52 protein-coding genes (2 of these 52 running past the window's edge) are annotated in these 57,671 nt (G+C 43.1%); 28 read left to right on the top strand and 24 right to left on the bottom strand.

Features of this window, described 5'->3' with window-relative positions; translation table 11 throughout:
- The 3 genes from ISG33_RS06745 to apbC form a co-directional block, all read right to left on the bottom strand.
- Positions 1-408, bottom strand: partial view of a putative bifunctional diguanylate cyclase/phosphodiesterase gene (locus ISG33_RS06745; RefSeq protein WP_195732717.1) — the start only. 1,980 nt of this gene lie to the left of the window's left edge; 408 of the gene's 2,388 nt are visible here — the first part of the coding sequence; its start codon is at positions 406-408; its stop codon lies off the left edge, out of view.
- 26 nt (positions 409-434) lie between these two features.
- Positions 435-1,028 carry a dCTP deaminase gene (dcd, locus tag ISG33_RS06750; RefSeq protein WP_195732718.1) on the bottom strand — a complete coding sequence of 198 codons (594 nt, stop codon included), beginning with the start codon at positions 1,026-1,028 and terminating at the stop codon, positions 435-437.
- A 150-nt stretch (positions 1,029-1,178) separates the two neighbouring features.
- Positions 1,179-2,303, bottom strand: coding sequence for an iron-sulfur cluster carrier protein ApbC (gene apbC / locus ISG33_RS06755; RefSeq protein ID WP_195732719.1), 1,125 nt, complete (start codon positions 2,301-2,303; stop codon positions 1,179-1,181).
- A 142-nt stretch (positions 2,304-2,445) separates the two neighbouring features.
- Between apbC and metG the strand changes: the two genes are divergently transcribed.
- Positions 2,446-4,542, top strand: a complete 2,097-nt coding sequence (metG, locus tag ISG33_RS06760) for a methionine--tRNA ligase (RefSeq protein WP_195732720.1) — start codon at positions 2,446-2,448, stop codon at positions 4,540-4,542.
- 31 nt (positions 4,543-4,573) lie between these two features.
- Here metG and ISG33_RS06765 read toward each other — a convergent pair whose 3' ends face one another.
- Positions 4,574-5,323 carry a methyltransferase domain-containing protein gene (locus ISG33_RS06765; RefSeq protein ID WP_195732721.1) on the bottom strand — a complete coding sequence of 250 codons (750 nt, stop codon included), beginning with the start codon at positions 5,321-5,323 and terminating at the stop codon, positions 4,574-4,576.
- 112 nt (positions 5,324-5,435) lie between these two features.
- On the opposite strand from ISG33_RS06765, the gene gloB reads away from it, so the two are divergent.
- Both gloB and ISG33_RS06775 read left to right on the top strand, forming a co-directional pair.
- Complete coding sequence (gene gloB, locus ISG33_RS06770; protein WP_195732722.1) at positions 5,436-6,203, top strand: hydroxyacylglutathione hydrolase; 768 nt, start codon at positions 5,436-5,438, stop codon at positions 6,201-6,203.
- 97 nt (positions 6,204-6,300) lie between these two features.
- Positions 6,301-8,004, top strand: a complete 1,704-nt coding sequence (locus ISG33_RS06775) for a LysM peptidoglycan-binding domain-containing protein (RefSeq protein WP_195732723.1) — start codon at positions 6,301-6,303, stop codon at positions 8,002-8,004.
- Here ISG33_RS06775 and cysS read toward each other — a convergent pair.
- The gene (gene cysS / locus ISG33_RS06780) at positions 8,001-9,386 is read right to left on the bottom strand and encodes a cysteine--tRNA ligase (protein WP_195732724.1); all 1,386 of its coding nucleotides are present in this window, start codon (positions 9,384-9,386) and stop codon (positions 8,001-8,003) included. The genes ISG33_RS06775 and cysS overlap by 4 nt on opposite strands.
- 171 nt (positions 9,387-9,557) lie before the next feature.
- Between cysS and ISG33_RS06785 the strand changes: the two genes are divergently transcribed.
- The 5 genes from ISG33_RS06785 (at position 9,558) to ISG33_RS06805 (ending at position 13,089) form a co-directional block, all read left to right on the top strand.
- On the top strand, positions 9,558-10,052 hold the full coding sequence (locus tag ISG33_RS06785) for a peptidylprolyl isomerase (protein ID WP_195732725.1): 495 nt from the start codon (positions 9,558-9,560) through the stop codon (positions 10,050-10,052).
- Positions 10,053-10,065: 13 nt separating this feature from the next.
- The gene (gene lpxH, locus ISG33_RS06790) at positions 10,066-10,791 is read left to right on the top strand and encodes a UDP-2,3-diacylglucosamine diphosphatase (RefSeq protein ID WP_195732726.1); all 726 of its coding nucleotides are present in this window, start codon (positions 10,066-10,068) and stop codon (positions 10,789-10,791) included.
- Positions 10,792-11,031: 240 nt separating this feature from the next.
- Positions 11,032-11,922: a hypothetical protein gene (locus tag ISG33_RS06795; protein WP_195732727.1), complete on the top strand. Its 891-nt coding sequence runs from the start codon at positions 11,032-11,034 to the stop codon at positions 11,920-11,922.
- Positions 11,923-12,004: 82 nt separating this feature from the next.
- Positions 12,005-12,493 carry an FAD synthase family protein gene (locus tag ISG33_RS06800; protein ID WP_195732728.1) on the top strand — a complete coding sequence of 163 codons (489 nt, stop codon included), beginning with the start codon at positions 12,005-12,007 and terminating at the stop codon, positions 12,491-12,493.
- Positions 12,490-13,089, top strand: coding sequence for an SDR family NAD(P)-dependent oxidoreductase (locus ISG33_RS06805; RefSeq protein ID WP_195732729.1), 600 nt, complete (start codon positions 12,490-12,492; stop codon positions 13,087-13,089). The genes ISG33_RS06800 and ISG33_RS06805 overlap by 4 nt, the downstream gene beginning before the upstream one ends.
- 161 nt (positions 13,090-13,250) lie before the next feature.
- Here the strand turns inward: ISG33_RS06805 and miaE are convergent, their stop codons facing one another.
- Together miaE and ISG33_RS06815 are read right to left on the bottom strand one after the other, a co-directional pair.
- Positions 13,251-14,090, bottom strand: coding sequence for a tRNA isopentenyl-2-thiomethyl-A-37 hydroxylase MiaE (miaE, locus tag ISG33_RS06810; RefSeq protein ID WP_195732730.1), 840 nt, complete (start codon positions 14,088-14,090; stop codon positions 13,251-13,253).
- Between the two features lie 143 nt (positions 14,091-14,233).
- Entirely contained in the window at positions 14,234-16,084 is a 1,851-nt protein-coding gene (locus ISG33_RS06815; protein ID WP_195732731.1) for a HEAT repeat domain-containing protein, read from the bottom strand.
- 439 nt (positions 16,085-16,523) lie between these two features.
- Here ISG33_RS06815 and ISG33_RS06820 point away from each other — a divergent pair, with 439 nt between their 5' ends.
- On the top strand, positions 16,524-18,611 hold the full coding sequence (locus ISG33_RS06820; RefSeq protein WP_195732732.1) for a TonB-dependent receptor: 2,088 nt from the start codon (positions 16,524-16,526) through the stop codon (positions 18,609-18,611).
- Between the two features lie 141 nt (positions 18,612-18,752).
- Here the strand turns inward: ISG33_RS06820 and ISG33_RS06825 are convergent, their stop codons facing one another.
- From ISG33_RS06825 to ISG33_RS06840, 4 genes are all read right to left on the bottom strand, one after another.
- Positions 18,753-21,830, bottom strand: coding sequence for an efflux RND transporter permease subunit (locus ISG33_RS06825; protein WP_195732733.1), 3,078 nt, complete (start codon positions 21,828-21,830; stop codon positions 18,753-18,755).
- Positions 21,823-25,161, bottom strand: a complete 3,339-nt coding sequence (locus tag ISG33_RS06830) for an efflux RND transporter permease subunit (protein WP_195732734.1) — start codon at positions 25,159-25,161, stop codon at positions 21,823-21,825. Before ISG33_RS06830 ends, ISG33_RS06825 begins: the two co-directional genes overlap by 8 nt.
- A 14-nt stretch (positions 25,162-25,175) precedes the next feature.
- Positions 25,176-26,282 carry an efflux RND transporter periplasmic adaptor subunit gene (locus tag ISG33_RS06835; protein ID WP_195732735.1) on the bottom strand — a complete coding sequence of 369 codons (1,107 nt, stop codon included), beginning with the start codon at positions 26,280-26,282 and terminating at the stop codon, positions 25,176-25,178.
- Between the two features lie 475 nt (positions 26,283-26,757).
- Positions 26,758-27,315: a LemA family protein gene (locus tag ISG33_RS06840; RefSeq protein WP_195732736.1), complete on the bottom strand. Its 558-nt coding sequence runs from the start codon at positions 27,313-27,315 to the stop codon at positions 26,758-26,760.
- 255 nt (positions 27,316-27,570) lie between these two features.
- Here ISG33_RS06840 and ISG33_RS06845 point away from each other — a divergent pair, with 255 nt between their 5' ends.
- Genes ISG33_RS06845 through ISG33_RS06855 form a run of 3 tightly spaced genes read left to right on the top strand, consistent with a single transcriptional unit; the run spans position 27,571 to position 30,390 of the window.
- Positions 27,571-28,509: a LicD family protein gene (locus tag ISG33_RS06845; RefSeq protein ID WP_195732737.1), complete on the top strand. Its 939-nt coding sequence runs from the start codon at positions 27,571-27,573 to the stop codon at positions 28,507-28,509.
- Positions 28,510-28,513: 4 nt separating this feature from the next.
- Positions 28,514-29,758 (top strand): HAD-IB family phosphatase, encoded by a 1,245-nt coding sequence (locus ISG33_RS06850; RefSeq protein WP_195732738.1) that lies wholly within the window; start codon positions 28,514-28,516, stop codon positions 29,756-29,758.
- Positions 29,755-30,390, top strand: a complete 636-nt coding sequence (locus tag ISG33_RS06855; protein WP_195732739.1) for a methyltransferase domain-containing protein — start codon at positions 29,755-29,757, stop codon at positions 30,388-30,390. The genes ISG33_RS06850 and ISG33_RS06855 overlap by 4 nt, the downstream gene beginning before the upstream one ends.
- A 49-nt stretch (positions 30,391-30,439) precedes the next feature.
- Here the strand turns inward: ISG33_RS06855 and ISG33_RS06860 are convergent, their stop codons facing one another.
- Complete coding sequence (locus ISG33_RS06860) at positions 30,440-31,420, bottom strand: hypothetical protein (protein ID WP_195732740.1); 981 nt, start codon at positions 31,418-31,420, stop codon at positions 30,440-30,442.
- Positions 31,421-31,768: 348 nt separating this feature from the next.
- On the opposite strand from ISG33_RS06860, the gene ISG33_RS06865 reads away from it, so the two are divergent.
- Entirely contained in the window at positions 31,769-32,374 is a 606-nt protein-coding gene (locus tag ISG33_RS06865; protein WP_195732741.1) for a Yip1 family protein, read from the top strand.
- An 89-nt stretch (positions 32,375-32,463) separates the two neighbouring features.
- Here ISG33_RS06865 and purF read toward each other — a convergent pair whose 3' ends face one another.
- The 11 genes from purF to ISG33_RS06920 form a co-directional block, all read right to left on the bottom strand.
- On the bottom strand, positions 32,464-33,987 hold the full coding sequence (gene purF, locus ISG33_RS06870) for an amidophosphoribosyltransferase (protein ID WP_195732742.1): 1,524 nt from the start codon (positions 33,985-33,987) through the stop codon (positions 32,464-32,466).
- A gap of 12 nt (positions 33,988-33,999) precedes the next feature.
- A complete protein-coding gene (locus ISG33_RS06875) occupies positions 34,000-34,491 on the bottom strand; it encodes a CvpA family protein (protein ID WP_195732743.1) in 492 nt (163 codons plus the stop codon).
- A gap of 136 nt (positions 34,492-34,627) precedes the next feature.
- The gene (locus tag ISG33_RS06880; RefSeq protein ID WP_195732744.1) at positions 34,628-35,368 is read right to left on the bottom strand and encodes an SPOR domain-containing protein; all 741 of its coding nucleotides are present in this window, start codon (positions 35,366-35,368) and stop codon (positions 34,628-34,630) included.
- Positions 35,369-35,470: 102 nt separating this feature from the next.
- Entirely contained in the window at positions 35,471-36,808 is a 1,338-nt protein-coding gene (gene folC / locus ISG33_RS06885) for a bifunctional tetrahydrofolate synthase/dihydrofolate synthase (RefSeq protein WP_195732745.1), read from the bottom strand.
- An 11-nt stretch (positions 36,809-36,819) separates the two neighbouring features.
- A complete protein-coding gene (accD, locus tag ISG33_RS06890; RefSeq protein ID WP_195732746.1) occupies positions 36,820-37,674 on the bottom strand; it encodes an acetyl-CoA carboxylase, carboxyltransferase subunit beta in 855 nt (284 codons plus the stop codon).
- A 142-nt stretch (positions 37,675-37,816) separates the two neighbouring features.
- Positions 37,817-38,596: a tRNA pseudouridine(38-40) synthase TruA gene (gene truA, locus ISG33_RS06895; protein WP_195732747.1), complete on the bottom strand. Its 780-nt coding sequence runs from the start codon at positions 38,594-38,596 to the stop codon at positions 37,817-37,819.
- A gap of 30 nt (positions 38,597-38,626) precedes the next feature.
- Entirely contained in the window at positions 38,627-39,526 is a 900-nt protein-coding gene (rluB, locus tag ISG33_RS06900) for a 23S rRNA pseudouridine(2605) synthase RluB (protein WP_195732748.1), read from the bottom strand.
- 68 nt (positions 39,527-39,594) lie between these two features.
- Positions 39,595-40,233, bottom strand: a complete 639-nt coding sequence (scpB, locus tag ISG33_RS06905; protein WP_195732749.1) for an SMC-Scp complex subunit ScpB — start codon at positions 40,231-40,233, stop codon at positions 39,595-39,597.
- Positions 40,234-40,271: 38 nt separating this feature from the next.
- Positions 40,272-41,102, bottom strand: a complete 831-nt coding sequence (locus ISG33_RS06910; RefSeq protein ID WP_195732750.1) for a segregation and condensation protein A — start codon at positions 41,100-41,102, stop codon at positions 40,272-40,274.
- On the bottom strand, positions 41,095-41,715 hold the full coding sequence (locus tag ISG33_RS06915) for an L-threonylcarbamoyladenylate synthase (RefSeq protein WP_195732751.1): 621 nt from the start codon (positions 41,713-41,715) through the stop codon (positions 41,095-41,097). The genes ISG33_RS06910 and ISG33_RS06915 overlap by 8 nt, the downstream gene beginning before the upstream one ends.
- Before the next feature lies 1 nt (position 41,716).
- Positions 41,717-42,580, bottom strand: coding sequence for a PHP domain-containing protein (locus ISG33_RS06920; RefSeq protein ID WP_195732752.1), 864 nt, complete (start codon positions 42,578-42,580; stop codon positions 41,717-41,719).
- 609 nt (positions 42,581-43,189) lie between these two features.
- Between ISG33_RS06920 and ISG33_RS06925 the strand changes: the two genes are divergently transcribed.
- The 13 genes from ISG33_RS06925 to ISG33_RS06985 all read left to right on the top strand — a co-directional run bounded on the left by ISG33_RS06925 (position 43,190) and on the right by ISG33_RS06985 (position 55,565).
- Positions 43,190-44,764, top strand: coding sequence for an anthranilate synthase component 1 (locus tag ISG33_RS06925; RefSeq protein ID WP_195732753.1), 1,575 nt, complete (start codon positions 43,190-43,192; stop codon positions 44,762-44,764).
- 10 nt (positions 44,765-44,774) lie between these two features.
- Entirely contained in the window at positions 44,775-45,413 is a 639-nt protein-coding gene (locus tag ISG33_RS06930; protein WP_195732754.1) for an aminodeoxychorismate/anthranilate synthase component II, read from the top strand.
- A 13-nt stretch (positions 45,414-45,426) separates the two neighbouring features.
- Positions 45,427-46,446 carry an anthranilate phosphoribosyltransferase gene (gene trpD, locus ISG33_RS06935; RefSeq protein ID WP_195732755.1) on the top strand — a complete coding sequence of 340 codons (1,020 nt, stop codon included), beginning with the start codon at positions 45,427-45,429 and terminating at the stop codon, positions 46,444-46,446.
- A 4-nt stretch (positions 46,447-46,450) separates the two neighbouring features.
- A complete protein-coding gene (trpCF, locus tag ISG33_RS06940; protein WP_195732756.1) occupies positions 46,451-47,887 on the top strand; it encodes a bifunctional indole-3-glycerol-phosphate synthase TrpC/phosphoribosylanthranilate isomerase TrpF in 1,437 nt (478 codons plus the stop codon).
- A 99-nt stretch (positions 47,888-47,986) separates the two neighbouring features.
- Positions 47,987-49,168: a tryptophan synthase subunit beta gene (gene trpB, locus ISG33_RS06945; RefSeq protein ID WP_195732757.1), complete on the top strand. Its 1,182-nt coding sequence runs from the start codon at positions 47,987-47,989 to the stop codon at positions 49,166-49,168.
- Positions 49,165-49,980 carry a tryptophan synthase subunit alpha gene (trpA, locus tag ISG33_RS06950; protein ID WP_195732758.1) on the top strand — a complete coding sequence of 272 codons (816 nt, stop codon included), beginning with the start codon at positions 49,165-49,167 and terminating at the stop codon, positions 49,978-49,980. The genes trpB and trpA overlap by 4 nt, the downstream gene beginning before the upstream one ends.
- A 24-nt stretch (positions 49,981-50,004) precedes the next feature.
- Entirely contained in the window at positions 50,005-50,304 is a 300-nt protein-coding gene (locus ISG33_RS06955) for a YciI family protein (RefSeq protein ID WP_195732759.1), read from the top strand.
- A gap of 86 nt (positions 50,305-50,390) precedes the next feature.
- A complete protein-coding gene (arfB, locus tag ISG33_RS06960; protein ID WP_195732760.1) occupies positions 50,391-50,807 on the top strand; it encodes an alternative ribosome rescue aminoacyl-tRNA hydrolase ArfB in 417 nt (138 codons plus the stop codon).
- 10 nt (positions 50,808-50,817) lie between these two features.
- Positions 50,818-51,807: a zinc transporter ZntB gene (locus ISG33_RS06965; RefSeq protein ID WP_195732761.1), complete on the top strand. Its 990-nt coding sequence runs from the start codon at positions 50,818-50,820 to the stop codon at positions 51,805-51,807.
- Between the two features lie 195 nt (positions 51,808-52,002).
- Complete coding sequence (locus ISG33_RS06970) at positions 52,003-52,266, top strand: PepSY domain-containing protein (RefSeq protein WP_229333478.1); 264 nt, start codon at positions 52,003-52,005, stop codon at positions 52,264-52,266.
- 108 nt (positions 52,267-52,374) lie between these two features.
- Positions 52,375-53,049 (top strand): response regulator transcription factor, encoded by a 675-nt coding sequence (locus ISG33_RS06975; protein WP_195732763.1) that lies wholly within the window; start codon positions 52,375-52,377, stop codon positions 53,047-53,049.
- Between the two features lie 18 nt (positions 53,050-53,067).
- Complete coding sequence (locus tag ISG33_RS06980; RefSeq protein WP_195732764.1) at positions 53,068-54,441, top strand: ATP-binding protein; 1,374 nt, start codon at positions 53,068-53,070, stop codon at positions 54,439-54,441.
- A 128-nt stretch (positions 54,442-54,569) separates the two neighbouring features.
- Positions 54,570-55,565, top strand: a complete 996-nt coding sequence (locus ISG33_RS06985; RefSeq protein WP_195732765.1) for a catalase family peroxidase — start codon at positions 54,570-54,572, stop codon at positions 55,563-55,565.
- A gap of 61 nt (positions 55,566-55,626) precedes the next feature.
- Here ISG33_RS06985 and ISG33_RS06990 read toward each other — a convergent pair whose 3' ends face one another.
- Positions 55,627-56,673 carry an AI-2E family transporter gene (locus tag ISG33_RS06990; protein WP_195732766.1) on the bottom strand — a complete coding sequence of 349 codons (1,047 nt, stop codon included), beginning with the start codon at positions 56,671-56,673 and terminating at the stop codon, positions 55,627-55,629.
- A gap of 219 nt (positions 56,674-56,892) precedes the next feature.
- Here ISG33_RS06990 and folX point away from each other — a divergent pair, with 219 nt between their 5' ends.
- Complete coding sequence (folX, locus tag ISG33_RS06995; protein WP_195732767.1) at positions 56,893-57,258, top strand: dihydroneopterin triphosphate 2'-epimerase; 366 nt, start codon at positions 56,893-56,895, stop codon at positions 57,256-57,258.
- A 4-nt stretch (positions 57,259-57,262) separates the two neighbouring features.
- Positions 57,263-57,671: the start of a TIGR01777 family oxidoreductase gene (locus ISG33_RS07000; protein ID WP_195732768.1), read on the top strand. The gene runs 503 nt beyond the window's last position; only the first 409 of its 912 coding nucleotides appear in the window; the start codon lies at positions 57,263-57,265; the stop codon falls past the right edge of the window.

Genomic DNA, 57,671 nt, shown 5'->3' on the forward strand with positions numbered 1-57,671 from the left:
ACGCCCTTCCTCACTAGCGCTTGGAAATAAATAATAGACCAGAAAGCTGAAGCCTGCGGAAACCGAAAACGAGAATATGGAGTGTATTCGCATGGCGACCACGTTGGAGATATAACTGCGGTTATTCCGCCAAAAGTACTCCGACCATATTAACCAACATACTGATATTGCGCACAGAAATGACACTGCACTGTTTAACACTTGTGAGTTAGTGAAATCTTGAAACAGGAAGGCTAGCAATAAAGCATTTAAGAAATTAAAAGGTTGAGTGAGGTAGAGTAGTTTAGAAATCGACGACAAGAGTTTGATTTCAACATCGTTAATTTGCTGAGTAGTTAAACCTAAGCTGTGCATCGATAACTGCTTTATTTGTACGATACTTGATAACTTGTGTTTAGTACTACTCAAATCATATACCTACTGCGTTATACGCTTTATTTGCTTTTCTCGTCAGCACTTATCCGACTCGCGATGGCACCTATTTGGCCTTTATATTTAGCGTCTAGTCTAGCATTGTAGGGTTTTTCGGCTGAACCACTAAGAACTTCAAAACTAATAGCACCGATTTTCATGAGGGGTTTTAACGCAAGCGGTAATTTACCACTATTAAAAAATTCTAGTACGATTTGGCCCGACCAACCTGGGTCAATGCGGTGTGCAGTTACATGAACCATCAAACCTAAGCGCGCCAGCGACGAGCGACCGTCTAACCATCCAACTATGTTATCGGGAAGGGTAATTGACTCGTGCGTTACGGCAATCGCGAGTTCGCCAGGATGCAAATAAAATGAATCATCATTCTCTATGCTTATTTCATCGCTCATCACCGAATCAAGTGCCTTTTGAACGTCTTCTTTTGGGCCACTGAGATCAATGTAAGGTGCGGCATGATCCTGAAACACTCGAAACTTGTTGCTCAACCTGACATCGACAGTAACCCCACTAATCTGCTCATAGCTTGGTGAAGGCTCAATGACTATCTTTCCCTGTTGAAGATATTTATAAATATCTTTATCGCATAAACGCATTTGTTATTTTCCTTGAGCTAAAAATAGGTGTCGGTGGTTGAGTTTATCAAGCTGAAACAATACAAAAACAAAGCTAGTAAAGTCTCGATTGCCACTAAGTTAGGCCGAATTATGCTTGTTGATGCGATACCATGCAATAGCTTAAATGTGTTACTGGTTAACAATAGGTATAACTAACTCAGGCTTATCACCTGAATGTCGGCTGACTACGGTATGCAACGGAAGTTCGCTGCCTACTTTCACACTGACCTTTTGCGCTACCTGTTGATAGACCCTACTTATGATCTGATCTGGTTGAGCGATTATTAAGGGTTTACCTGCATCAGCATGTTCTCGAATTAGCTTGCTCAAGGGTAATTCAGCTAATACATCACAGTTATGTTCTTTAGCCAAGACCTGTGAACCACCTTGAGAAAAGGGATAAGACTTTTCGCCACAAGCACATTCAAAGTAGCTCATGTTTTCAACAATCCCTAACACCGGAATGTTTAATTTCTCAAACATAGCAATGCCTTTTTTAGCATCAGCAGTCGCAATGGTTTGTGGCGTCGTAACTATCACTGCCGCACTCAAAGGCACCTGTTGGGCGAGAGTAAGGTGTATATCGCCTGTACCCGGTGGTAAGTCAACAATCAAATAATCGAGCAATGGCCACTTTGTTTCATATATCAACTGCTTGAGCGCCTTGGTTGCCATGGGGCCTCGCCAGATTGCTGCGCTACCACTGTCGACCAAATAGCCAATTGAGTTTGCCACCACACCATCAACATTAATTGGATACATAGTTCGGTTATCTTCACTTTGCGGATGTGCTTCTGGGTTACCCAGCATGATAGGTACGGATGGGCCGTATATATCTGCATCCAATATCCCAACTCTTGCTCCTTCAGCTTGCAAGGCATATGCAAGATTAACGCTTGTCGCAGATTTACCCACGCCTCCTTTACCCGACGATACTGCGATAACATTCTTTACGTTCGGTATCGGCGTTGCTTTTGCTGCTGTTATTGGCACATTGTAAGTGTATTTAAATTCGCAATTACGCAATACCGGCATCTTATCTACCAAGTTGTTGGTAAGCTCGTCCAGCGAGGAATTTGCGACGAAACCTAAACTAATTTCTACTATCTGCTTTTTGCCCTTTTCGAGCAGCTTTGAAGACGCCAATGCAACCACCGCATCAGGATTAATAGTTAGCTCAGTAATATTAAAAAAATCCAAGATATGCTGTTGAATTTCGCTATTTCTTTCTAGTTTTGATTTTGAAAATAACACCGAACACTCCAAGGGGCTTAACTAGTTGTTATTAGATACGTGATAAATCTGCTAAAAGCGCTGAATTTCGTAATGCAAAACGCCCTTGTTTGGGCTACCATCTGCGCATTATTTAATATTTGCGGATTCTGTACTACTTACTATGTCTTCTACTCTTGCTAGCGCGACCTCAAAACGTCGCATACTTGTTACCAGCGCCTTACCCTATGCAAATGGTTCTATTCATCTGGGCCACTTACTAGAGCACATTCAAACCGACATTTGGACACGTTTCCAACGCATGCGCGGGCACGAATGTTACAGCGTTTGTGCCGACGATGCACATGGTACACCGGTAATGTTAAAAGCACAGGAGTTGGGTATTACACCTGAGCAAATGGTGGCACAGACTCGCGCTGAACATCACCAAGATTTGCTCGATTTTCATGTTGATTACAACAACTATTATGTGACTCACTCGGAAGAAAACAAAGAACTTTGTGAGTTAGTTTACAATCGACTCAATGATGCTGGCTATATTAGTAAGAAAACCATAAGTCAGCTTTACGATCCAGAAAAAGAAATGTTTCTTCCTGATCGTTTCGTGAAGGGCGACTGCCCAAGTTGTGGCGCTGAAAACCAAAATGGTGATAACTGCGATGTATGTAGTGCAACCTATAGCCCGACAGAAGTTAAAAACCCTCGTTCAGTAGTATCTGGTGCTACGCCTATATTGAAAGACTCTGAGCACTTTTTCTTCGATTTGCCTAAGTTTGAGGGCATGCTAAAAGAGTGGATACGCTCAGGCGCCATCAAAAATGAGATGGCAAACAAGCTAGAAGAGTGGTTTGAGCAAGGGCTTCAACAATGGGACATTAGCCGAGATGCCCCTTATTTTGGATTTGAAATACCTGGCGCACCCAATAAGTTTTTCTACGTGTGGGTTGATGCTCCGGTTGGCTACATGGCAAGTTTTAAAAACTTCTGTAACGCTAATGACATAGATGATACTCCCTTTTGGGCTCAAGATACTGATACCGAGCTTTACCACTTTATTGGCAAAGATATTACCTACTTCCATTGCCTGTTTTGGCCTGCAATGTTGGAGGGAGCCGGCTTTAGAAAGCCTACTGGTGTAAATATTCACGGTTTTGTGACGGTAAATGGAGCCAAAATGTCTAAATCGACTGGCACCTTTATAAAAGCGCGTACTTACCTCGAGCATTTAAATCCAGAGTATTTGCGCTACTACTTCGCCTCAAAGCTTAATGATAGCGTGACCGACATCGACCTTAACTTTGAAGATTTCGTACAAAAAGTTAATTCAGACTTAGTCGGCAAGGTCGTCAACATTGCATCGAGATGCGCTGGTTTCATTACGAAGCGCTTCGACGGCAAGCTTTCTGATAGCATTGAAAACCCTGAGCTTCTTAAAGAATTTCAAGATGCCAGCGAAGGGATAGCACAAGATATCGAAGCACGTCATTATCACAAAGCCATACGCGACATAATGGCCCTTGCCGACAAAGCAAATCAATATATCGACACACAAGCGCCATGGGTGACAGTGAAAGACGAAGATAAACAAGCTCTCACTCACGATGTTTGCTCTCTTGGCATTCATATGTTTCGCGTATTAGTGATTTACCTCACACCGGTAATGCCGAAATTATCTGCACAAGCGCAAGCTTTTCTTAATGACGAATTTACATGGGAAAGCGCTCAAGAAGTGCTTACTGGCAAGCCAATTAACAAGTTTAAAGCTTTGCTACAGCGTGTTGAGATGGACAAAGTAAATGCCATTATCGCGGATTCAAAGGAAAGCTTGGCGCCCAAGGCTGACGTTAGCAATACAAAAAAAGCTAGCAAAGCAAACAACGAACAAGGCGGCGAAGATTCAAATGTAAGCCCACTCGAGCGCGATCCTATTGGTGAGACCATCAGTTTTGACGATTTTGCGAAGGTAGACTTACGCGTTGCTCGCATTGCTAAAGCTGAACATGTTGAAAAAGCCGATAAACTGCTGCGCTTAGAGTTAGATTTGGGTGGCGAGACAAAACAAGTATTTGCGGGTATTAAGTCAGCTTATCAACCGCAAGACCTCGAAGGTAAACTCACTGTAATGGTGGCTAACCTCGCGCCCCGAAAAATGCGCTTTGGCATGTCAGAAGGTATGGTGCTTGCCGCTGGCCCTGGCGGGAGTGACTTGTTTATTTTAGAACCTCATGAAGGCGCTCAGCCAGGAATGAAAGTTAAATAGCAAGCTTAACAACGTTAAACGCGACAAGGAATTAGCGGGTTCTCACTTTTGAGTGCCCCACCCTCGCGTTAGCAGTGGCAAAGCGTGGTTTCTTGACTTTCCATTTGGGTTTGATGGTCGACAATGGAATTTCTCGTTTTCGTGCAACAATAACGTACATTGAACTGAGCATCGGTAAATAACGCTTACAAAATGACTGCAAGCGTGACCCTTGATGCCAGCGCTTCCCTGCGAACAATGACGAATACATAATGTATTCAGTCTCAATAATTTCGAAGCCTAGCAGTTGTAACCAATCTTTGATCCTATTTGCCGTAAAAAAACGTCCTTGATGCAACAAATTTCCTTTGTTAACGGGGAAGTATTTTAATATACCGGCAACGCTGAAAGGATTAAAACCGGCAATAATCACTTGCCCATTGGCTGTGATAGCGCGGTCTACCTCTCGAAGGATTTGATGAGGATCTTGGGCAAAGTCTAATTCAGCGGCTAATAAAAAACCGTCCACTGAAGAATTTTGCAGAGGCAAGTCGCTTGATACGCCGCGTACATCAGAAAATGATGATTCTGGTTCCGTCAGGTTAACAATATGCTTAATTGGCGAGTTGTTGAGTGGAATGCTGCTACTCAATGAGCCTAATCGAACAAAATGATAGCCGAAAATACGCGCTACAAGAGGCTCACAAGCAAGCGTCAACTCTTCTTTGATAAGTTGCCCTTGGCTAATGTCATCCCACGCCTGCGGATATTTAGGTTTTTGCTGACTCAGTGCTGCGCGCATCGAACTCTTTTGTTAGAAATAAAGTATAATAGTAGCAAACGCGGTTGAAGCGCAAGCAAGCCCTACTTTTGTGTCCCGCTATATGAACTGATCTTGGAGTAATTGAAGACCTATGCATAATATAGAAGCAATACCGGCATTCAGTGACAACTATATTTGGTGTATGCATGACGGTGAAAATGCAATCGTTGTTGACCCCGGTGATGCCGCCCCAGTTAATGCGATGTTGAAGAACAAAGGTCTGCAACTAAAGGCCGTTTTAATTACCCATCATCATCATGACCACACTGGTGGCATAGCCGAACTCAGCGCTTCTTGGCCAACGCTACAAGTATTTGGCCCAGACAACAATAGAATTAGAGGCATCACCCACAAGTTAGTTGAAGGCGACAGCCTGAACATTAAGTATCCGAGCGTAAAGCTTAAAGTGATGGAAATTCCTGGGCATACGATGGATCACATCGGCTACTTTAATGATGAACTCATCTTTTGTGGCGATACTCTTTTTTCTGCAGGCTGCGGGCGCATGTTTGAAGGAACTCCAGAGCTATTTCATGCTTCGTTACAAAAAATAGCAAATTTAGCTGGCGATACTAAGGTATATTGCACCCACGAATATACTCAAGCCAATGTTGATTTTGCACTGCATATAACACCGCACAACAAAGCTTTAAAAGAATACGCTAAATGGGTAGCCGGCACGCGCTCTAGCGGTCAGATTACATTGCCTTCGACTATTAAGGTGCAAAAAGACATTAACCCTTTTTTGCGTTGCGATGATGAGCAAACTCGAAAAAGTATTGAGTCAATAATGAACTTATCGGCGACTAAACCTGTCGAAGTTTTTGCTGCATTGCGTGCTTGCAAAGACAATTTTTAACATGGCTATTATTGTGTGCAATGCTGCCGATAAAAGATAAAATAAAAACAAAGAAATGCTTCAACCTGAAAGCATTCATGCGCTAAATTAGGATTTCATGAAATATATTGCTGTAGCTCTGCTACCGTTTCTGATGACTGGGTGTGTACTAACACAAAATACACCGCTAAGCAGTTCAGAAACTCAACCTCAAGTTAACACCAACGAGCTTCGAAATGCTAGTGCTTCGAGCCTTAGTGCAGAAGAAAATACTAGCGAGATATGCTCGACTGAAAAAGACAGCGAATTCTCGGCTTGTGAAACAAAAAGTGATGGTGTACTAACGGTGATCCATCCTTCACATCCCATGGAACTCGAGCTTTTAAACAATCAGGAACCTGCTCAGGTTGAAATAGCTGACGTATGGGAACGAGTGAGACAAAACTTGGCTTTTGATGTACCCAATCAAAAACGCGTGAATAGTCAGCGCGATTGGTATTTAAAACACCCAGCTTACATGAAGCGTGTTTCGAAACGCGCCGAACCATTTTTACACTATATTGTTGAAGAGCTCGAGAAGGCCAATATGCCGGCTGAGCTTGCCCTTCTCCCCATTGTGGAGAGTGCTTTTGATCCATTTGCCTACTCGCATGGCAGAGCTGCCGGAATGTGGCAGTTTATTCCTAGCACTGGCAAGAACTATGGCATGAAGCAAACATGGTGGTACGATGGCCGTCGTGATGTTATTGCTTCCACCGACGGAGCCATTCGTTATTTGAAGCGCCTACACAAACTATTCGACGGCAATTGGATGCACGCTCTAGCCTCCTATAATAGTGGTGAAGGGCGCGTTATGAGAGCAATACGCGACAACAAAAGACGTGGAAAGCCTACCGACTTTTGGTCTCTCGACCTTCCCAGAGAAACACGAGCATACGTTCCAAAGTTGCTAGCACTCGCTGATATTTTAGCAAATAAAGAAAACTACAATTTCGATTGGCCAGCCATTAGCAACCAGCCGGTGATAGAGGTCGTTGATATTGGCTCACAAATTGACCTAGCCATGGCTGCGAAATTTGCAGGTCTATCGACCAAAGAACTACACGCATTAAACCCGGGTTTTAATCGCTGGGCAACTGATCCCGACGGTCCACATCGCTTGGTACTACCAAAGCGAGTTGCAGATACCTTCATTGCCTCACTAGAACAAACCGATAAAAAAGACAGACTCAATTGGGTGCGCCATAAGGTGAAATCAGGGGAAAGTTTAGGCTTAATAGCAAACAAATACCACACAACTATCGACGTTATTCAGAACATCAATGGTATGAGCTCTAATCTAATTATTGCTAACGACTACCTGTTGGTGCCAGTGGCTCTAAAAAGCATGGAAGAATATTCATTGTCTGCCGAGCAACGACTGGCTCGAACACAAGCACAAAAGCGTGGCGCCTATAAAGTAAACCACACTGTGAAAAGTGGCGATACCTTCTGGGATATATCACGGGCTTACAAAGTGACTGTGCGCGAACTCGCTAAATGGAATGGCATGGCTCCCAGAGACCCACTTATTCCCGGAAAGGAACTCGTTGTTTGGCAAAATAATGATATCAAGACAAACAAGAGTGCTTCGCTTTCTGGCCGCTCAGAAGTAACGCGCAAACTTACCTATACCGTGCGCAATGGCGATTCTCTCTCGCGCATCGCTAGCAAGTTCAAAGTGAAAGTAAGTGACATCACTAAATGGAATAGCTTGAGCAAAAAGCGCTACTTACAACCCGGCCAAAAGCTTAAGCTATTCGTTGATGTAACGAGAACTTAAGCTTTACGCCAGGTAGTACCCGACGCACTATCTTCAAGCACAACACCCATCGCATTTAAAGCATCGCGGGCTGCATCTGCCGCAGCCCAGTCTTTTTCTGCACGTGCAGTATTGCGCTTATCGATGAGCGCCTCTACTTCATCAGCAAAATCAGCGCTACCATCACTATCAGCAGTGCCCTGTAAATATTCCTCGGGCTTCATTTGTAAAATACCGAGTATCGCGCCTAATTTTTTCAGCACCCCAGCCAGATCCCTAGCCTCCTCACCTTCGGCTTTATTTAGATCTTTTGCTATGTCAAACAAGACAGAAAAGGCAATAGGCATATTGAAGTCATCATTCATAGCTGCTTCAAAGCGATGCAAATAACCAGCGTGACTCAGTTCCACATCGAGGTTTGGCTCAATACCACGCAAAGCGGTATATAACCTTTCTAAACCTGATCTTGCTTGAGCTATGCTATCTTGTGAATAGCTGAGTTGACTTCTATAGTGCGCAGACATCAAAAAGAAGCGTAAGGTTTCAGGATCGTGCGCTGTAAGCACATCTCGCAGGGTGAAAAAATTTCCCAGCGACTTCGACATCTTAACGTCATCAACCTGCACCATTCCGGCGTGCATCCATGTATTTACATAGGGTGTATCGAACGCACAGCACGACTGCGCGATTTCATTTTCATGGTGTGGAAACATAAGATCTGAACCGCCGCCGTGAATATCAAAATGCTTGCCCAAGTGTTTGTGGTTCATTGCGGAACACTCAATATGCCAACCCGGGCGACCATTTCCCCAAGGCGATTGCCAGCTCGGTTCATCTGGTTTTGCAGACTTCCATAACACAAAGTCCATTGGGTCGTTTTTATCGTTAGACATTTCAACACGAGCGCCAGCATTTAATTGCGACAGGTCTTGCTTACTCAACTTACCGTAGTTTTCAAAAGAGCTAACGTCGAACAAAATATCACCTGACGGCGCTTGATAAGCGTGTTTATTATCAACTAAGCGTTGAATTACACTGATAATTTCAGGCATGTGTTCAGTCACGCGTGGCTCAATATCGGGCTCAAGCAAATTAATCGACGCAAAATCTTCATGCATCATGGCAATTGTGCGTTTAGTGAGTTCATCTGGAGTTTCGTTATTTGCCAAGGCACGCTGTATAATTTTGTCGTCGACGTCTGTGATATTCCTAACATAATTGACGTCGTAGCCTATGTGGCGTAAATAACGAACCATAATATCGAAACTTAAATAGGTTCTAGCATGCCCCATGTGACAGAGGTCATACACTGTGATTCCACAAACATACAAACCTACCTTATTCGCTACGAGTGGCTTGAAGGTTTCTTTTTTGCGGGTCAGTGTGTTAAATATCTGAAGCATGTTTGCGCTGTACCTTTGTTGTACATTAGTTTTAGTGCGCGAATTTTAGCACTGCGCCAACAAATGTGAACATCTTTTCTCTGTAAACTAATAAAACAGTGTCAATTCGTTGGTCTTAATGCCGTTTTACGCTAACATTGCGGCACAATTTACACTAATAAGGAAAGATCGATGGTACTTCTAAAAACTAACCACGGTGACATTAAAATCAATTTATTCGAAGACGCTGCCCCTAAAACAGTTGCTAACTTTTTAAGCTATGTTGAGGAAGGTTATTACGATGGCACTATCTTCCATCGTGTAATTGGCAACTTTATGATCCAAGGTGGCGGTTTTGAGCCTGGCCTCGAACAAAAGGCGACTAAAGACAGCATTGAAAACGAAGCCGATAATGGCAAAAGCAATAAAGTGGGCACCTTAGCGATGGCTCGCACGAATGATCCCCATTCTGCAACTTCACAGTTTTTCATTAACGTAAAAGATAACGATTTCCTAGACTTTAGCGCCCCAAATGCGCAGGGTTACGGCTACTGTGTATTCGCAGAAGTAGTAGAAGGTATGGACGTTGTAGAGAAAATCAAAAGCGTGCAAACTGGTAACATGGGCATGCATCAAGATGTTCCGTTAGAAGATGTTGTGATTGAGTCTGCTGTTGTAACAGACTGAGTATAAACACACTATGTCGGTCACCTATTTCATTTCGGATCTGCATTTAAGTGCTGATCGCTCAGACATTAGTCAATGTCTATATCAGTTTTTGCAAACTGATGCGCTGAAAGCCGACGCCCTGTATATTTTGGGTGATTTGTTTGAAGTATGGATAGGTGACGACGATATTACTGACTTTTCAGAAAGCATTGCTAATGCATTAAAGTCACTTAGTAGGTCAGTACCGATTTACTTTATCCATGGGAACCGTGATTTTGCAATTCGACATGCCTTTGCAAAAAAAGCAGGAATGACGATACTTCCCGAACAATACACTATCGATTTATATGGCACACGTGCTTTGCTCATGCATGGTGATGAACTGTGTACGAGAGATGTTGCTTATCAAAAGTTTCGTCGGAAGTCGCGAAGTTGGTGGTGGCCACGACTGATGCTTATGCTTCCGCTTAAAACTCGACAGAGAATTGCACAAAAAGGCCGCGAGACAAGTAAAAATAATCAGAAGCATTTGAGCGCCGACATCATGGACGTTACTCAAAGTGAAGTGGAAAATGTCATGCTAAAACATGACGTAAAGTTACTCATCCATGGGCATACTCATCGCCCCAACGTGCATTTTTTCAACCTAAATAATATCGCAATGCAACGAATTGTTTTAGGTGATTGGTATGACCAAGGCAGTGTTTTGGTCGCGACACCAGAAAAGCTATCGTTGGAAGTGATGAGCTTCGCCTGAGCTACTTGCTCTATAATAACGCTAAGCCGCATAAAATGAAAAGTTGCCCGTTTAAAAAGGCGGAGTTTACGCGTCTTCATCAACAGTTAAATAATCTCATTAAAGTAGCGAAAGAGTTTGAAATAAGTCCTTGCGCAGATTAGACTTTAACAAATAATTAATAAGCAGTAATTAAAACTGCATAAGAAGTGTGTTCAAGGCTGTAACACTTCATTACCCGCAATCGAAAAGGACGTCTTTATGTTCAAACGTAGTATCAAATATATCGTACTAGTTGTCATCAACATCATCGTGCTTTCGTATCTTTTTTTAAACGACAAACCCACTGATACAGACTCTTTCGATACCGACTATGTTCTTGGCTTACTCGACGCCAACAACAAGCTAGAACAAAACATTGCAGATTTAAGCGAGGAAAACGCATACTTGGAAAGCGCTGCGGAAGATACACAGCGCCAAATAATGGCTACACGTGGGGTTATCGACAAAAACAATGCATCTTTAGCACAATGTCGGAGCGAACAGGCAGAAGCTTTAGCATTGGCAGAACAACAAGCGAAACAAAGAGCGCGTTTGAACCCCTCAACTGTATATGATGCTGAAGAATGCAGCGATAACGCTGTACAGGCTAGTTTTTTAGCCAAACAACTGAACTCACAAAAAGAAAGAATGGCGGCGATTATTGCGCAGAAGGACAATTATGCAAATCAGGCCAAAGCATTACGCGCACAAATTGACAGTAGCGGCAACGAATCAGCAAAATATGAGCTAGAGAGAGCTCGCTATAAAGCAACAATAAAACAACTGGAAGAAGACCTAAGCTCCGATATTTACCTTAAACAAGTGTACACAACACCTACCTACTGCCAGCCGCCTCGCTATGAGACTCTAGTATGTGTAGAGCGCCTATTAGTTCGTCCAAGATTCAGTAGAAAACCTTTCACTGATATTCAAGTAAGTCTTATAAATCCGAACGGAAAAACCGTCGGTAAGTACAGCTTCGATTCTACCAAGGCTAAGTTGGTGAACTTCCCCTTCCCTCGCAATAGTGAGGAGCCTGCTGGGGAATACACCATTAGTTTTAAAGTTGATGGGCTTAACCTTAGTGAAAAAGTTATCCTAAAACACTGATAATGAGCGAAAAAGATAAGACTCTGTGCTTATCTAGTAAAGCGGATAATACTTGGCAAATTAGATAATTCTAGGAGCTATAATGAGAACGGTAGTATATGTTTCGGGTACTTTTGACCTTTTCCATCGCAATCATTTGAAGATGATAGAGTACGGCGCTGGGCTTGGGGATACTCTCATTGTTGGTGTTAGTACCGACGAATTAGTTAGTTCTTACAAAAAGCCGCCGAGTGTGCCTTTTGAAGAACGTATTGCGATTATAGAGGCGCTCAAATATCCCGACGTTGTGATTCCTCAGCGTTCACTGGAGCACACCGACCGCGTTAGCGATTTGAATATCGATATTTTCGTAGTTGGTGACGATTGGCGTGGTAAATATGACTATTTGCGCGACCTCGGCGTACAAGTATTTTATTTCCCTTACGGTGCTGGCGTAAGCAGCTCAAACCTAAAGACCAAAATATACAACCAATATAAAAAGCTTGTAGAAGAGGCCGATAAGCACCCTAATCCAGAAGTAAAAGAAGTGGGATCACACAACCCAGATATCAATCCTTCGAAAACAAAATGAAAAAAATACTGATTACCGGTGGCGCTGGCGACTGGGCCAAAAGCTTTACTCAGCATCACGGCGCCGACTACGATATCGTGACTTGTGGTAGAAACGAGCTTGATGTGAGCTCTATCGAGAGCGTTCAAGCTTTCTTCGCAAACAGAAAATTTGATATCGTCATTAACAACGCCGGGAGTATACATCCGAAGCGCGTTGTTGAAGCCGATGCACAGAAGTGGATAAACGATATTAATGTGAACTTAATAGGCACATTTTTGGTTAGCAAGGCGGCACTAGAAAAGAACGAACGCACGACGATTATCAACATTTCTTCTACCGCTGGTTTCAACGCTTACAACAATTGGTCGTCGTACTGCAGCGCCAAAGCCGGCGTAATTACTTTTTCCAAGTGCCTAGCCAATGACAATTATGAGAGCTATTGCGTTTGTCCTGGTGCCATTGATACTAAATTTCGAGATGGCTTGAACCTATCTAATGCTAACGCCATGACTTCCGAGCACCTTTCTAGTTATATTGTCGATATTTTGGATGGTAAATATCACAGTGGTGATGTGCTATTTATTCGTAAAGACGAGTTCGTGCTAAACCCTTAAAAGCCAAGCTTTCATTGTTAAGTCTATTGTATTTATTTTAGAGTGTTAAGTTTAGCGTATAGATTATAGTGCGTTGCGCTTAGCGTGCTAAGCTCATCATGTAAACGAAGACAATTTGCAGCAAAGCGCTGTTTTCAAAAACCTTGGTTAGAGCCTTTAATTCAGGCCCGCAGCCTTTGTTTTCCCTGATCTATCGTCACGGCAGTATTTACTGGTACGCCACTATTTACTGGTACGCAACTATTTATTGGTACGCCACTATGGAATCTAAAATTATCATCCTCTGAAGCAATCAGTTCGTTCTCTACTTCACGAAAGTACTGAACCCGTTCCTCTATATCCTTGCCAGCAATCGATTCTGCTAGCTCAAGGTAGTCTTCAAAATGGCGCGCTTCTGAACGTAGCAAAGAGACGTAAAAATCCCCTAGTTTTTGGTCGACGAAGGGCGCAATTTTGGCAAAACGCTCACAAGACCGGGCTTCTATAAACGCTCCACAAATGAGTTTATCAATTAATGCATCGGGTTCGTGGGTTTTGACGTGCTTGAGCATACCCTTGGCATAGCGGCTAGAACTGATGTTATCGTATGGAATACTATAGTGCTCCATCATTTCCAATACTTGATAAAAGTGATGAAGCTCTTCTTTAATAAGCAAGACCATTTTATCCACCAGCTCTTGACCGTATTTAGCGTTATCACTCACCAACATCGTTTTTGACAGTTTGTTAGCTTTTGCTAGCGCCTTCCAATCGCCCGTCATGCGATAAGTAAAGTCTTCATATGGTTTAAGCCATTCTAGCAACACTTTGCCCGACTCTTTATCTACTGCATAGCGGCGTATTAAAAACATCGCACTCTGCGCTGCCTTTAACTCACAAACTAAATGGTCGAGCAAAACAATAGAGAGATTTTCAGGCTTTATTGCTTCGGCAATCCACTCTTCTGGTGTCTCGCACTTCAGGAAGTTTTTAATTGGTTCTAGTAATTTTTCCAATTTCATATCTCTATATAAGCAATTGTTTTTAAACAACTACTGAACGTGTAACACTCTATTTTGACAGTATTCTACCATAACTAAGCCTAATTTTTTTAACTGGAATGAATAATTGCGAGCAAAAATATCCCCGTCATTCACGATCCTTCTCATTTACAACTAGCCATACTCAAGCCGATATCTGGGTTAAATATGACCGCACCCGATACTGTATTGATTAATACTGAATCATTACTTATTTTCCATGAAGTTCTTGGTGCTCCTGGCAATCGATAAAAAGGCTCTATGTAGTAACCAGTATCGGTAAGTTCAAGCCTATAAATTAAGCCGTTATTCGATGACAAATGAGCCAACCCAGTTATCACGTAAGCATATTCGTCGATAACATAGACGTCTTCGATATTTTCATTTAGCAGTGTTTTAGTTGCTTTTCCGTCTTCAAAAACAATAAGCTCACCGCCCCATTCACCTCGATTGTCGCCAGTTAACCACTTTTCGCCAAATTTAACGGCAAGTGAAGGAATCACAAAACTTTTAGGAGAGGTGCAGTAGTCTTTGTAATAGTCACCATATTCGTCGCTGGAGCACATTGGATTTTTATATTGGAAAGACTCTAACTTTTTCTCGCGGCCTCCGTATTGCTTTGCTTCAACAGTCTCAGAAACCATTGCGTAATCAGTCTTATCGCAAGTGTGGTTTTCTTCTCTCAATTGCTGATAGTCCAGAAAGTCAAAAGCAAAATTATTAGGGTGATATTTAGATTTGTGATCTTTGTTCGCTTTAATTGAAGCTACTACTTTTTGGGCGTACTCTCTTAGCGGTTTGTACCAGTGAGTATTGGCTACTTTCTCAATATGAGGAACTGTGGAATTTTCCGCCAATAAGTGAAGAGCTTTAATCGCTGCATAAGCCTGCTGCCAATCCACTTCATTGGATACAAGTTTTAATAATTCTGGAACGGCCTGATTATAACCGATATAACCCAATGTAACTGCTGAGTGAATCCTATCTTCCCATGATTCAGAGTTTAGGTATGCCATTACATCGCCGCCAACGCTATTAGCTGCTTGCCCCATCTCAGACAAATCCCTAAAAACCATTAAATTCGAATTAAAAGTAGAATATTCATCTTTTTCGCGGCTTAGTCGCTTAACCAACAATCCCGCTCCTAACGGGCTTTTCATGTTTTGAAGTGATATAAGGACTGAAGCAGAAAATTCATTATTCTCATCAGCATATTGGTATATTTTCTTGGCAATTTGTGGGTTTTCAGTTATGTAACCAATGACTGACATTGCAGTTGTTCTTGCTTTAAGGTCAACCTTTTCGTTTGATGCAACTTGGAAAAGCCGCCTAGCTGATACATCGTCGGTTACTTTTGTCCTCTTTTGATAATTACGGAATACTTCATTAAAGCCCCAAAAATCCTTTTCACCACAGGATTCAAAGCAGCGGAGACCTTCTATTAAGTATGGAATACCTTCCACCCCTAATCTACTAAATGCAGTACCGATTTGGTTGGACGCTGATTGAACTCGTTTCAATTCAGATACTAAATACTTACCAGCTTTATCTCCACCAACATAGCCAAGCGCTCCGTATGACCAACCTCCATCTCCATCAAGTTCTATATTGTTTTGGATAACTTTATGAATGATTACAAAGTCATCCTCATTTAAGTCCCTGATTTTAGCAATCAAACTATCTGCAACTGCACGACGATTAGGGTCATCTTCACCAGTGAGTTTAGCAAGCTGTAATAACGCATCTCTGCCAAAAGACTTAAGTTTGTCTCTTACGGCGTAATCAACCTTTCCTGGTCCCCAAGCTTTCCCTTCAACTTCTGGGATAAGCGCAATACATTCATTTGCCGACTTACATTCAGTAGCAATCGCAATATTGCTAAACACTGCGATACTTAAAAACCCTACACTTAAACGCCGATTCCATTTCACTTTAGTATTCCTTACACGGCTGTTTTTATTCTTTTGTTTTACCAAAGAATATCATTTGTTTCAGTGCATCCTCAATTTGTTTCGGGACATCAGTCATTAATGCAGGGGTCTTTTGATAACTCAGAGGCGCTTTACCCTTTAAAGCCGTCACCATCCCGAGGGATGAACAACTCTCTTGCAGTCTTGTCCTAAGAAAGATCTCCATCCCTTTTGATTTCTATTATCGGCTCATGTCTTGGAATCATCATTACCTTTTCAGACTACAAGCAAATACCATCCAACTGCTTCCACTTTCTTAACTGACAAAACAGCCAGGCTCTCCGGTCTGCGTATGTGTATATTCAGATTGACAAGCAAATACAAACGACTCAAAAATATAAATGAGAATTGTTATCATTAATATTGACCTTGTCATTTCTTGGCAGTAAACTCTGTGCCATTAAAAATTCATACCATAAATATTTTTCAAAAAACGGAGACAACATTGAAGTTTATTAAGAGCTCTCTCGCTATTGCCATCGCAGTTTCAAGTGCTACAGCAAATGCAAACATTGCAACTACCACAGCCGAAAGTGTCGAACGTATCACCGTTCGTGGTGCTTTTTTCGGTCAAGATTCAGCTGATTCGTTAAAGACCCCTACAGCACTGGTCAATGTACCTTCTTCTCTTACAATTATTGACGCCGCGCAAATTGAGCAGCAAGCCTTCACAAGCATTGCCGATATATTGCAATACACTCCCGGTGCATCGTCTGGCCAAGGTGAAGATCACCGTGACCAAATGACGCTACGTGGCCAAAACACCACAGCAGATTTTTTCATCGACGGTTTACGCGATGACGTTCAGTACTTCCGCCCTCTTTACAACCTTGAGCGTGTTGAAATATTGCGCGGCTCAAACGCCCTACTATTTGGAAGAGGCGGCGGTGGCGGAGTTGTGAACCGCGTGTCTAAAACGGCAGACACTAGCGAAAGCTTCACAACGATTAATGCTGCACTTGATACCTTTGCAGCTTACAACGCTGCAATTGACATGAATAAGGCAATTGACGATAACCAAGCGGTCAGAATCAACGCGGTTTACGAATCAATGGAGAATCATAGAGATAATAAGGAAGGCGATCGCTTTGCGGTAAACCCGACTTACTCTCTGTTCATAAACGATGACACTAAGCTTACGCTTTCCTATGAATACGTTAATGACGAACGCGTTATTGACCGTGGTGTTCCATCAGACGGCAGTGGCCCTCTGCGCGGACAGGATGAAACCTTATTTGGTGATCCAGACTTCAACTTAACCACATTCGAAGGCCACATTGCGCGTTCGGTAGTTGAGCATAACCTATCTGAGAATTGGTCGATAAACGGTACTTTGCAATATGCTGATTACGATAAGCTTTATCAAAATTATTATCCGGCAGGCTATGATGCTGATACAAACTTAGTAACTATTGATAACTACATTGATCCAACTCAGCGCCAAAACCTAATTTTTCAAGTGAATGCTGTTGGTCAAATTGAAACTGGCGACATTGAACATACTATTTTAATGGGTGCCGAATATGGCGACCAAGATACCGCTAACAAACGTGATGAGTTGCGATTTAATGGCAGCGACAAGTTCACTGTTGAGCTAAATGGGCCTTTCATCATACCTACGCTAGAAGAACAGCGTAATACTCGCGACCGAGCGTCGAACGTTAAATTCACCTCGGTTTTCTTACAAGACGAAGCGCAAATTAATGATTGGTTGATTCTTGTCGCTGGCTTACGTTACGACAGCTTTGATATCGACGTTGTTGACAATGTCGCTCTTAGGAATGATAGCCAAGGTAACTTTGCTCGCAAGGACACAGAAGTGTCACCACGCTTTGGTGCTATCGTAAAACCAAATGATGATATGTCATTCTATGTGAGCTACAGTAAGTCTTTCTTGCCACGCTCTGGCGACCAATTCCTTACTTTAAATTTAAACAGTGAAGCACTTGCTCCTGAAGAATTTGAAAATCGCGAAATAGGAATGAAATGGAACCCAACGGATACACTTGCATTTACGGCCGCAATATTTGAAATTGAACGTGAAAACGGCAGTGTTGTTGACCCTACAAACCCAGAGCGTTCACTTCTTACCGGCACAACGACTGACGGTTTTGAGTTACAGTTAGTGGGTAATATCACTGATGAATGGGAAATCAATGCGGGATATAGTTACCTAGACGGCGAAGAAATGGGGCGTGTCGTAGACGGTGTTGAGAGCAACAGAACATTATCTCAAGTACCAGAAAACATGTTCACCTTGTGGAATAACTATGCCTTTTCTGACAAGCTATCTGTTGGTCTAGGGTATATCTATCAGTCTGAGCAATTTACGTCTTTATCTAATGCAGTTGAACTACCTAGCTTCAGTCGAGTTGATGTAGCGGCCTATTATCAACTGAATAGTAAAACGAGTATTCAATTGAATATCGAAAACTTGCTGGATGAGGACTACTTCTCTGCCGCTCATAACGACAACAACATCACTGTTGCTGAACCCGTGAACGCGAGAGTAAGCCTAAGCTATACATTCTAAGAGCAGTTCTGCCACTCAGGCTCGCGCCAGACAGTAGCAGAAAATGTAGAAGAAAACCGACATTGAGCCCATTTACGGGGCGCTCTGTCGGTTTTTTGCATTTAGGCACAGCCCTTTTATCAAGAGTAAATTGCAGCGCCCTCAGGCTTTGAGGAAAGGCAAACCTTTACCTACTCTTCGCTTTACTCTGTTGATCATATCGACTGTGTTGCGACGCATTTTCAACAATAGCAAATACGATATTGGCACTAAGAATAAACTGGTCATGGTGCTGAACAACAAACCACCAATGATAGCGATCGCCATCGGTGCATATGGAGGCCCATCGCCGCCAATACTCACGTCGCCAATTGCTAGAGGCAATAAACCCAATACTGTCGTTAGTACAGTCATGAGTATCGGTCGCACACGCGTTAAGCACCCTTCAATGATCGCAGACGGCACTGACATACCTTGATTGGCTAACTGATTGATGCGATCCACCAGCACGATGCCATTATTAACGACTATTCCCATTAGTATCAGCATGCCTATCATACCCATCACCGTCATAGAGTTACCAGTAACTAGGAAAGCCCAAAATACACCGGTGAAGGAGAATATTAATGAGGTAAGCACCGCAGTTGGGAGTAACAAGGATTCAAACAACGCTGCCATGACGATATAAATCATAATGAGGGCAAGCAACATATTGGTTAACATGATCGACTCATCCTCATCTTGGCGCTGGAAACTGCCTTCGAGCGACCATGAATAACCAGCTGGCAATTCGATATTTTGCATGATTGATTCGATTTTTTTGCGAGCCTCATCTACCGTTATGTCATCCTCAAGGTTGCCACCGATGCTCAACGAAGTCTGTCTGCTGCTGCGTTGTATTTGAGACAAACGCGGTTTTATCTGCATATCGGCAACCATATCCAGTGTTACATTTTGCTCATCGCTACGAACTAGCACCAGATTTTTCAATTTCTCGATGGATGTTTGCAAAGACTCGTCATACATCAAACGAATATCAATTTCGCCTTGAGTATCATTTCGGAAAGTACGTAAATTCGAGCCTCTCAGTGCTGTGCTGACGATAGTCGCTACATCGCTGCTTCCCAAACCAAAGCGAAAGGCCTTTTCTCTATCTACTTTTAGTTGTAACTCAAGATCACGGCTATCCACATCTGTCTTCACGTCAGTTAAACCATCAACACTATTGAGTACAGGCACAATATTATTAGCGATGCGCAGTAAGTTTTCAGAAGAGCGTCCGAACAACGTCAGTCTCACGCCGCCACCCGATCCTGAGTCCCATTGGAACGAAGGCTTGGCTCTGGCAAATGAAGGCATTTTTTCTTTTATGTTCTCTTTTAGTGCTTTTACCGAGATAGGTAATTCATCTTTTAGCGTAATCCCAGACACTGCAAAACCTGACCGAAAGTAGGTGTACACCTGCTTAATATGGAATTCGTCTTGGTTAGCGTATAAGAAGTCTTCCATTTTGGTCACGGCCAACTCTACTTCCTCAAGGCTATAGTTTCCTTCAATATCGTAATTTAGCCATATACGCTCTTGATTCTGGTTATTGTCTTCATCACTGCTCGTTAAGTTCATCGGAATCGCTGTGCTCAGGAGAATGATAATAGCGATAAAAACGGTTTTTCTTTGGTTTGCTAAGGTCCATCGCAATACACTTTCGTACTTCATCTTAAATATCGATGGCGTATCATTTTTCGGCTTTGGCTTTATTTTCAGCTTGGTGGTAAGCAAAGGAATTAAGGTTTGTGCTAGTAACAACGAAGCAAAGAGTGAAATACAAATCGCAATAGCCACATGCTCTAGGAACACGGTCAACTCTGCTTTTACACCAACGATATTGGGTAGAAAAACAATCGCAGTGGTGGCAGTACCTGCGATTACCGCCATGCTGACTAGAGAAACACCACGCTTGGTTGCAGCTTCGACATCGTCTGATTTTTCTCGCTCTTGGAAAATACTTTCGGTAACCACGACCGCATTATCAACCAACATTCCCACGGCTAACATTAAGCCCATCAGACTCAGAATATTCAGCGTGTAGCCCATAAAATACATGCAAGCTAAGGTTATACATATTGCAAAAGGAACCGACAACACAACGACTAAGGTCGTTGCGATGTTACGCAGAAATAAATAAAGCACAATTAGCGACAAACCGGCCCCTAATAAGCCGGAATTAATCAGATCTTGCAGAGAGGACGTCACGCTATCAGCTTCATCTTGCATAATGAATAGATTGATACCATTAAAGGCCGAGCTTTCTTTGGTCTCGTCGATAGCGGCCATTACTGCCTCAGAAACTTCAACCAAGTTAGCGCCTGACTCTCTAAATATGTTTAAACCTATAGCATGTGTTTTATCAAGGTGGCGACCCTCTTCAGCGTCGGGCGTTTCAAAATTAATGTCGGCAATGTCACTTAAGCGCACATTCTTTGACACAATCAAATCGGCAATTTCTTGTTTGCTTTGGTATTCACCGACCGGATTCACCGTAATTTTTTGGCCGATATCAAAAAACTGCCCCGCCGTCATTGAGAAATTTGCTTGGCGAAGTGTATTTGTTAATTGTCCTAAATCAATGTGCAAGGCAGCTACTCTGTCGGGGTTTAAGCGAATAGAGATTTGCTTTTTCTGTACACCATAAAGCTCAACTCTCGATACACCCTTAATACGCTCAATAGGCATTTTTAAGTTACGCTCTAGTAAATCGAAAGAGTTTGAAATATCGCGATCACTTGATAAACGCAGCTGAAAAACCGGCATGTCAGCAAGGTTGAATTTATATACCATCACCCTTTCAACGTCGTCTGGAAGAAGGTGTCGAATGGCATCAATCTTTTCCCGAGCTTCGATGCTTTTCGCCTTAATGTTCTCGTCCCAATCAAAGCGGATATTTATTTGTGCGCTATTCTCGTTCGAGTATGAGCGCAAGCGTTTTATACCCGACATCGTTGCCAGAGCCTCTTCCACCGGCCGCGTGATCATCTTCTCAATTTCTGTAGGAGTCGCATCCTGATAAGGAATTTGGATGAACAATTCAGGAAAGTCGATACCTGGGAACTTCTCTAAGGGCAGCAGGCGACTGGCGCCCAATCCGAGAAGCAGCAAAGATAAAAACAACATGGTGATAGTAACAGGTCGGCGAATAGCAAATGAAGCTAGAGCGGCACCGGTGTGTGATAACTTATCCATGACTAGCCTCCGCATCAGCACTGATTGCTTGGGTAGCGTTTTCCTGTGGAGCCTCTTTCTTTTGTTTGTATTTTTTACGGTCAAACAAGCTGTACAGAATGGGGATCAAGAAAAGCGTTAACAGAGAGGCAAATAGCAAACCGAATATCACTGTGACGGCCATTGGAGTGCGAATTTCAGCGCCATCACCAAGGCCGATTGCCATTGGTAATAAACCTAACACCGTGGTTAAGGTTGTCATGAGTATCGGGCGCAAGCGGCTATGTGCTGCGTCGATAATTGCCTGAGTTTTGTCAACGCCACTTTGGCGAAGCTGATTAATACGATCAATTAATACAATCGCATTATTCACTACAATACCTGCCAGCATAATTAGACCAATAAACACCACTACGCTGATATTCGTACCCGTTAAAAATAAGCCATAAATAGAGCCCGCACAGGCCATAGGAACCGTAAACAATATCAAGAAAGGATGTAAAAACGATTCAAACTGCGACGCCATCACGATATATACCATGAAAACAGCAAGCGCTAATGCCATATAAAGTGAATTAAAACTCGCTTCCATCTCTTCGCTTTGACCTGCAACCTTAGCGTTCAAACTCAGAGGGATGCGCATGTTGTTTATGATGCCTTGCGCTTCACTGGCAGCGGTGCCCAAATCTCCGTAAGCGAGATTCGCGGTAATCAAAACAACTCGTTGCTGATCAACCCGTGAAATTTCACTTGGCCCAACCGACATCTCAACGCTAGCAACAGTCGCAAGCGTCACCGCTGGCGATGCACCGGGGTTAACAATTAACTGGCTTATATCGTCAACCGAGTCACGCTGCGATCCTTGATTCCTCACCAGTATGTCAACTTTGCGGTCATCAATACTAAATTTACTCGCTATTTCACCGCCAACTTTTGCTGCAATCAGCTGAGATACACTTGGTGCGGTTAAGCCCAGCTGCGCCAGTTTGGCATGATCAAAGTTTATTTTGAGTTCTGGAGAGCCTATCTGCAAAGAGCTTTTTATATCAGCAAAACGCTTATCATTACCCAAAGCCTCGGCAATGCGATCGCCATACTCCTTCAATAACACTAAGTCATAACCAGCAACTTCAATTTCCAAGGGCGTAGAAAAGCTAAACAACTCTGGCGTACCAAATTTACTCTGCACACCGGCTTTTTTGGATAAATGTGCTCTCATTGCTTCACGCACTGTATTTTCTTGCTCAGTACTAGCACCTTCTTCCATAACAACGTTTAACTTGCCCCAGTAATCTCCACCTTGGGCAGGCGATGCATTCATCAAACTCCCTGTTCCGGCTAGTGAATAAGTGCGTAGTACGCCGTCTTGTGCTTCTGTAAACTTGGCTAAGTCTGACAATATCGCGTCGGTAGTTTCCAACCTACTTCCCGTTGGTAAGCTCACTTCTACGTCAAATTCGCCTTGCGATAGAGGCGGAATTAGCTCCAAACCGATGCGAGGTAGTAGTAACAAAGAAAGCAAAGATACACCGAGTATTCCAGCCATAACCAGTAACCTTGCTTTTAAGGCCGCGTGTAAACTAGCAAAATAACTCACTGATAACACCCCGTATACCTTGTCAAAAACCCACAGCACAGGTTTAAACAAATATGACAAGGCAGTTGAAATCAGTCTGTAAAGTGTAACGATTACCGTAACGAGTAAGGCCGGCACATAGTGAAATATAAGACTGAAAATAAAACGGAAAGGAAAGCCGAAAAAATGAAATACTTTTCCTATTTTTGAAGTAGGTATTTTCTTTTCGCTTCGAGCGCCAAGATCCAATTTATCCAAACCAGCCTCGCGTTCGCCATCTCGTTCTCTTGCTGCTAGCATAGGAATGAGGGTCAGCGCGACAACTAGCGATACAGCAAGCGCAAAAGTAACGGTAAGTGCTTGGTCGCTGAATAATTGCCCTGCGATCCCTTCCACAAATACCAATGGGAAGAATACCGCCATGGTCGTTAAGGTAGAAGCAACAATAGCCATGGACACTTCCGATGTGCCTTTTGCAGCTGCTTGCTTGCTATTTTTGTTCGATTTTTTATGGCGATCGATGTTCTCCAAGACCACAATGCTGTTATCTACTAACAGACCGATTGCCAGAGCAATACCGCCTAAGCTCATAATATTCAGACTAATATCGTAACTGTTCATAAGATTGAAGGTAGCGATGATAGAGACAGGAATCGAGATGGAGATAATCAAAGTTGGCCAGATATTCTTTAAGAAGAAGTACAAAATAAACATAGCTAACACGCCACCGATAATGGCAGCGGACTTCACTTCATCGATGGCACTAGCGATAAATTTGGATTGGTCATATACCTGTTGAATTTCATAGTCATTGGGCATGTTTTGTTGCAGTCGTTCAAGGCGCTTGGAAACGGCGTTGGCAACATCAACAGTATTTGCATCGCCTTCCTTATAAATCGCAATTTCTACTCCTTCAAAACCATTAAAACGAGTAATAGAACTGCGCTCTTTATAGGAATCGACCACTTCCGCTACATCGGCTAGTTTGATATTGCGGCCCTCGCGCGTTGCGATAAATATATTGCGCATGTCATCTAGGGTTTCAAATTGATTAATCGTTCTGACGAGATATTCCTGCGAACCATCTTCCACTCGTCCGCCAGAAGCATTCACATTTTCATCTTTCAAACGCTGTATAATTTCATTCAAGGAAATATTTAATTGACTCGTACGCTCTTGATTAATCAATACTTGAACTTCATTTTCTAAACCGCCGCCCACGCGAACTGAGGCAACTCCCTCTACAGATTCAATACGACGCTTTATCTCTTCTTCAGCGTATGTTCGTACGCGTTTGGTCGTATTAACACTCATGACATCACTGTCTACGCTATCAGTATTAGCTCTGGCACCAAGGCCATAGCGCATTATTGGATCCATGCTTGGATTAAAACGAAGTAGCAGCGGGCGCTTAACGTCGAGCGGAAGCCACAGTACATCAAGTTTTTCGCGTACCTCAAGGCTAGCCATATCCATTTCGGTGCCCCACTCAAACTCAAGCACAACATCTGACTGCCCGGCTTTAGATGCAGAAATAACTTTGCGAACACCTTTCACTACCCCGACAGCCTCTTCGATCGGTTTACTGACTAATTGCTCTACTTCTCCAGGCGCTGCGCCAACATAGTCAGTGCGGATTGTTAGGGTTGGATAGGAAAGTTCTGGCAACAGGTTGATCGATAAGCGAGACAAAGATACGAAACCAAAGAGCAATACAGCCAAGGTAAACATCCACACGGTTACCGGCCGATTTACAGCCACGTTGATAATTTTCATGATGAATGTCCCTTCTAGCCGTTTACAATTTCGACAGTGGCTGCGTCTTTAAGATTTTGATGACCAGTAACAACGACCTGCTCATTTCCTTGAAGCCCCTCAATTACCTCAACTAGCCTACCTTCTTGATACCCTATTTTAATGGCAGTTTTGCGAGCAAGACCGTCGTCGCCTACTACGAAGACATTAATTTTGTCATCCATAGTTAACATTGCTTTGCGGGGAATAAGTGTCGTATTTTCTCGTGTATCGTAATTTAGTTTTACTTGAGTAAACATACCTGCTTTTAACAAGTTATCCTCATTTGGTACCCGCAGGGTCACCTTAAAGGTACCCGTTTTTGAATCGATTACCGGGCTAATCCTCTCAACAAAAGCTGCAATCGCTTTGTTGTCGAGCGCTGTTACTTGCAGCGCTGCTTTCTGATCTTTATGTACCTTACTCAACTCTTTCTCTGGAAGGTAAACAATGCCATATAGCTCTTTTTGCTGCACGATATGAAACATGCGTTCACGTTGAAAGGACTCTGTCAAATTACCAACTTTGGCGTTTCGTTCTGCTATATAACCACTTATCGGAGCAACAATCGTCGCTTCTTTTAAATCAAGTTTAGCGAGCGCATAGTTTGCTTTCGCAGCCTCATACTGAGCGGTAATTTTATCGTAGGTGTCATCGCTCACGAGTTTTTTATCATACACCTTATTGATTTTAGCAAGCTCTTTTTCAATGCCTTCCATGTCTGCGGCTGCTCTGCGCAAGGTAAGTTCATAACGAGTGGGTTCAAGCTTGGCAAGCACCTGCCCTTTCTCAACATAATCGCCCTCTTCCACCATTATCTGCTCAATAATTCCTGAAGCACGACCAACAACGAAGGCTTCCTCTTTCGCTTCAAGTACTGCGGTAGTTTGATAATTTGAAGAAATACTACCTATTTCTACTTGACCCACTTCCACTGGAATCGGTAACACCTTCTCTTCCTGCTGAACAACTTCTTCACCTTCCCTCGTCGCCTCAGCCTGGCTACAAGCAGTGGTTGCAAATGTGAGTGCAATGACTGAACTACACAAGAGCAGTTTGAATTTGTTCGATGTATTTTGCGCGTGTTCATGAGTGAAAGTCATGGTTTTTCCCTTATTGAGCGTTGATGCTGAAATTTACGTTATATTGCTAATTATGTATGCATCGCAATTGTAAAAATGAGTGTACATATTCGAATGCGAAGCAATAAGGTTTTCTATTAGTCGCTAAAAAATCGCTTTTGGTTGCATTTTATTGCAAATATTGAGTTTCCAAAGCGAAAATTTGAAGCACTTAATCAAACTAGCGAGCTATTCATCCTTTTCTATAGACTACTCTGCATCGACCATGCCAATGGTGAAAAATCATATTTTTCAATGATTTAAAAACATACAACTCAAAATAGTACGACTTTGACTAAAGATGGTTGGTGGAATTTGCCAATAAATGGTGATTTGACCACATCGAGATGAGTGGTCAGACGAGCAACATCACACTTTGTAACACTTATGAAAGGATCACTTGAACACAGAAGGCCAGTTTATGAGGGAATTGGCCCAAGACCAAACAATCACAAGACTAAAAGTTGGGCTTGTAGTCGTAGTCCTCAACCGTCCCTGATTGATGAAAGTTCTCAAGGGCTTGCTTCTTCGCGAAGAGTGAATTAACAATATTATAAGGTACCATCTCAATCGAATTGTTAAAGTGCTCAACGCTTCTGTTGAATATGGTGATGGCTGCAGCGACATTTTCGTTTTTGTCGCTGAGCTCTTCCATAAGTGTTTTTATTAAATCAACACCACCAAGTTCAGGATAGTTCTCTGCGGTCGCTCTGAAGCTAGTAAATAGAGCTTTTGACTCTGACTCCACTTTAGCTAAGGCTTTTACATCAATTTCGTCACCGTCTAACACAGCTATAGACTCTCGTAAGGCAGTGACCTTCTCAATAAAATCAGCTTCAAATTCCTTGAAATTATTTGCAACGTCGGTTAATTGAGGAATGAGGTCCTGCTTGAGTTTCTCATAAGTGATGACATCAGACCAAGCGCGCTTTGCTCGGTTTAAGTTTCCAATAATGGTGTTATATAAAACAATAATTGCAACGATAAGACTGATAATAATAATGCCAGTGATCATAGAAAACCCTAGGTTTGTGTTGAAGTGTGCGATGCCGCTACGAATAACTATATCAGTGCGCTTCCCTCTCGCCTAGACAATTAGGGGAAATTATTCAATTGCTGCCCTGCATGTATATCTGGAAATCGACAATTAATTTACACATAGGTAATTGAATATCTGAGGTAATTTTGATTTTTAATTGCTTTTTACTCAAGTTGCTATTTAACTTACCGTTAAAAGACCATGAGTTTGTGTAAACCGAGACTAAATATAATGAAAAAAGCCCTCATGTTCGGCACTGGTGATTCTGCTACACGTTTAATGAAAAACATGCCAAATGAGCGTGTGTATGTTGCTGCTGTTGATAACGACACAGACAGGCATGGTCAAGTATTCCGAAGCCTACCGATAATTGGGCCAGAACAAATGGGTGATTTTGACTATGACGAAATTGTAATAGGCAGTTATTGGGAAGGCACAATCAAGAAGCAGCTTATGGAAGACTTCAACATTCCTGAGAGCAAGATCGTTACGCCTCACAAAAAATATGTAAAGAGTGACGAAGAAAACCAAACGCCTTTCCGGCATGCCCCTACTTTAGAACTTGCAAAAAATACGGTCAAAACACTTTGCGGCAAAGCTTTCGAACAAAAACTGCCACTACACATTGATTACGGCACCTTACTTGGTATTTTGCGTGGCGGTGCGCTAATTGAGTGGGATGACGACGTAGATCTAGCTGCAGATGTTGCTTATGCACCAGAAATTCAAGCGTTTTTACTCAATACCGTAGGGCTGATTGACGAAAGAGTTAACTGGCAGATACGTCGAGATGTTGACCAGCACGGCCAAATAATTCTGTTATACCTTACCTTCCAAGCTAAACCGGGCTTTTCATTCAAACCATTTAGTGTGTCGATCGCGTTAAAAGGCTTCGAGGGAGACAAAGCAGTTAAGCTAAAGGGTTGCGGAACTTGGTATACACCCGCGCATCATCTGCAAAGCGTCGACAGCATAGAGTGGGAGAAGGTTCAGATGTACATACCCCACGACGCCGAGGGCTATCTGACTTTCACTTACGGTGACTGGCAAACGCCAAAACAAGAAATATCAATAGGCATGGGGAATAACTGGCAACCCGTTTCCATTGAGAAAATTAAAAATTCACAATTCACCGTAGAGACTATTTACGATAAGTTTGAGACGCAATAATAATATGAAAAAACGACTCTTTATTTTTGACCTCGACGGCACTGTTACAAAGGAAGAAACCCTGCCTTTGATTGCGAAAGCATTCAATGTTGAAGGCGAAATTAACGCCCTGACTGATCAAACGATTGCGGGCAACATTCCTTTCGTTGAGAGTTTTATACAGCGCGTATCCATTCTTGGTAAATTTGACGTCAGTGACGTGAATGCCCTACTCAGTAAAGTGCCTCTATTTGAGGGTGTGGCTGATTTCATCAACACATATAGCGATCAATGTGTTATTGCGACAGGAAACTGCAGTGAATGGGTCAGCGGGCTCGCCTCTCGACTCGACTGTGAGTGTTTTTCGTCAAGCGCGAATGTTGAAGACAATAAAATTACGAAATTGAAGTCGATTCTGAAAAAAGAAGATATTGTTAAGCGTTATCAAGCCCAAGGCTACTACGTCGTGTTTGTAGGAGATGGCAACAACGATATGGAAGCGATGCGCGAGGCTGATGTCGCAATTGCTTGTGGCTTAACTCATTATCCTGCCAACAGCATAATGGCAGTTGCCGATTACGCGGTGTTCAACGAACACACTCTGTTGCGTTTGCTGAACCAAATAAACCACCCCAGTGAAGGCAACTCCGTGGTGTTGAGCTGCGCTGGCATAGGCTCAAGACTAGGCTTGGCAAAAACCAAAGCCCTGATAGAAATTGAAGGAAAAAAGCTCATTCATTTTCAACTAGAAATTTTTGAGAATGTCGAAGACTTACGGGTTGTTGTTGGCTATCAAGCACGAAGCGTTATTCAAGCTGTTCTTGAGAAAAGAGACGATGTTTTATTCGTGTATAACCATGACTATTTCCAAACCAAAACAGGCACTAGTTTTTATCTAGGCGCAAGACACGCCAACGAGTACTGCATTGCTTGGGATGGTGACCTAATTGTTCACCCGGAAGATGTTGCTGCTTGTTTGGATTTCCAAGGTGAGTATATAGGATGTAGCGACATTGTCTCTGAAGACACAGTATTTATTAAGACCGATGAGCTTGGTAACGTCTTGTCGTTCTCGCGAGAACAGGGCGACTATGAATGGTCTGGCCCAGCTAAAATAAAACGTGACAATATTAAATACATGTCAACGAACGTCTTCAATCAAATCGAAGGCTTGCTTCCCCTCCCCTTTTTGAAAATTCGTGCGCAAGACGTTGATACTTATGCAGACTATAAAAACGCAATCGCCTTTATGAAGAGTTGGCCACAATGAAAAACGAAGATGTAATTGAATACTACGACACCATGGCCGCAAACATAAAGGTGGCAACGGAAACTCGCAACAAAGCAAAAGACTTTTCGAAGTTCGATATCGCATTTATGAAAGAGCGCGCAGGAAGCAATAAGAAGCTATTAGACTTAGGCTCAGGAACAGGCTTATTGGTTAACGAACTGATTGATGACTTTGAGCACATAACCGCAGTAGAGCGCTATGCAAATTTTTCGAAGTTCATTACAAAGTCTCCCAAAGTAACTGTTATCAATGCGGATGTACTTGAATTTGAGACTGAGCCACATAGTGCCGACATTGTGTCACTATTTGGCGTGATGAACTATTTCAATAAAGAGGAAGCCACCCGAGTCTATAAAAAAGCACAAGCCTTTATAAAACCGACGGGTATGTTAGTGATTAAGAATCAATTGGGCGTGGATGAAGATGTAACCGTGGCTGGTTTCTCTGAGGAAATTGGTCGAAATTACTATTCAAACTATCGTCATATTGATAGCGAAGTGCAACTATTAGCATCATTAGGCTTCAAGAACATTGAAGTATGTGACATCTATCCAGCAGAATACAATCGTTGGGAAAACACTCACTTTTACGCTATTACGGCGAATGTCTGATCCTTTCAAGCTTGCTTGAATTGCCTGCGATACTTGCCCAGGCAAGGCGCTATTTTTCTTCGTTAATAAAGCGAATCAGTTCCTTTGTTCGCTCAAGCAATAAAATCTGGGCTGGAGATCTAAGCATGTCGAGGTATTCGCTCGTATTTTTCAGTGAGGGCGTTGGCATCTGCGTTGGAAAAACTTCCTTAGGCAATTCAATACAAGCAACGGATTGACTCGTTAAATCAAGCGCCTTTACAAATGAGAAGTCGTCTTCAAACTTAAGCACTACTTTAGGTTCAAAAAACTTGGCGGCTAAGACTTCAGAACTGCAACGCACTTTAAACAGTTTATTGAATCGATGACTACTTGAGTCCCATTTTTGATTAAAGCCATTAGCACTATTACGAGTATTCAAACTCAGGTAGTTAAAATTGTCGAACTGGACAATCATGCCATACTTATAATGTGTTGTACGTGTCTTTTGCGTTCTACTGTTACCATTGCTATCGGTAGTATGAGAACGCCTTACCTTGACATATTTGAACTCAAACAGCGTAAAGGGAGTGTTATCGACACCACCTAAATAACGCTTCGTGATGCATTGCCCTTCATCCCCACAATCAAACATTGAAAACAAACTACGCAACTGCTGCCAATATGCTTTGCCATTAAAATCATAGTCTCGCTCAATACCTGCTTGAATAGCAGCAGCCCGTATGTATAGGTCATCGCCTGTTGTTTTAACATCTTTATATCTGAGATAAATAACAACAAGAGAGCCTATGGCTAAAACCGCACCACCTGCCTTTACCCATAAACGCTCTGAAGGGTTGAAGTCCATCTGTCCCCACCACGCCAGCATAAACATTACGCAACCAAGAATAGAACCAACATAGGACCAAGTGTGATTGAAGCTGTAGTCAGACTGAGATCGAAACGCCGAAATAACATCAGCGGCTTTGTGAATATCAGCTTCGCTTTTTGCTAGAACAGCTCTTGCTCGCAATTCTGCAAGCTGCAATTTCATATTTTTATTCTTAGACATGTGTTCCTAACTAATAAATAAGGCCGCCAAGTTTCCATAATGCAACGACCACTGCTGACTAAATTTACACGACTACTGTCATAGTTTTGGTGAATTAAACAAAAAAGCATAATCACGGAATTTAATTTGACCAAGTCATGGTCATAAACCAAACTCTTGTTAAAGTTATGTTAATAAACTATATTGACTGTAACTTTTCCTTAACACGCGACATCTTGCGCTTATCTTCATGAGTAGCATAACAAAGATCGCAAGAAAAGTAGCACTTGGGTAGCGCTAATATACGGTGGAACTGCGCAACCGAGGTCTAATTAACTAACTAACAACCTTGTTGTAGCAGGAGTGAAAATGATTTTAAATCATTTATGGGGCATTTATACACACCCAAAAGAAGAATGGCAGGCAATAGACAAAGGGCATGAATCCTATTTCTATGCATTAAGTCATATAGTACTCATCGCACTTATCCCAGCAGGAATGGCATATTATGCATCCGCTCATTTAGGCTGGGACATCGGCGCAGGCGCAACCGCCGACACCATAAAACTGACACAATCAAGTGCAATGCAGATGGCCGTCGCGATGTACTTCGGCCTAGTGATTGGGGTAGTCGCTTTAGCCATCATTATTAATGAACTAGCAAAATCATTCGACGCCAAGCCCACTTACACTGAATCTCTCGAGTTAGCGGCTTATACAGCGACCCCTTTGTTTATGACGGGCTTCAGTGCTTTTTATCCAGAGCTGTGGTTTATTATGACTATCGGCTTAGTTGGCTTATCGTACTCTGTTTATCTTTTATATTCTGGCGTGCCTATTATGTTGCATATTCCAGAAGACAAAGGTTTTATTTACAGTAGCTCAGTGGTGACTTGTGGCTTGGTTCTGCTAGTTATATTGATGGCCTCATCGGTAATATTATGGAGCATTGGAATAGGCCCACAATATATGTAAAGACTTATAGTTGAATCAAAAAAGCGCAAATCAAGATTTGCGCTTTTTTTTGCTATGATTGTCCCGTCCTAGAATATGTTGACGGTTTTTTAAGCGTTATTACCCATATTGTGCATTTCTAGGTTGCTCAGTTCTTCTTGAATAACGGGCGTTGCCTTTGCTTTTTCACTTCGCGTTTTATCTATCCGTTCAAGATATGCTTGATCAACATCTCCGGTAATATAGCTACCATCAAAGACTGAGGTTTCGAAGGCCGGAATGGCTTGATTCTCTTCTCGAACGGCTTCAACTAAATCTGATATATCCTGGAATATTAAGCCATCGGCTTTTATACAATCAGCAATTTGTTCAATTTCTCTACCATAGGCAATTAGCTCGTTTGCCGATGGCATATCAATACCATACACGTTGGGGAAGCGAATCTCAGGTGCCGCCGAAGCAAAATAGACTTTATTTGCGCCCGATTCTCTGGCCATTTCAATGATCTGCTCAGAGGTTGTTCCTCGAACAATGGAGTCGTCGACCAATAATACATTTTTGTCTTTGAACTCGGAGGAAATCGCATTCAACTTTCGGCGTACAGATTTTCTTCGCTGTGTTTGCCCAGGCATAATAAAGGTTCTGCCAATGTAGCGATTCTTTACAAAGCCTTGGCGGTAGGGTTTATTTAGGGTGTTAGCAATCTGCAGGGCTACGTCCATCGATGTTTCAGGAATTGGAATAACCACATCAATGTCGAGATCAGCCCACTGCGCAGCAATTTTCTCACCCAGCTTACGCCCCATATTTACACGAGAAGCGTAAACACTGATGCCGTCGATGAACGAGTCAGGGCGTGCAAAGTAAACGAATTCAAAAATACAGGGGGTTAAACTTGGGTTTTGCGCGCATTGCTTAGTAAATAGTTCACCGTCTTCATTTACGTAGACGGCTTCTCCTGGCGCGACATCGCGAACAAAGGTAAAACCAACAGAGTCCAAAGCAACACTCTCAGAAGCGACCATGTACTCATCACCGCTTTCTGTTTGACGCTTACCAAGTACTAGAGGGCGAATACCATGGGGGTCTCGAAAGGCAACCATACCATTGCCAATTATTGCTGCAACAACAGCGTATGCACCTCTAATTTTTTGATGAACGGTTTCTACAGCAGCGAATATTTCTTCAGGTTGCACTTCAAAGCTAGCAGCACCCTGTAACGCATGTGCAAAAATATTCAACAATAACTCTGAATCTGACGTGGTATTAATGTGGCGACGGGAAATTCTAAACACTTCATCTTGCAACTCATGCGCGTTAGTTAGGTTACCGTTATGCGCAAAAGCAATGCCAAACGGAGAGTTCACATAAAAAGGTTGCGCTTCGGCTGAGCTTGACGAGCCGGCAGTAGGATAGCGACAATGGCCAATGCCCACATTGCCAGTAAGTCGCTTCATGTGTCGGGTACGAAAAACATCTCGAACAAGGCCGTTCTCTTTGCGCAGATGAAACATACCATCATCAATGGTCATTATCCCCGCGGCATCTTGCCCTCTATGTTGCAATACTGTAAGCGCATCATACAAGTCTTGATTAACTGCGCCACGAGCCACTATTCCAACAATACCACACATAGACTTACCCTTTTATTCACTTGGAGAAAGAAAGCTAGAGCTTTCTTTTACGTATTCAAAAAACCATTCAATGACGACTGAAAATTCAGGCACCAGCACCGATTGAAGCCACCATTCACTATCAGCAAGTGGTGTAAATGTATCTAGGAAGAATAGTAAGGCGCTTACAATGAGTAAGCCTCTTAGGGCGCCAAACACTGCACCCAGTGCACGATCGGTTCCTGAAAGACCGGTCGCCTTAACCAACTGGGAAAATACATAGTTAACCAAGGCGCCAACAATTAGGGTACTCACAAACAATATCGCTATGGCAGTGCCATTTCGAAACAACTCGTCGCTGATGCGGGTAAGATATTGTGCTAATTGAGGGTAAAGTTGACTGGAAACGATGAAGGCGGAAAACCATACTACAAGAGAGATTGCTTCTTTTACAAAGCCGCGGACAATACTAATTACCGCAGACAGAGCAATAATGCCTAGGATGGCAAAATCGAACCAATTCATGAGCGCTGATCTCTATTTATTTTATTCATAAACCTAAGTCTGAATGTCACGTTTTCAAGGATCGTTTTGGTCTAAATTTGCCGCGCATTCTACCAGATGACCTAGCTCTGTCCAATATTAAATAATACTTTATTACTTAATTTGTCGCTATGTCGAAGGTAGTTACTTTACCGCTTAAACCAGTTGTTTGTTTGAGGTGTGGCAAGGCATTATCAAGATTTTCACGCACTAACTCTGGGCCAACAAACACTTTTGTTAACTCGCCGCCACTGGTTCTCACCTTTCTAGAGAAAGCTCGGTAGCCCGCTTTATCGAGTTTTTTGAGTAACTCATTAACATTCTTCTGATTTCCAAAACTACCTAATTGCACAACCCAACCCGTGTCTTTCAACACAGACTCAGGATCACTCTGAACGAGGGTTTGAGTCTCTAAGCTAGTTGGCGTTTCACTAGTTTCGCCCTCATCTGCGGCTTGATTTTGGCTACTTGCTGCTTTCATATTTTTGGCTAGTTGCTCAGTCATGGCAGCTTGTTTATCGGCACTGGCTTGTGACTCTGTCGACTCAGTCGCGTTATTTTGTTCAACTACTTGCGACGCATCAGTGTTTTTATTTGACTTAGCATTTTGCTCTTCATATTCCGCATCAACAGCAGTTTCATTCACTACAACTACATTTCGTCTTGTTGCCTCTGCAACTTTCTCAGCAGGAAAGGCATCTGGTTCGGTCGCACTCAGATTTGTTGTAGAACGCGGGAAATCAACGAAGGTTTCAGTATTCGTCTCTTTCTTCCCGTCCAAGTAATCGGGTAAAAAAATTACGATAACAGCAACAAGTATGATAGTTCCGACTAATCTGTTTTGTAATGCGTTTGACACTTAGTTCACCTTTATCAACGAATTAATTTTTGTATGAGCAATACTCTGCGCTAAGTCGCGGCGTTGAGTAGTATCATAATGCGAGTGAAGTCTTGTCGTAAATTATGCACTAGCATTGAGCTCGAGAACAGCTGCAACGGTTAAAAAAGAGCCTAATACTAGAATTAAATCGCCTGCTTTTGCCTCTGACAAAGCCCCTCTAAAGGCAGCTTCCACACTTTCATAGGCAAGTGTGTCATGAGCATACGGTGTCGCTTTTGCAAAAAGTCCGACACTATTTTGTAAGCGAGCTGCTTGTTCACCGCGTGCTGAGGGAAGGCTCGCACAATACCATGTTGCGTTAACGTCTTTAAATGCAGCTAAGCTCACTTCAATATTTTTGTCCTTAAGCATGCCTACCACTATATGACAAACATCAAAGGAATAGGTTCTTAAAACTTGTCTTAGCTGCACGGCGCTGTCTTCATTATGTGCAACATCAAGCAATACCTCACAATGATTAGTTAATGTGCCACCTGCCATGGATGAGTTATTAGTGATATTGAGAGTATTTTTGGGCCACTTAGTATGACGGCCCAAAACCTGAGTTTGCTCAATGCAAGCTTGAATTTTGTCATCACTCACCAACAATGGCATTTGCGCATGGGTTAAATCACTGATTGCAGAGACTACCGCAAGCGCTGTCGCTACGTTCACCTTTGGAATTTTTGCATTGGCAACACTAAAGCGCTTGTTAGCGAGTTCAACAATTTGTTGTTCTTGATGATAGAAAAAGTCTCGTCCTACTCGTTTTTGCTTTGCTTGCAGCAAGTTAGCATGCTGTAGCATAGACACGGGCGGATTTTTTTCGCCAATTATAACGGGGCGTTGCGCTCTAAAGATGCCCGCCTTTTCGAAACCTATCTTCTCTTTGGTATCACCTAACCACTCTTGATGATCCAAGCCAATACTTGTAATAACAGCAATATCTGCATCAATAACGTTGGTCGCATCTAAGCGTCCGCCTAATCCTACTTCAAGGATCACGACATCTAATGCTTGGCGAGAAAAAATATGCAGCCCCGCGAGTGTGGCAAACTCAAAATATGTCAGCGCTATGTCATTGTTCGAGCGCACACTATTAATGGTGTAAAAGCTCTCACACAGAAGTGCCTCCTGTACTTGACGTCCATTTATTCTGATACGTTCGCAAAAGCTGACTAAATGTGGCGAGCTATACACGCCAACGCTTAATCCGGCTTCTAAGCACACTTGTTCAATAAGAGCACAGGTAGTGCCTTTGCCATTTGTTCCACCAACCGTAATGACGATCTGATCGAGGAAACCAATTTCAAGACGATTAACCATCTCTGCAGTACGAGACAAGCCCATGTCAATTTCCTTAACATGGGCTTGTTCGATATAAGATAGCCAATCAGTTAGACTAGCGTTTTTATGCATGTCGTTTTATTCTAATTTTCCTGCACCGGACGGTGTAATTTAGACAACACAGAGAAAAGCTTATCTCGCATCTCACGACGATCAACAATCATGTCGATAGCACCTTTCTCCAACAAAAACTCACTGCGTTGAAATCCTTCTGGTAAAGTTTCGCGCACGGTTTGTTCAATAACTCTCGGGCCAGCAAAGCCAATAAGTGCTTTCGGCTCAGCCACGTTTACATCGCCAAGCATGGCTAGACTGGCGGACACACCGCCCATAGTTGGATCGGTTAGTACCGAGATATATGGCAGACCTTGTTTGCTCATTTTGGCTAAGGCCGCACTCGTTTTTGCCATTTGCATTAACGACAGCAGTGCCTCTTGCATACGAGCACCACCACTGGTTGAAAAGCAAATAAGCGGCGTGTTGTCTTTCAGGCAGGCATTTACCGCCTCAACAAAACGAGCCCCTACAACAGAAGCCATTGAACCGCCCATGAAGGCAAATTCAAAACACGCAACCACAACAGGCATGCCGTTGAGTTTACCCTTCATCACCACGAGAGCATCTTTTTCATTCGTCGCTTTTTGCGCTGCGGTTATGCGATCTTTGTACTTTTTACTGTCTTTGAATTTCAAGACATCTTGAGGTTCAAACTCGGCACCAAGTTCTTCTCTGTCAGTAGCATCAAGAAAAGCATTGATACGAGCTCTTGCGCTTATACGCATATGATGATCGCATTTTGGACAAACTTCTTGCAGCTTCTCTAACTCAGTTTTGTATAGCACTGCATTACAGGAACCGCATTTTGTCCAAATCCCCTCTGGTACATTGCTCTTCGTAGACGATTGTGTGCGTGGAAGTATTCTTTCAATCCAGCTCATGAAACATTCCTATTGTTATTAATTCTTGTGCAGACCGACCGTGTTGCACTTTTATGACAGCATTAAATCACAAAACCATGGAATCACGAAAGTAAAACTGGTCTAAGAAGTGTTTTCACCGCACTTCATAGCGCGAATGTGTTTACAAAAATATCGGGCCAAATGGACTTTTGGGTATCGCAAACTCTTCTGGATAGCTTACATCAACGAGATAAAGACCATTTGGTTGAGCAGTTGCCCCTGCCACTTTCCTGTCTCTCGCTTCCAGAGTTTCTTGCATCCACTCTACGCTGCACTCTCCTGTGCCAACCTTTACAAGAGAACCGACTAGGTTTCTAACCATGTGATGCAGAAATGCATTTGCGGCGACTTCCAGCACGACATAATCACCTTTACGAGTAACGCTTATTTCCGACAAGGTTCTCACTGGCGAATGAGACTGGCAACTTACCGCTCGAAATGACGTAAAGTCGTGCTCACCGACCAAACACTGCGCCGCGCGGTGCATTCTGTCGACATCAAGCGGGTAATAAATGTGAGTAATTCCAGCATTGAGAATCGCTGGGCGAAGTGCATGATTATAAATAATGTAGCGATAACGTCGCGAACGTGCTGAAAAGCGTGCATGAAATTCGTCACTTGTGACTTTTGCCCACTTCACCCCTATGTTTTTAGCAAGGTGCGTATTCACGCCTCTTGTCCATGCTCTTATCGGACGCTGAACGTCGGTATCGAAATGCACAACTTGATAAGTGGCGTGCACGCCTGCGTCGGTGCGACCAGCACAGGTAACCGAAATGGGTTCCAGTGCTATTTTTTGCAAAGCTTCTTCAAGATTTTGTTGAACACTAACAAAACTATTTTGACGCTGCCAGCCGTGGTAGCAGCTGCCGTCATACTCAATGCCCATGGCGATTCGCATTTGTGGTGGACTTCCTAATCTATTCTTTATTTAACGTTTATTGCGTGAACTGGCCACGTTTCTGCGACTATGCCCCGCTTTGTTCAATTTATGCTTTTTCACTGATCTGCGCATCCGGCTGATACGTGCATGATCAAGCTTATCTTCTTTTGTCTTGATATTGCTCTCAGTTTCTTTGGGTAACTGCACGACCTTGCGCAACTCATTTACCCGCGCTAAGTCTAGCTCTATCCAAGCGCCCTGGGGTAAACGTTTTTGCAACTCCAAATTACCATAACGCACTCTAATTAGGCGACTGACTTGTACACCTTGAGATTCCCATAAACGCCTCACTTCACGGTTCCTGCCTTCCGACAAGGTCACATCAAACCACTGATTTAGACTCTCATCGTCCGTAGGGCGAACATGTATATTGGTAAATTTAGCGACACCATCTTCAAGCTCAACACCTTTTTGAAGCGTTCGCAGCATTGCAGGTGTCACTTCGCCAAAAACACGCACTGCATACTCACGTTCAATTTCATGTCGAGGATGCATCAAGCGATTGGCCAGTTCACCGTCGTTGGTAAAAAATAACAAACCACTGGTGTTGATATCAAGTCGTCCAACGGCAATCCAGCGGTCATTTTGAATTATTGGTAGTCGGTCAAATACTGTCGCTCGCCCTTCTGGATCGTTGCGCGAACAGAGTTCACCCTCAGGTTTGTTGTACATCAAAACCCGACAGGCTGACTTTTCTTTATTACGAGACACTACCTGCCCATCAACTCGCAGTTGATCAGTAGGAGCAACGCGGTCACCTAGAGTGGCAACTTTGCCGTTTACAGAAATTCGGCCCTCTTCAATCCATCGTTCCATTTCTCTTCTGGAACCTACCCCATTATTGGCGAGGACTTTTTGTAACTTTTCGGTTTCTTGACTATCCGTCATTTTCTATTCACTGTATGTGGGTTATTACTAAATAACCATATTGATATAGCTGCTCATGTCACGATGAATCAATGCAACTGTTCGTTTTCGGTTGACGTGTTTTTGGGCACCTCACCTTGCTCTTGTTCGTGCTGATTACTTTCTGAGTCGGCTGCATCCATTGCTTGCTGAAGACTTTCTTCAAACATATCTGCAGACGGTAACTCAGCTAAACTGCTAAGCGAAAAATAATCCAAAAATACTTTTGTTGTAGCGAGGAGCGCTGGCCTTCCGGGCACCTCTTTATGGCCAATAACTTTAACCCACCCGCGTTCGCTCAATGACTTTACGATGTTGCTACTTACAGCAACACCTCTAATCTCTTCAATTTCACCACGTGTTATTGGCTGTCGATATGCAATTAACGCAAGCGTTTCTAGCATCGCTCTGCTATATTTCGGCGCGTTTTCCTGCCAAAGCTTCGACAGTACTAAACCTAAACTCTCATCAGATTGAAATCGATAACCTGAAGCGACCTTAATCAAACGAATACCTCGGTTCGAATAATCTTCTTCAAGCTGCTTTAGTATCTTATTTAGCTGCTGAGTGCTAACACTAAAGTCGCTTAGGAAGCTGCTTTTCATAGCATCGATATTCAATGGCGCATCGGCAACAAAAATAGCTGCTTCAACGAGGTTCTTCAGTTGATTATCGTTTACTTTTTGCATATTTTTTTAGCTCAACTCAGTAGCCTAAAATCTCAGGCTTAAACCTGATTATCGATATCCGGATATTGTACTTCACCAAGCTTCACATGAATGCCGGTAAAGGGAGCTTCCTGTGAACAAACTATTAAGCCAGCCTTCACGAGCTCCAAAATAGCAATAAAGGTTACTACCACACCTGACTTTCCTTGAGAAGGATCAAGTAAGGTGCTGATGTCTGTATATACCTCCGAATTTAGCAATTGTAACAGATGGGTCATCCTCTCACGAGTTGATAATGCTTCTTTTTCAATCTGATGATGTTCAAAAGCCTCGGCACGTTGCATTGCCAATTGGAATGCAAAGGCAATATCCTGCAGGCTCACCTTAGGCAAGTGTTTAATAGGCTGAACATTTTCACTCGTTTGCGCAAGCGCAACGAATGTATCTCTATCAATGCGAGGGGCAGCATCAAGCTGTTCTGCAGCCACTTTGATTTGTTCATATTCTTTAAGCCGGCGAATAAGCTCTGCACGCGGGTCGTCTTCTTCGTCGACCGAGTCATCGTGCTTTGGTAGCAAAAGACGCGATTTTATTTCCGCAAGCATGGCAGCCATAAGTAAATATTCACCCGCTAGCTCAAGTTTGAGTTCAGTCATCACCTCAACATATTCCATATATTGTTTGGTAATTTGCAGAACGGGTAACTCAACAATATCGAATTTTTGTCGACGAATAAGATACAACAACAGATCGAGTGGTCCCTCGAAGCTATCGAGAATGACTTCCAATGCATCGGGGGGAATGTAGAGATCTTCAGGTTTTTCAACAAGCGCCTCACCATTCACAAAAGCAAGAGCTAAGGCTTGTTGTTCTTTTATTTGCTTAGTCAAAAGGCGTTACGTCACCACTACCCACGCGTATAACTTCGGTACCACCTTCAGACATATCAATGACGGTCGTCGGTTCTTCCCCTAAATATCCACCATGAATGATAAGCCCAACTAATTTTTCAAGTTTGTCTCGAATCTCGTCGGGATCAGTTTCTGCCATCGACTGCTTAGGCAGAATGAGCGTCGTGGACATGAGTGGTTCGCCCAATTCTTCAAGTATCGCCAAAGCAATAGTATTGTCAGGCACTCGAATACCAATTGTTTTACGTTTGGGGTTTTGTAAGCGTTTGGGCACCTCTTTTGTTGCTTTAAGGATAAAGGTATAGGGCCCTGGTGTATTGTTTTTGATTTGCCTAAATGCCGTGTTGTCTACTCTTGCATAGACCGACAGTTCTGACATATCTCGGCACATCAGGGTAAAGTTGTGCTCCTTACCAATATCGCGAATACGGCATATTTGCTCAAGTGCACGTTTATTTTCCATTTGGCAGCCAATAGCATAGCCAGAGTCAGTTGGGTAAACGATTACCTCACCCGCATTAATAATTTCACATGCTTGTTTTACGAGTCTTGCTTGTGGATTATCTGGGTGTATATAAAAAAATTGGCTCATACTATCCTCGATTGAGCAATGGGGCTTGATTCATTATAGTCCAATCATGATATACGGGTACAACTGTTTCAGGAAGTTCTAAACGCCGCCCTAACTCTGTAAATCGACTAGGGAAATGAAAGTCCGACCCTGCAGACGCCATTAACTTGTTATCAGTCATCATTTCTTGTAACAAGCGTTTGGTATCAGCAGCCATGTTTGGATGGGTTATTTCCATGGCATCCCCTCCTAAATTTGAAAATTCAGCTACCAAACGTCTGAGCCACTTAGTGGTCATGTCATAATGAGATGGATGCGCAAGCACAGCTCTCCCACCAGCATCGTGAATCCATTTAATCGCCTCTTCAATGCTTATCCATCTGGGCGCCGCGTGTGCTTTTTTGTTCTTTCCAAGAAATTTTGAAAAAGCTTGCTGGGCTTTGTCGACTGCTCCCCGCTCAACTAATGCTTTGGCTATGTGATTTCTCGATATTTGTGCGCCATCCGCATAGCTTAAGGCAAGATCGTAGATGCCCGGGTACCCGCATTTAGTCAACTTTTCGCAGATACGTTTAGCTCTTGAATCTCGCTCCTGCAACTGCTGCGTGAGCCTTTGCTGAAACTCAGTATCTTGAATATCAAGCCCCAAACCGACGATGTGAATATCAAAGCCGTGCCAAGAGGTTGACAACTCAACACCAGCCACAATGTGAATAGCAATATTTTCTGACTGGGCATAATCTCTAGCGACTTGTATACCCGCTACTGTGTCGTGGTCAGTTATCGCAAGCACGTCAACTTGCATTTGTTGAGCTCGCTGAACTAGCTCTATTGGCGTTAGAGCACCATCGGACGATGTGGTGTGGCTATGTAAATCTATTTTCAAGGTAATAGTCTTATGTTTAGGGTATGGCTTATAACATTTAAAAAGCGTTAATAGCTTGACACAGAGGCCAAATTGTTTTCTCCTATGCAGTATAAACAAATCGGCAGAACATAGATACACGCGAAGAAATACACGAAGATACGCAAAGCGACACACATCATCGGACTCGCGAGCGTTCCCCCTCAGACGGGCGCGTAAATTCTGAGATAAATATGAAAGTTAATACGAAGGCAAGTGTGAATGCTCAACATTGTCTTGAGTTAAGCCTGAGAGAGAATTCCTATAATAATTCATAGGACTCAATCAAATTGCATAGGCAAAGAAGTACTTAACAACGAAGCACTTCACAAAGAACTACTTAAGAAAGAACTACAAAAAAGAATTACTTAAAGAGAACAATGAAGATGAACACAGCAGCGCAACGCAATATTCTTACCATTTGGTGGTGGCACAAGCTCGATTAGGGCCTGTGGGAGCGTGTTCGTTTCACAGAATAAGGCCCGTTTATCGGGCTTTTTTTTTGATTAATTTTTAAGTACACAGTACACCATAGCCACTGAACTGAAAGTTAGTAAATTACAAACAAATAGAAAATAAGAGATATAAAACATGAGTTTAGCCGATTTAGGAATGCAAGCAGGTCAAGTTGAGAGCATCATCATTGATGCCCCCTACATCAAAGACCCTTTGCTTGCGTATCAAGCCTTAGGAAAAGAAAATAGCCTGTTGCTAGAATCGGCTGAAATCGACAGTAAAGCTAACTTGAAAAGCCTTCTATTGATTGACGCTGCGCTAAGAATAGAATGCAATGATCAAAGCGTTACGATTACAGCACTCACCAGCAATGGGCATTCAGTATTCCCCATTATCAGAACGGCCTTAGAAGCGTTTCAGTCTGTTCAAGAAGTTGCTAACAATAGTATGCGCTTTGAGTTTCCGGCTCTTCAAGACAACCTAGATGAAGATGAAAGGCTGAAGCAAGCTAGCGTTTTCGACGTGCTTCGCGTTATTACGAACAACATCCAAGCCTTACGAGATCACCCTAATGCGCTCTTCCTTGGCGGCGTATTTTCCTACGATTTATTAGGAACATTCGAAACACTGCCAGAAGCCTCATTTGGCGATAATAACTGCCCAGAATATGTGTTCTACCTAGCAGAAAGCCTAGCTTTAATCGACCATCAACATAAAACGACGCAGTTAATAGGCTCGGTGTTTAGCGGTGAATTAGTTGCCCAACACTATTTTAGCGTGCATCAGCGTATAGAGCAGATAAAGGGTCAATTAGGCAGTTTGCCCGAAGAGATTACCGCAGCACAGAAGGTCGACAATATAGCGGTACAGGTTGATAAGTCTGATGAAGAATACTGCAAAGATGTTGAAGCACTAAAGGAAAACATTCTTGACGGCGATATATTTCAGGTTGTGCCATCGCGCTCATTTGCAGTGCCATGCCCTTCTCCACTGGCCGCTTATCAGGAATTGAAAAAACAAAACCCCTCTCCCTACATGTTTTACCTGAACGACCAAGATTTCACTATGTTTGGTGCATCCCCCGAGTCGGCACTCAAATACGAAAAACACAGCAACGTGGTAGAAGTGTATCCGATTGCTGGGACTCGCCCACGAGGTAAAAATAAGGACGGCAGCATAGACTTTGATATGGATAGTCGTTTAGAGCTCAATTTACGCCAAGACGAAAAAGAAAAGTCAGAACATATAATGCTTGTCGACCTTGCCCGTAACGACGTTGCAAAGGTGAGTGAGCCAGGTACTCGTCATGTAAAAGACCTTTTAAAAGTTGACCGTTACTCGCATGTGATGCATTTAGTATCACGTGTGGTAGGTAAGCTACGAGCTGATCTCGATGCCCTGCACGCCTATCAAGCTTGCATGAACATGGGCACCTTAGTAGGCGCACCGAAAGTGAGCGCAGCATCTCTTATTCGCGAAGTAGAAAAGCAAAAACGAGGTAGCTACGGTGGTGCCGTGGGTTATATTAACGGAAATGGTGACATGGATACCTGCATCGTTATTCGCTCCGCGTTTGTGCGGTTGAATACCGCTTATATTCAGGCCGGTGCAGGTGTTGTAAACGACTCGATCCCGCAGTCTGAAGCAGACGAAACAAGAGCCAAAGCCCAAGCTGTGATTTCAGCTATTATTTCGGCACATAGCAAGTAGGACTGCATTCATGAAGAATATCAATTTAGTACTAATAGATAATGTTGATTCATTTACCTATAACTTGGTAGATGAAATACGTAATCTTGGCCTCAACATGATCATATATCGTAATACTGTTGATACCGAGACTGTGCTTGCTAAGTTAGCTGAATTCGAGGCAAAGGGACCGACGATACTCATGCTATCTCCTGGTCCAGGAGCCCCTAGCAATGCCGGCTGCATGCCCGAGTTAATTCAAAAAGTAAAAGGTAAATTTCCAGTCATTGGGATTTGCTTGGGCCATCAGGCTATTGTTGAAGCTTATGGCGGTAAAGTCGCTAGAGCACCTTATGTCATGCACGGTAAATCATCACAGATGACGTACATCAAAAATGAACAAACCTTAGAAATTTTTGATGGCTTGAGTAATCCACTCTCAATCGCTCGTTATCACTCACTCGTTGCTCAGGAAACACCAACTGAGCTTACGACTATTGCCACAATTGATAACTTGGTAATGGCCGTGTTGCATGAACAGGATCGCATGCTAGGGTTTCAGTTTCACCCCGAATCAATTCTCACCTGTGACGGCAGTAAATTATTGATGCAAAGTATTGCATATTTGGTGCAAGATCCTCGTGATAAAAAACAAAGACCGACAACATAGATAGGATATCCACATGACAGTAAATACCATACTTAATGACTGCTTGGACAAACTCTACACACAAGACTCTCTGAGTTTCGTTGAAGCTGAGTCTATTTTTGACAGTGTCATGAAAGGTGACCTTAGTGAAATTGAGTTAACGGCTTTATTAATTGCGCTGAAGATTAAAACCGAGAGCATTGATGAGATTGCCGGTGCTGCATCCGCGATGGTTAATAATGCGAGTGCATTTCCTCGCCCCGACTACGCCTTTAGCGATATCGTCGGTACAGGTGGCGATGGTCATAATACAATTAACGTATCAAGTGCAGCAGCAGTAGTTGCCGCCAGTTGTGGTGTAAAAGTGGCAAAGCACGGTAACCGAAGTGTGTCGAGTAAATCAGGTTCTTCCGATCTTTTTGCGGCCTTTGGATTGCAGCTCGACATGTCTCCTTTACAAGCAAGAAAATGTCTCGACGAAGCTAATTTGTGCTTTTTGGCTGCACCTTCGTATCACTCAGGTGTGAGGCACGCGATGCCAGTGCGCTTAGCACTTAAAACACGCACTTTGTTCAATATTTTGGGGCCTTTGGCGAACCCTTCGAAGCCAACACATAGTGTGTTAGGTGTATATACTCCGGCACTGCTCGATACTTATGCGCAAACATTGGTGAAACTGGGGCATCAACATGCTTTCGTAATTCATGGTAGTGGTTTGGACGAGCTGGCTTTGCATGGCCCAAGCCAAATTGTGGCTGTTGAGAAAGGACACATTTCTCACATGGAAGTCAGGCCAGAGGACTTTGGGCTGAAAAGCTATCCATTAAGAGATATTGAAGGAGGCTTGCCCGATGAGAATAAGGCGTTAATTGCTGACGTTTTCAACGGTGAAGGAAAAGCAGCGCATACAGCAGCTATTGCAATGAATGCAGCAGCACTTATAAAACTAAATGGGCTTGCCATTTCTTTTAAAGAAGCCTGCGAAATGGCAATGAGCTCAATCAGCAGTGGTAATCCAATGTTAACCATCGAAAAAGCAGCAGGGATAAGGTAGGCGAATGGCAAATAACGTATTAGAGCAAATAGTTGAAGATAAAATCGCGGAAGTGGCAGTGCGTAAGCAGGAATTTCCACTTTCCGCCTTCATCGATAAATTAAAGCCGTGTGAAAAAGACTTCTATGCGGCACTTGCTGCCCCGAATGCGAGTTTCATTTTAGAGTGCAAAAAAGCATCTCCGTCGAAAGGCTTGATTAGAGAAAACTTCAATCTTGACGAAATAATCAACGCTTACGCACCTCACGCAGCGTGTTTTTCGGTGCTTACAGATGAAAAATATTTTCAAGGAAAGTTTGAATACCTTGATTATGTGACGTCGAAGGTAAATCAGCCGGTTATTAACAAAGATTTTTTTGTAGATGAATATCAAATATATTTAGCTCGTTATCACAATGCCGACGCTGTTTTATTGATGCTTTCTGTGCTCGACGACAAACAATATGAAATACTTAACGACCTTACTCACAGCCTAAACATGCATGTACTTACCGAGGTGAGTAACGAAGAGGAAGTTGAGAGAGCATTAGCCTTAGGTGCTAATATCATCGGTATCAACAATCGCAATCTACGTGATTTAAGCACCGACCTCGCTACCACTGAACGATTGGTACCGCTCATCAAAAGCGCGGGCTTTGAGGGGGTTATTCTATCTGAGTCAGGCATATATAAGCACAGCGAAATACAGCGTTTATCGCCGCTAGTAGATGGTTTCCTGGTAGGCAGTGCGCTGATGGCCGAGGACAATTTGGTTAACGCAGTCGAAAAACTAGTATTTGGTGAAGTAAAAATCTGCGGTATCAATTCACTCAAAAACGCAGAAATTGTTGCTGCAACGCCAGCGAGTTACATGGGTCTGATTTTCGCAACAAAATCACCTCGTTTTGTGTCATTGGAAGAAGCCACTAATATTGCTAACTTTGTTCATCAGCATAGCTCCAAGCGCTTGGTAGGTGTGTTTGTTGACCACCCTATTGAAATAGTCGCAGAATACGCAAGAAAACTGTCACTAGCGGCGGTGCAATTACACGGAAATGAATCTGAAAGTTACCACAACACACTCAGAACAGCATTGCCGCCAAACTGTGAGCTATGGTCAGTAATTGGCGTGAAACAAAAGCATAAATTTGAAGAAAGCACCAGTGCAGAGCTCACTCAGGAAGTCGCTGACGCAGCGACAAGGTCCGATCGTGTTTTACTTGATTGCAAAGTGGGCCAGCAACTGGGAGGCACTGGCGTTAATTTTGATTGGCGATTGTTAGAGAATGTGCCTCATAAACACAAATTAGTGCTAGCCGGCGGCTTATGTTCAAACAACATAAACGACGCAAGAGACACTGGCGTGGGCATTCTCGATGTGAACTCTGGAGTGGAGGACGCGCCAGCAGAAAAATCTGCAATGAAACTCGAGCAAGTTTTCACGAACCTGAGAAATTACTAAAAGAATTAAAACAAATTGAGGCGGTAAATTTGGCGAAATAAACGCCGAATTGCGCCAATACGAAATTAAATAGCATTAAGCAATTAAGAGCGAGTAGTTATGAATAATTTAGAGAGTAAATTTGGTGAGTTTGGGGGTATGTATGTACCAGAACTTCTTATCCCAGCGCTCGACCAGTTAGAGCAAGCCTTTCTTGACGCCAAGAAAGATCCCGAGTTTCAAAAAGAATTTATGGGCTTGTTAAAAGACTATGCGGGTCGTCCAACAGCGATGACATTGTCGCGCAACTTAGTATCAAACCCCAAGGTGAAGTTGTATTTAAAGCGCGAGGATCTACTTCATGGCGGCGCACACAAAACTAACCAAGTATTGGGCCAAGCCTTGCTTACCAAGCGCATGGGGAAAACTGAAGTTATTGCTGAAACAGGTGCTGGTCAGCACGGTGTTGCCACCGCTTTAGCTTGCGCATTGTTAGGTCTAAAAGCGCGTATTTACATGGGTGCGAAAGACGTTGAAAGACAATCTCCCAATGTATTCAGGATGAGATTAATGGGAGCTGAAGTTATCCCCGTCGACTCAGGCTCAGGCACACTCAAGGATGCCGTTAATGAAGCAATGCGCGATTGGTCAGCTAACTATGACAAAGCGCATTACTTGTTAGGTACTGCTGCGGGGCCTCACCCTTTCCCCACCATTGTGCGTGAATATCACCGCATGATTGGTGAAGAAACTCGTGCGCAGATTATGGAAAAAGAGGGTCGTTTGCCTGATGCAGTTGTAGCTTGCGTAGGTGGCGGTTCAAATGCGATTGGCATGTTTGCCGACTTTATCGACGAGCCAAGCGTCCGTCTTGTGGGCGTGGAGCCTGCAGGTAAAGGTGTTCATACTAAAGAACACGGTGCCACAATTGTTACCGGTACAAAAGGTATCCTACACGGTGCTTATACCTTCATTATGCAAGATAAAGATGGCCAAATTGAAGAGTCCTATTCCGTATCTGCTGGTTTAGACTACCCCGCAGTGGGCCCTCAACATGCATTTTTGGCGGAAACGGGTAGAGCTGAGTATCACGCCGTCACTGACGAAGAAGCGCTCAATGCCTTCCAATTACTAGCCAAAAAAGAAGGTATTATACCGGCACTAGAATCTTCGCATGCGCTTGCTCACGCGCTCAACATGGCAGACGAAGCAACAGAAGAAACAATTATTGTGCTGAACCTCTCTGGGCGAGGTGATAAGGACTTAGCTCACGTTACGAGTATTTTAGGAGACAAACTATGAGCACAACCAGATATGCAGATATGTTCTCAAGTTTAACGACCAAAAAGCAAGGTGCGTTTGTGCCATTCGTTATGATTGGCGACCCAAATAAAGATGAATCCTTAGCCATTATCGATCAATTGGTCAAAAGTGGCGCGGACGCGCTAGAGTTAGGAATACCCTACTCTGACCCTATTGCTGATGGTCCAACCATTCAGAAAGCTAGTATCAGAGCCCTAGGCTCAGGTATTCGCACCCAAGATTGTTTTGATATTTTAACTGAGATACGCGCGAAGCATCCCAACGTGCCAATTGGCTTATTGCTTTACAGTAACTTGGTACTGGCAAATGGTATCGACACTTTTTATCAAAAAGCCTCAGCCGCTGGTGTCGACAGCATACTGATTGCCGACGTTCCGCTTCGAGAAGCTGACCGCTTTATCACTATTGCTAAAGCAAACAATATTCAACAGATACTTATTGCTCCGCCTAACGCATCTGATGAAACCTTAGCCGCAATTGGCGAAAAATCTGATGGCTACACTTACCTGCTTGGCAGATCTGGAGTCACAGGAGCAGAAACCGCTGTCGAAATTCCAGCGTCTGCACTTATCGACAAGCTTACCCAATATGAAGTAGCTCCGCCTTTGCTTGGTTTTGGTATTTCCACACCAGAACAGGTAAAAAATGCCATAGAATCGGGGGCGGCTGGCGCTATTTCTGGCTCTGCTACGGTGAACCTCATTGAGCAAAACCTCAGTAAGCCAGAGGATATGCTACAAGCACTTGGTGAATTTGTCGCAAAAATGAAAGCGGCAACGCAACTCGATTAACTAGTAATTAAGGACGATAATATTATGTGGTACATGATTTATGCAGAAGATGTCGCCGATAGTCTAGACATTCGAATGGCTGCACGCCCCGCTCATTTAAAGAGAATTCAAACATTGGTTGATGATGGCAGAATCCTCGTCGCAGGTCCGACTCCAGCAGTAGACAACGAAGATCCGGGGGCTGCAGGTTTCACTGGTTCGCTCATTATAGCGCAATTTGACTCTCTTGAAGACGCGACTGCATGGGCAAACACCGACCCTTACGTAGAGGCAGGTGTTTTTAAATCGGTAATTGTTAAACCTTACAAAAAAGTACTGCCATAACACTTCCTTCATTTTCTGCGCTAGTCATTAGTGGGTTTGCTGTAAAAAATGCATCAAACCCGCTATTTGCATGATAGTATTTTACTATGACAATTTTTATCAATCACATTATTAGCCTAGATGAAGCTGAAATAGAGCTTTCGGCCACGCGCTCACAAGGCGCTGGCGGTCAACATGTCAATAAAGTCGCTACCGCGATTTATCTGCGCTTCGACATCAAAGCATCCTCATTATCTGATCACCTTAAATCCAAGTTACTTGCAACGAACGATAGTCGGATTACCAGCGAAGGCGTGCTTGTCATTCGCGCTCAAAATCATCGAACTCAAGAACACAATAAACGAGATGCGATCGCTCGTTTAAAAGCTTTTATTCTGGAAGCGAGTTATGAGAAGCCGAAAAGGAAAGCGACTAAACCATCACGATCTTCGCAACGAAAAAGGCTAGACAGTAAAACAAAAAGCGGGATACAAAAGCAACTTCGTAAAAAAATCGACTTTTAAGGATGCCTCGATGTCTGATTTACAAGATACACAAAGTCTACTATGGAACCTTCAAGTCAATGATTTAGGGCATGCCACCGAGGCTGACTCTGATATCAAGCCAAGTCGCTTACCTGAAAACTCTGAGCAAAATCACTATCAGTGGATTCATATTCAAGCCGATGTTGGCAATGCCAAAGATATTTTAGAGAGCGTGGGTTTATCTGAACTTACTAGCGATTCAATGACTGCTATTGAGACGCGGCCTAAGGCATTTGCGGCCGATGGCGGTGTTATGTTGTTCCTGCGCGGCATCAACCTTAACCAGAATGCCGAAGAAGAAGATATGGTATCGCTGCGTCTATGGTTCGACCGCAACAATATTATCAGTGCTCGCCGCAAGGATCGCAAACTCCTCTCAGTACAAAAAGTGAGAAGCTTAATTGACTCCAAACAATGCATTTCTAGCCCGGCAGAGTTGGTACTAGAACTCATTGAGAACATCGCTGAAGGCATCTGTGATACCGTTGATCGCATTGATGACGAACTCAGTGCGTTCGAGGCCGATGATGGCTTACAAAACCACGACCGCCTAAAGCTCAGTCGACTCCGCCGTAAAGCTGCATCAATACGTCGTTACCTTGCCCCTCAACGTGACGCACTGGACGCCTTGTTTCGATTAAACAAAGTGCTTACGCAAGCTCAGTTTTTTGAGCTTCGTGAACTCACCGACCGAATGACTCGTTACGTTGAAGACCTCGACCTTGCCAAAGAGCGTGCCATGCTACTTCAAGATGAATTACGCAACCGTATTGCAGACCAGCAAGGCGTGCGCATGTACGTATTATCTTTGGTGACCGCTATTTTTCTACCTTTATCTTTTCTTACTGGGTTGTTTGGGATGAATGTTGCAGGTCTTCCTGGGGTGGAAAATCCAAACGGTTTTTTCATTGTTGGGACTACAATGGTGGTGCTTGCCGTGCTAATGTTGGCGGGTATGTTATGGAAGCGTTGGTTGTGATTTTAGTGCCTCTATGCCGCAGAACGAAATTGGATAGCCTTGCTAGCGCATAGTCATTCATTTTAAGTTCAGCTAGATATTATATACTGCGTGCATATATACAAATCCCTATCGCAAGGTCGAAACAAACTATGTCTTATTCGGGAGAATATTATCAAACACTTGCTACTAAAAGCTTTGGTTTTCACTTTAATAGTGTTCGCTTCTCTATCAAGTAACGCCGTAACGACTCTCGGAAACAAGCTCAATGACTCGCAAGGGATGTGGGTACAAGATAAGCAGAAAAAAGCAAAGAAGATAACCAAAGCGCAAGCTGCAAGACAAGCAACTCGCTCTTATGCTGGTAAAGTATTGAAGGTCGATTTAAAGGGTGACTACTATCGAGTAAAGGTGCATCAAAGTTCTGGCAGGGTTGTTTTTGTTATGGTTGATGCTTACACCGGGAAAGTAAGTCGCTAAGCGGCGCTGATAGTAATATCAGTAGCTGCCGCTCGTTATTGCATAAGCTTTACATACGGTCGACTGAAATACAGGGTTGATAACGGATATTAAACATGGAGAGAAAAGGTGCGCATTCTTATTGTTGAAGACGACAGCAGACTATTACTACAACTCGATCAATACATGCAATCACAAGGCTTTAGTGTTGACCTTGCCGATGACGGCGACAAGGCACTTTTCCAGTTACAAGAATATGAATATGATCTAGCGATTGTCGATGTTGGCCTACCCAGTGTTGATGGCTTTGAAGTTATTCAGCGAGCTAGGGCTAACAAAGTCGAATGCCCTATTATCATTCTAACTGCTCGCGACCGCTGGCAGGAAAAGGTGAAAGGCCTTGAGTGTGGTGCAGACGATTATCTTACTAAACCTTTTGTGCATGAAGAGCTTTTAGCCCGCGTAAAAGCCTTGATCCGGCGCTCATCTGGTCAGGCAAATCCAGTTATCGAGAAAGGCCCGCTATCCTTAGACACTGTTGCTAATCAGTTATTCGTTAATGAGCAAGCAATCGATCTTACTGCCTACGAGTACAGAGTGATCGAATACTTGATGTTAAACCCTAACAAGGTTGTTTCAAAAACCGAAATGGTGGAGCACATCTACGATCAAGACTTCGACCTTGATAGTAACGTAATAGAGGTTTTTGTTGGCCGTTTGCGCAAGAAAATTGATAAGACTAATCAGATAAAGCCTATTGAAACGCTTCGAGGCAGAGGCTATCGCTTAAATGCAAATTTATAGTGGCGTGGTAGACTTTTTATGAAATCGTGGTCGATAACAAGGCGCATCTTCCTCACTTGCCTGTTGTTTGTTGCGATTTTCTTTCCTGCAACAATATTTTCCATGCAAAATGCTTACGAAAGAAGCCTTTTACTGGCTAAAAAGGAAGAGCTCAACACAACCGCTTTTGCAATGCTCTCAGAGTTCGAATTTGACGAAGGTAGAGCTTCTATGCCTCCACGCTTATTTGTAGAGAGTCTCAACCTTCCAGGTTCTGATTTGGTCGCAGCCATCAGATGGCGGAACCAACAAGTATGGCAATCGCAGTCGGCTATTGATAGTAAAGTCGATATGCCGTTATTCGGAAAGCTATATCGCGACACCCTTGATATGAGTTCGGGACAGAGTGAATTCTTAAGCAATTTCAACGCCGAGGATCCTCATTTCGCTTTTGTTAACACTGCTGAATTTAAAATAGAGGGTAAATTCGAGCGTGTGACTTTTTTAGTCATCAATACCAAAGACAAATATCAAAACGAGTTGAACACTTTTATTAACCGATTATGGGGCTGGATTGGCGTGCTTGGCGTCATATTATTAGGCTTAATCGCTCTATCGCTACGCAGTGTGTTCCTGCCAATGAAGAAGATTATTTCGCGTATCGGGCAAATAGAACGAGGTGAAATCAATCACATCACTGATGATTATCCACCCGAGCTTCAGCCTCTTCAAAACGGTATTAATAAACTCTTAGCTAGTGAGCAGGAACAGCGCGAGCGCTACAAAAAGAGCCTAGACGACTTAGCGCACAGTATTAAAACACCGTTAAGTGTGATCCTTGGTCAAGATAATTTGACTCGCGAAGTTCGCCAGCCTGTACTGCAAATTGACAACATCGTTAAACGACAATTGAAACGAGCAACCATTAACGTAATAGGTTACCTTCCCAGCATCGACATATTCCCTTTAGTTCAGTCTATCGTTGAAGCGATGGAGAAAATACACCAAGACAAAAAGCTTACGATACATATTGATATGGAAGAGCCAGCCTTGCTATCCATTGACCAAACTGACTTTATGGAAATAGCTGGAAATCTGTTAGACAACGCCTGCAAGGCCGCGAATAAAGAAGTTATTATCGGCTATAAGCGTGCCGACGAACTCACCCACGTATCGTTTAAAGACGATGGCAGTGGCATTTCAGCAGATGAAATTACTAGCATCACGCAACGAGGAAAACGACTTGATAGTTATACTCAAGGTCAAGGTCTGGGCTTAGCACTGGTAGTTGATATGCTCGATACTTACGGCGGTGAACTCGATGTTGTTAGCTATAAAACTCATAAAGATGACCTCATTAAACACCCTACCCGAGGCAGTATTTTTACCATTAAGCTACCACATCAACGCTAACTCCTGCGCTGTATTTATATAGACATAACATCCCCGCTTTGCTTATTTCAGCGTATAAGTAATAGAAATTTTTAAATTTCAAATTACTGTCTATGATTAAGGGATAACTATAAATCAAGGAAAGCATCATGCTTAAATCAAACATTAGTCTTAGCGTAGCGTTTGCGCTATTAACAAGTCTCAGCGCGACACATTTACTTCATGCGCAAGAGTCAAAATCGCCAGTAGAATTCGTTGAGCTATTTGAGAAGCTAAGTGGAAAACACCCAGGAGTAAGAAAAGCGCATGCCAATGGCGTTTGCGCAAAAGCGAGATTTGAGCCAAATAAAGCGCTGGCGGCGCATTCAAGCTCACCGATTTTTACGCAAGACACAATAGATGCCACCCTTAGGTTTTCTTTGGGTGGCGGTAACCCAAATGCCGATGAACGAGTAGCAGGCACACGAGGCATGGCAATCCAACTTAACCTGCCAAATGGGGCAAAACACAACATCGTAGGAAATAACACGCCGGTGTTTGCTGCGAAAAACCCAGATATTTTCTTTGGCTTACTAGAGCGTCTTTTACCCGGTGAAGATGGCAAAGTAGATTATGCGAAGTTAGGTGCTTATATCGCACAAAATCCAAGTACACAGCGCTTGGCGGCTTGGAACCAACAGGTTCAAACGCCTTATTCGTACGCAAATACTGAATTTTTCGGCTTACATACTTTCTTTATGACGAACAAAGAAGGTAAAGAGACTAAGTTCAGATGGCACACAACACCAGACCTTGGTGTGCAATCTATGGATAAGGAGAGCGCTGGAAAACTCGAAACGCCTTTCCTAGCCAAACGTCTACAACAGCAGATGGATGAAGGCAAAACGATTTCCTATACCATTACCTATGCTTTAGGCACTGATGAGGACACTAATGTTGACCCATCGCAGCCTTGGCCTGCAGAGCGGCCAACAAAAACAATGGGCAAGCTCACCCTAACTAGCGTCGGTGGCGAAGCATGCACCGGTATTAACTTCGATCCTAACGTGGTGGGCGAAGGTTATAAAACCAGTGATGACCCAGTACTAAGAATGCGTTCTCCTGCCTATGCCGTGTCTTTTGGTAAACGCCTTAGCGGCCAGTAGCTAGCATACTGAATACCGCATACCGCGAGAAGCCTCTGCGAGTAATTACTTAACGAGGCTTTTAGCCTGTCGATTTAGCCTCTGCATCAGGGTCGTCACTTGACAGTAAAATAGCCAACCACTTACTCTCTTCTCGTGACTCAAGTGCAATTTTAACAACCATCGTCAGTGGCACTGATAACAACATGCCAACACTACCCAGCAACCAACCCCAGAAGATTAACGATAAAAATACCACCAAGGTCGACAAGCCTAAGCCTCTGCCCATGAAACGCGGTTCAATGACATTTCCCATCACCATATTAACAATAATAAAGCCTAATCCGGCCAAGCCAGCTTTAGCAAAGCCAAACTCTACAAAAGCCATTAACACAGCCGGTATCGCTGCAATAATAGAGCCTATGTTGGGAATGAAATTCAACATAAAGGCAAGTACCGACCACAGCAAAAAGTGATCTACACCTAGGGCATACAGCCATATACCGATAAACAAACCGGTGCCTAGGCTGACTAACATCTTAATACCTAAATAACTGTTGACTGATTGTAGGAAGCGATCGATGTGCGTCATTTTCATATCAGGGTCGGCTAAGGCGACATGAATGCGCTTTGGCATGGTTTCAGCCTCAAACAACATGAAGATCACCGTGAGTATTATCAGGAAAACATTCGACAATACACTTCCCATACCACTTAGAAAACCAGTTGCTACCGACATAGCAGCACCCGGGTCGAGATAAGTCATGATCAGCGATTGGTCGATATGAATATTGAGCACGGCAAGCTTATTAATTACCCATGCAAATTCTCCCGACAATTGCTCGCGATAAACTGGCATATTTTGTCGAAACTCAGTCATAGACTGTGTAATTAATCCGGCTAACATAAAACCAATCACCAGTATTATCAGTATAACTAAGGTAACAGAAGCCCAGCGAGGCACGCGATAGCGAGCTGACCAGTTTATCAGAGGGCTGCACGCTATTGCGATAAATGCTGACAGTAAAAAAGGTACCATTATTACGCTTGCTGCTTTTATGCCGGCAAGTACCACAACGATACAAGCCATAACCATCAGGGCTTTAGCGGTGGGTGATTTAATGTCCATATGAATCCTTATGAGCGAGCTTGTAAATTACAACGGCAGTCGACGCGCTTTTGCCTCAATACTTTATCGTCATAGAGTGACATAAATAGCAAAATAAGTGAAACGACTATTTAGTGAATAAGTCTCTGTATTTATTGAAAGTCTTGACTACACTCAAATGAGTATAAATTAAAAATAATAATTAGCCTCTAGGCTTTACCACAAGGAAAATTGTTCTTCATGAATTTGAATCAGGCAACAATCAGAATTAAAAACCTACGCCTTCGTACTTGTATCGGTATCAATGAAGATGAAATTAAGAATCAACAAGACGTCGTGATTAACGTTAAAATTCATTACGACGCAAAAAAAGCAACCGACTCAGACCTTATGGATCATGCGTTAAACTATAAGACGATTACCAAAGCGATCATACGCTTGGTTGAAGACAATCGCTTCTATCTCCTCGAGAAGCTTACACACGACGTGCTTAGTATTGCTGCAGAGCACCCTTGGGTAACCTTCGCTGAAGCTGAAGTCGATAAACCTCACGCACTGCGTTTCTCCGATTCAGTCTCACTATCATTGTCTTGCACTAAAGGTTAATCAAATGACTCAGCATATTCTTATCACTGGTGGGACTGGCTTAATTGGCCGACAACTTATTGAGCATTTACGCTCTAGTGAGAATGGCAGTGGTCTAAAGCTAAGCGTACTCACCCGCGATCCGTCTCGGGCAAAGCGCTTGCTTGGGCATGCCGCTGAATATGTGAGTAATGAGGACTTAAACTCGGTCGATGAATACACCATCATCATTAATTTAGCCGGTGAACCAATTGCAGACAAACGATGGACGGATGCACAAAAGAAGCGCATCTGTGAGAGTCGATGGGGAATCACTGAAAAGTTGGTTGAACTCATCGATACTGCTACTACACCACCGCATACCTTCATAAGTGGTTCAGCCATTGGCGTTTACGGGCGTCAAGGTGATAGCGTTATTACCGAGTCCTATACGG

It is taken from the genome of Marinibium conchae, from assembly GCF_015595035.1.
In the GTDB taxonomy this organism is placed as follows: domain Bacteria; phylum Pseudomonadota; class Gammaproteobacteria; order Enterobacterales; family Alteromonadaceae; genus Glaciecola.

Excerpts from the sequence above, each read along its gene's own strand:
- ISG33_RS06865 (WP_195732741.1), top strand. The coding sequence starts at position 31,769 with ATGATTTTAAATCATTTATGGGGCATTTATACACACCCAAAAGAAGAA.
- dcd (WP_195732718.1), bottom strand. The coding sequence starts at position 1,028 with ATGCGTTTATGCGATAAAGATATTTATAAATATCTTCAACAGGGAAAG.
- trpA (WP_195732758.1), top strand. The coding sequence starts at position 49,165 with ATGAGCACAACCAGATATGCAGATATGTTCTCAAGTTTAACGACCAAA.
- ISG33_RS06875 (WP_195732743.1), bottom strand. The coding sequence starts at position 34,491 with ATGAATTGGTTCGATTTTGCCATCCTAGGCATTATTGCTCTGTCTGCG.
- miaE (WP_195732730.1), bottom strand. The coding sequence starts at position 14,090 with ATGAAATTGGAAAAATTACTAGAACCAATTAAAAACTTCCTGAAGTGC.
- lpxH (WP_195732726.1), top strand. The coding sequence starts at position 10,066 with ATGTCGGTCACCTATTTCATTTCGGATCTGCATTTAAGTGCTGATCGC.
- ISG33_RS06915 (WP_195732751.1), bottom strand. The coding sequence starts at position 41,715 with ATGAGCCAATTTTTTTATATACACCCAGATAATCCACAAGCAAGACTC.
- ISG33_RS06955 (WP_195732759.1), top strand. The coding sequence starts at position 50,005 with ATGTGGTACATGATTTATGCAGAAGATGTCGCCGATAGTCTAGACATT.
- ISG33_RS06800 (WP_195732728.1), top strand. The coding sequence starts at position 12,005 with ATGAGAACGGTAGTATATGTTTCGGGTACTTTTGACCTTTTCCATCGC.
- ISG33_RS06835 (WP_195732735.1), bottom strand. The coding sequence starts at position 26,282 with ATGACTTTCACTCATGAACACGCGCAAAATACATCGAACAAATTCAAA.
- ISG33_RS06785 (WP_195732725.1), top strand. The coding sequence starts at position 9,558 with ATGGTACTTCTAAAAACTAACCACGGTGACATTAAAATCAATTTATTC.
- truA (WP_195732747.1), bottom strand. The coding sequence starts at position 38,596 with ATGCGAATCGCCATGGGCATTGAGTATGACGGCAGCTGCTACCACGGC.
- trpCF (WP_195732756.1), top strand. The coding sequence starts at position 46,451 with ATGGCAAATAACGTATTAGAGCAAATAGTTGAAGATAAAATCGCGGAA.
- ISG33_RS06990 (WP_195732766.1), bottom strand. The coding sequence starts at position 56,673 with ATGGACATTAAATCACCCACCGCTAAAGCCCTGATGGTTATGGCTTGT.
- ISG33_RS06985 (WP_195732765.1), top strand. The coding sequence starts at position 54,570 with ATGCTTAAATCAAACATTAGTCTTAGCGTAGCGTTTGCGCTATTAACA.
- purF (WP_195732742.1), bottom strand. The coding sequence starts at position 33,987 with ATGTGTGGTATTGTTGGAATAGTGGCTCGTGGCGCAGTTAATCAAGAC.
- scpB (WP_195732749.1), bottom strand. The coding sequence starts at position 40,233 with ATGCAAAAAGTAAACGATAATCAACTGAAGAACCTCGTTGAAGCAGCT.
- ISG33_RS06845 (WP_195732737.1), top strand. The coding sequence starts at position 27,571 with ATGAAAAAAGCCCTCATGTTCGGCACTGGTGATTCTGCTACACGTTTA.
- ISG33_RS06775 (WP_195732723.1), top strand. The coding sequence starts at position 6,301 with ATGAAATATATTGCTGTAGCTCTGCTACCGTTTCTGATGACTGGGTGT.
- ISG33_RS06930 (WP_195732754.1), top strand. The coding sequence starts at position 44,775 with ATGAAGAATATCAATTTAGTACTAATAGATAATGTTGATTCATTTACC.
- ISG33_RS06840 (WP_195732736.1), bottom strand. The coding sequence starts at position 27,315 with ATGATCACTGGCATTATTATTATCAGTCTTATCGTTGCAATTATTGTT.
- arfB (WP_195732760.1), top strand. The coding sequence starts at position 50,391 with ATGACAATTTTTATCAATCACATTATTAGCCTAGATGAAGCTGAAATA.
- ISG33_RS06860 (WP_195732740.1), bottom strand. The coding sequence starts at position 31,420 with ATGTCTAAGAATAAAAATATGAAATTGCAGCTTGCAGAATTGCGAGCA.
- cysS (WP_195732724.1), bottom strand. The coding sequence starts at position 9,386 with ATGCTTCAGATATTTAACACACTGACCCGCAAAAAAGAAACCTTCAAG.
- ISG33_RS06795 (WP_195732727.1), top strand. The coding sequence starts at position 11,032 with ATGTTCAAACGTAGTATCAAATATATCGTACTAGTTGTCATCAACATC.
- trpD (WP_195732755.1), top strand. The coding sequence starts at position 45,427 with ATGACAGTAAATACCATACTTAATGACTGCTTGGACAAACTCTACACA.
- folX (WP_195732767.1), top strand. The coding sequence starts at position 56,893 with ATGAATTTGAATCAGGCAACAATCAGAATTAAAAACCTACGCCTTCGT.
- metG (WP_195732720.1), top strand. The coding sequence starts at position 2,446 with ATGTCTTCTACTCTTGCTAGCGCGACCTCAAAACGTCGCATACTTGTT.
- ISG33_RS06765 (WP_195732721.1), bottom strand. The coding sequence starts at position 5,323 with ATGCGCGCAGCACTGAGTCAGCAAAAACCTAAATATCCGCAGGCGTGG.
- ISG33_RS06925 (WP_195732753.1), top strand. The coding sequence starts at position 43,190 with ATGAGTTTAGCCGATTTAGGAATGCAAGCAGGTCAAGTTGAGAGCATC.
- folC (WP_195732745.1), bottom strand. The coding sequence starts at position 36,808 with ATGCATAAAAACGCTAGTCTAACTGATTGGCTATCTTATATCGAACAA.
- rluB (WP_195732748.1), bottom strand. The coding sequence starts at position 39,526 with ATGACGGATAGTCAAGAAACCGAAAAGTTACAAAAAGTCCTCGCCAAT.
- ISG33_RS06965 (WP_195732761.1), top strand. The coding sequence starts at position 50,818 with ATGTCTGATTTACAAGATACACAAAGTCTACTATGGAACCTTCAAGTC.
- trpB (WP_195732757.1), top strand. The coding sequence starts at position 47,987 with ATGAATAATTTAGAGAGTAAATTTGGTGAGTTTGGGGGTATGTATGTA.
- ISG33_RS06825 (WP_195732733.1), bottom strand. The coding sequence starts at position 21,830 with ATGGATAAGTTATCACACACCGGTGCCGCTCTAGCTTCATTTGCTATT.
- gloB (WP_195732722.1), top strand. The coding sequence starts at position 5,436 with ATGCATAATATAGAAGCAATACCGGCATTCAGTGACAACTATATTTGG.
- ISG33_RS06805 (WP_195732729.1), top strand. The coding sequence starts at position 12,490 with ATGAAAAAAATACTGATTACCGGTGGCGCTGGCGACTGGGCCAAAAGC.
- ISG33_RS06850 (WP_195732738.1), top strand. The coding sequence starts at position 28,514 with ATGAAAAAACGACTCTTTATTTTTGACCTCGACGGCACTGTTACAAAG.
- accD (WP_195732746.1), bottom strand. The coding sequence starts at position 37,674 with ATGAGCTGGATTGAAAGAATACTTCCACGCACACAATCGTCTACGAAG.
- ISG33_RS06830 (WP_195732734.1), bottom strand. The coding sequence starts at position 25,161 with ATGAAAATTATCAACGTGGCTGTAAATCGGCCGGTAACCGTGTGGATG.
- ISG33_RS06980 (WP_195732764.1), top strand. The coding sequence starts at position 53,068 with ATGAAATCGTGGTCGATAACAAGGCGCATCTTCCTCACTTGCCTGTTG.
- ISG33_RS06855 (WP_195732739.1), top strand. The coding sequence starts at position 29,755 with ATGAAAAACGAAGATGTAATTGAATACTACGACACCATGGCCGCAAAC.